At 33.7% G+C, this 57,671-nt stretch carries 54 protein-coding genes, 1 tRNA gene and 1 pseudogene (1 of these 56 running past the window's edge); 43 read left to right on the forward strand and 13 right to left on the reverse strand.

Going from position 1 to position 57,671, the window contains the following annotated elements; translation table 11 throughout:
- The 13 genes from dnaA to F5ESL0246_RS00065 all read left to right on the forward strand — a co-directional run.
- The coding region (dnaA, locus tag F5ESL0246_RS00005) for a chromosomal replication initiator protein DnaA (protein ID WP_233553481.1) at positions 1-1,368 on the forward strand (1,368 nt) is incomplete at its 5' end.
- Positions 1,369-1,535: 167 nt separating this feature from the next.
- The gene (gene dnaN, locus F5ESL0246_RS00010; RefSeq protein WP_122017513.1) at positions 1,536-2,666 is read left to right on the forward strand and encodes a DNA polymerase III subunit beta; all 1,131 of its coding nucleotides are present in this window, start codon (positions 1,536-1,538) and stop codon (positions 2,664-2,666) included.
- Between the two features lie 202 nt (positions 2,667-2,868).
- Complete coding sequence (yaaA, locus tag F5ESL0246_RS00015) at positions 2,869-3,090, forward strand: S4 domain-containing protein YaaA (protein ID WP_199688543.1); 222 nt, start codon at positions 2,869-2,871, stop codon at positions 3,088-3,090.
- Positions 3,091-3,098: 8 nt separating this feature from the next.
- Entirely contained in the window at positions 3,099-4,238 is a 1,140-nt protein-coding gene (recF, locus tag F5ESL0246_RS00020) for a DNA replication/repair protein RecF (protein ID WP_122017515.1), read from the forward strand.
- Positions 4,228-6,198 (forward strand): DNA topoisomerase (ATP-hydrolyzing) subunit B, encoded by a 1,971-nt coding sequence (gene gyrB / locus F5ESL0246_RS00025; RefSeq protein WP_122017516.1) that lies wholly within the window; start codon positions 4,228-4,230, stop codon positions 6,196-6,198. Before recF ends, gyrB begins: the two co-directional genes overlap by 11 nt.
- Positions 6,199-6,207: 9 nt before the next feature.
- Positions 6,208-8,673, forward strand: coding sequence for a DNA gyrase subunit A (gene gyrA / locus F5ESL0246_RS00030; protein WP_122017517.1), 2,466 nt, complete (start codon positions 6,208-6,210; stop codon positions 8,671-8,673).
- 221 nt (positions 8,674-8,894) lie between these two features.
- Positions 8,895-9,191, forward strand: coding sequence for a 30S ribosomal protein S6 (gene rpsF / locus F5ESL0246_RS00035; RefSeq protein WP_122017518.1), 297 nt, complete (start codon positions 8,895-8,897; stop codon positions 9,189-9,191).
- A 53-nt stretch (positions 9,192-9,244) separates the two neighbouring features.
- Positions 9,245-9,766 carry a single-stranded DNA-binding protein gene (gene ssb, locus F5ESL0246_RS00040; RefSeq protein ID WP_122017519.1) on the forward strand — a complete coding sequence of 174 codons (522 nt, stop codon included), beginning with the start codon at positions 9,245-9,247 and terminating at the stop codon, positions 9,764-9,766.
- 24 nt (positions 9,767-9,790) lie between these two features.
- Positions 9,791-10,027: a 30S ribosomal protein S18 gene (rpsR, locus tag F5ESL0246_RS00045; RefSeq protein ID WP_090093298.1), complete on the forward strand. Its 237-nt coding sequence runs from the start codon at positions 9,791-9,793 to the stop codon at positions 10,025-10,027.
- A 150-nt stretch (positions 10,028-10,177) separates the two neighbouring features.
- Positions 10,178-12,199, forward strand: coding sequence for a DHH family phosphoesterase (locus tag F5ESL0246_RS00050; protein ID WP_122017520.1), 2,022 nt, complete (start codon positions 10,178-10,180; stop codon positions 12,197-12,199).
- 12 nt (positions 12,200-12,211) lie between these two features.
- Positions 12,212-12,667 (forward strand): 50S ribosomal protein L9, encoded by a 456-nt coding sequence (rplI, locus tag F5ESL0246_RS00055; protein WP_122017521.1) that lies wholly within the window; start codon positions 12,212-12,214, stop codon positions 12,665-12,667.
- Positions 12,668-12,705: 38 nt separating this feature from the next.
- The gene (gene dnaB, locus F5ESL0246_RS00060) at positions 12,706-14,085 is read left to right on the forward strand and encodes a replicative DNA helicase (RefSeq protein ID WP_122017522.1); all 1,380 of its coding nucleotides are present in this window, start codon (positions 12,706-12,708) and stop codon (positions 14,083-14,085) included.
- Positions 14,086-14,255: 170 nt separating this feature from the next.
- Positions 14,256-14,414, forward strand: a complete 159-nt coding sequence (locus tag F5ESL0246_RS00065) for a YtxH domain-containing protein (protein WP_122017523.1) — start codon at positions 14,256-14,258, stop codon at positions 14,412-14,414.
- A 69-nt stretch (positions 14,415-14,483) separates the two neighbouring features.
- Here F5ESL0246_RS00065 and F5ESL0246_RS00070 read toward each other — a convergent pair whose 3' ends face one another.
- Complete coding sequence (locus F5ESL0246_RS00070; protein WP_122017524.1) at positions 14,484-15,683, reverse strand: DUF2974 domain-containing protein; 1,200 nt, start codon at positions 15,681-15,683, stop codon at positions 14,484-14,486.
- A 119-nt stretch (positions 15,684-15,802) separates the two neighbouring features.
- On the reverse strand, positions 15,803-16,507 hold the full coding sequence (locus tag F5ESL0246_RS00075) for an MgtC/SapB family protein (protein WP_122017525.1): 705 nt from the start codon (positions 16,505-16,507) through the stop codon (positions 15,803-15,805).
- A 149-nt stretch (positions 16,508-16,656) separates the two neighbouring features.
- On the opposite strand from F5ESL0246_RS00075, the gene F5ESL0246_RS00080 reads away from it, so the two are divergent.
- Positions 16,657-16,729 (forward strand) — tRNA-Thr (locus tag F5ESL0246_RS00080).
- Between the two features lie 319 nt (positions 16,730-17,048).
- Here F5ESL0246_RS00080 and F5ESL0246_RS00085 read toward each other — a convergent pair.
- Positions 17,049-17,813, reverse strand: a complete 765-nt coding sequence (locus F5ESL0246_RS00085) for a helix-turn-helix transcriptional regulator (RefSeq protein ID WP_122017526.1) — start codon at positions 17,811-17,813, stop codon at positions 17,049-17,051.
- A 189-nt stretch (positions 17,814-18,002) separates the two neighbouring features.
- On the opposite strand from F5ESL0246_RS00085, the gene F5ESL0246_RS00090 reads away from it, so the two are divergent.
- The 13 genes from F5ESL0246_RS00090 to F5ESL0246_RS00150 all read left to right on the forward strand — a co-directional run bounded on the left by F5ESL0246_RS00090 (position 18,003) and on the right by F5ESL0246_RS00150 (position 28,596).
- A complete protein-coding gene (locus tag F5ESL0246_RS00090; RefSeq protein WP_122017527.1) occupies positions 18,003-18,437 on the forward strand; it encodes a hypothetical protein in 435 nt (144 codons plus the stop codon).
- A 14-nt stretch (positions 18,438-18,451) separates the two neighbouring features.
- A complete protein-coding gene (locus tag F5ESL0246_RS00095) occupies positions 18,452-18,991 on the forward strand; it encodes a hypothetical protein (RefSeq protein WP_122017528.1) in 540 nt (179 codons plus the stop codon).
- On the forward strand, positions 18,978-19,775 hold the full coding sequence (locus tag F5ESL0246_RS00100) for an ATP-binding protein (RefSeq protein WP_122017529.1): 798 nt from the start codon (positions 18,978-18,980) through the stop codon (positions 19,773-19,775). The genes F5ESL0246_RS00095 and F5ESL0246_RS00100 overlap by 14 nt, the downstream gene beginning before the upstream one ends.
- A 118-nt stretch (positions 19,776-19,893) precedes the next feature.
- A complete protein-coding gene (locus F5ESL0246_RS00105) occupies positions 19,894-20,685 on the forward strand; it encodes a replication initiation factor domain-containing protein (RefSeq protein WP_122017530.1) in 792 nt (263 codons plus the stop codon).
- Positions 20,666-21,064: a hypothetical protein gene (locus F5ESL0246_RS00110; RefSeq protein WP_122017531.1), complete on the forward strand. Its 399-nt coding sequence runs from the start codon at positions 20,666-20,668 to the stop codon at positions 21,062-21,064. The genes F5ESL0246_RS00105 and F5ESL0246_RS00110 overlap by 20 nt, the downstream gene beginning before the upstream one ends.
- Entirely contained in the window at positions 21,064-21,258 is a 195-nt protein-coding gene (locus tag F5ESL0246_RS00115) for a hypothetical protein (RefSeq protein WP_122017532.1), read from the forward strand. Before F5ESL0246_RS00110 ends, F5ESL0246_RS00115 begins: the two co-directional genes overlap by 1 nt.
- Positions 21,259-22,512 (forward strand): tyrosine-type recombinase/integrase, encoded by a 1,254-nt coding sequence (locus tag F5ESL0246_RS00120; RefSeq protein WP_122017533.1) that lies wholly within the window; start codon positions 21,259-21,261, stop codon positions 22,510-22,512.
- Between the two features lie 126 nt (positions 22,513-22,638).
- Positions 22,639-24,627, forward strand: coding sequence for a DUF262 domain-containing protein (locus F5ESL0246_RS00125; RefSeq protein ID WP_122017534.1), 1,989 nt, complete (start codon positions 22,639-22,641; stop codon positions 24,625-24,627).
- Between the two features lie 564 nt (positions 24,628-25,191).
- Positions 25,192-25,443 (forward strand): type II toxin-antitoxin system RelB/DinJ family antitoxin, encoded by a 252-nt coding sequence (locus F5ESL0246_RS00130; RefSeq protein WP_122017535.1) that lies wholly within the window; start codon positions 25,192-25,194, stop codon positions 25,441-25,443.
- Positions 25,440-25,769, forward strand: a complete 330-nt coding sequence (locus F5ESL0246_RS00135; protein ID WP_122017536.1) for a hypothetical protein — start codon at positions 25,440-25,442, stop codon at positions 25,767-25,769. The genes F5ESL0246_RS00130 and F5ESL0246_RS00135 overlap by 4 nt, the downstream gene beginning before the upstream one ends.
- 376 nt (positions 25,770-26,145) lie before the next feature.
- On the forward strand, positions 26,146-27,093 hold the full coding sequence (locus F5ESL0246_RS00140; protein WP_122017537.1) for an ATP-binding cassette domain-containing protein: 948 nt from the start codon (positions 26,146-26,148) through the stop codon (positions 27,091-27,093).
- A complete protein-coding gene (locus tag F5ESL0246_RS00145) occupies positions 27,080-27,832 on the forward strand; it encodes an ABC-2 family transporter protein (RefSeq protein ID WP_122017538.1) in 753 nt (250 codons plus the stop codon). The genes F5ESL0246_RS00140 and F5ESL0246_RS00145 overlap by 14 nt, the downstream gene beginning before the upstream one ends.
- Entirely contained in the window at positions 27,829-28,596 is a 768-nt protein-coding gene (locus F5ESL0246_RS00150; RefSeq protein ID WP_122017539.1) for an ABC-2 family transporter protein, read from the forward strand. The genes F5ESL0246_RS00145 and F5ESL0246_RS00150 overlap by 4 nt, the downstream gene beginning before the upstream one ends.
- Positions 28,597-29,406: 810 nt before the next feature.
- Here F5ESL0246_RS00150 and F5ESL0246_RS00160 read toward each other — a convergent pair.
- Positions 29,407-29,851, reverse strand: a pseudogene (locus F5ESL0246_RS00160) (IS30 family transposase); the annotation flags it as partial.
- Between the two features lie 208 nt (positions 29,852-30,059).
- Positions 30,060-30,347 (reverse strand): hypothetical protein, encoded by a 288-nt coding sequence (locus tag F5ESL0246_RS00165; protein ID WP_122017541.1) that lies wholly within the window; start codon positions 30,345-30,347, stop codon positions 30,060-30,062.
- 110 nt (positions 30,348-30,457) lie between these two features.
- On the opposite strand from F5ESL0246_RS00165, the gene F5ESL0246_RS00170 reads away from it, so the two are divergent.
- On the forward strand, positions 30,458-30,739 hold the full coding sequence (locus tag F5ESL0246_RS00170; protein WP_122017542.1) for a hypothetical protein: 282 nt from the start codon (positions 30,458-30,460) through the stop codon (positions 30,737-30,739).
- 566 nt (positions 30,740-31,305) lie between these two features.
- On the opposite strand, the gene lepB is transcribed toward F5ESL0246_RS00170, so the two are convergent.
- Entirely contained in the window at positions 31,306-31,872 is a 567-nt protein-coding gene (gene lepB / locus F5ESL0246_RS00175; RefSeq protein WP_122017543.1) for a signal peptidase I, read from the reverse strand.
- Between the two features lie 150 nt (positions 31,873-32,022).
- On the opposite strand from lepB, the gene F5ESL0246_RS00180 reads away from it, so the two are divergent.
- The 6 genes from F5ESL0246_RS00180 to F5ESL0246_RS00205 all read left to right on the forward strand — a co-directional run bounded on the left by F5ESL0246_RS00180 (position 32,023) and on the right by F5ESL0246_RS00205 (position 36,976).
- Positions 32,023-32,238 (forward strand): helix-turn-helix transcriptional regulator, encoded by a 216-nt coding sequence (locus F5ESL0246_RS00180; protein WP_122017567.1) that lies wholly within the window; start codon positions 32,023-32,025, stop codon positions 32,236-32,238.
- Complete coding sequence (locus tag F5ESL0246_RS00185) at positions 32,225-32,683, forward strand: hypothetical protein (RefSeq protein WP_122017544.1); 459 nt, start codon at positions 32,225-32,227, stop codon at positions 32,681-32,683. Before F5ESL0246_RS00180 ends, F5ESL0246_RS00185 begins: the two co-directional genes overlap by 14 nt.
- A 160-nt stretch (positions 32,684-32,843) precedes the next feature.
- The gene (locus tag F5ESL0246_RS00190) at positions 32,844-33,818 is read left to right on the forward strand and encodes an amidohydrolase family protein (RefSeq protein WP_122017545.1); all 975 of its coding nucleotides are present in this window, start codon (positions 32,844-32,846) and stop codon (positions 33,816-33,818) included.
- A gap of 3 nt (positions 33,819-33,821) precedes the next feature.
- Positions 33,822-34,778 (forward strand): NAD(P)-dependent oxidoreductase, encoded by a 957-nt coding sequence (locus tag F5ESL0246_RS00195; protein WP_122017546.1) that lies wholly within the window; start codon positions 33,822-33,824, stop codon positions 34,776-34,778.
- Positions 34,779-34,929: 151 nt separating this feature from the next.
- Positions 34,930-36,243: a PTS sugar transporter subunit IIC gene (locus tag F5ESL0246_RS00200; protein WP_122017547.1), complete on the forward strand. Its 1,314-nt coding sequence runs from the start codon at positions 34,930-34,932 to the stop codon at positions 36,241-36,243.
- A gap of 28 nt (positions 36,244-36,271) precedes the next feature.
- Positions 36,272-36,976: a MurR/RpiR family transcriptional regulator gene (locus tag F5ESL0246_RS00205; protein ID WP_122017548.1), complete on the forward strand. Its 705-nt coding sequence runs from the start codon at positions 36,272-36,274 to the stop codon at positions 36,974-36,976.
- 162 nt (positions 36,977-37,138) lie between these two features.
- On the opposite strand, the gene treC is transcribed toward F5ESL0246_RS00205, so the two are convergent.
- Positions 37,139-38,794, reverse strand: a complete 1,656-nt coding sequence (gene treC, locus F5ESL0246_RS00210) for an alpha,alpha-phosphotrehalase (RefSeq protein ID WP_122017549.1) — start codon at positions 38,792-38,794, stop codon at positions 37,139-37,141.
- Complete coding sequence (gene treR / locus F5ESL0246_RS00215) at positions 38,791-39,522, reverse strand: trehalose operon repressor (RefSeq protein WP_122017550.1); 732 nt, start codon at positions 39,520-39,522, stop codon at positions 38,791-38,793. The genes treC and treR overlap by 4 nt, the downstream gene beginning before the upstream one ends.
- A 162-nt stretch (positions 39,523-39,684) precedes the next feature.
- On the opposite strand from treR, the gene F5ESL0246_RS00220 reads away from it, so the two are divergent.
- The 4 genes from F5ESL0246_RS00220 (at position 39,685) to F5ESL0246_RS00235 (ending at position 44,689) form a co-directional block, all read left to right on the forward strand.
- Positions 39,685-41,655 carry a PTS glucose transporter subunit IIABC gene (locus F5ESL0246_RS00220; RefSeq protein WP_122017551.1) on the forward strand — a complete coding sequence of 657 codons (1,971 nt, stop codon included), beginning with the start codon at positions 39,685-39,687 and terminating at the stop codon, positions 41,653-41,655.
- 207 nt (positions 41,656-41,862) lie between these two features.
- Positions 41,863-42,351, forward strand: coding sequence for a hypothetical protein (locus F5ESL0246_RS00225; RefSeq protein WP_122017552.1), 489 nt, complete (start codon positions 41,863-41,865; stop codon positions 42,349-42,351).
- A gap of 29 nt (positions 42,352-42,380) precedes the next feature.
- Complete coding sequence (locus F5ESL0246_RS00230; RefSeq protein WP_255409619.1) at positions 42,381-42,764, forward strand: EamA family transporter; 384 nt, start codon at positions 42,381-42,383, stop codon at positions 42,762-42,764.
- 581 nt (positions 42,765-43,345) lie between these two features.
- Positions 43,346-44,689, forward strand: a complete 1,344-nt coding sequence (locus F5ESL0246_RS00235) for an MFS transporter (protein ID WP_122017554.1) — start codon at positions 43,346-43,348, stop codon at positions 44,687-44,689.
- Between the two features lie 246 nt (positions 44,690-44,935).
- Here F5ESL0246_RS00235 and F5ESL0246_RS00240 read toward each other — a convergent pair whose 3' ends face one another.
- From F5ESL0246_RS00240 to F5ESL0246_RS00255, 4 genes are all read right to left on the reverse strand, one after another.
- On the reverse strand, positions 44,936-45,622 hold the full coding sequence (locus tag F5ESL0246_RS00240; RefSeq protein ID WP_158592773.1) for a carboxymuconolactone decarboxylase family protein: 687 nt from the start codon (positions 45,620-45,622) through the stop codon (positions 44,936-44,938).
- A 93-nt stretch (positions 45,623-45,715) separates the two neighbouring features.
- Positions 45,716-46,597, reverse strand: coding sequence for a LysR family transcriptional regulator (locus F5ESL0246_RS00245; protein ID WP_122017556.1), 882 nt, complete (start codon positions 46,595-46,597; stop codon positions 45,716-45,718).
- Positions 46,598-46,744: 147 nt separating this feature from the next.
- Positions 46,745-47,611 carry an alpha/beta hydrolase gene (locus F5ESL0246_RS00250; RefSeq protein WP_122017557.1) on the reverse strand — a complete coding sequence of 289 codons (867 nt, stop codon included), beginning with the start codon at positions 47,609-47,611 and terminating at the stop codon, positions 46,745-46,747.
- A 27-nt stretch (positions 47,612-47,638) separates the two neighbouring features.
- The gene (locus tag F5ESL0246_RS00255; RefSeq protein WP_122017558.1) at positions 47,639-49,384 is read right to left on the reverse strand and encodes a 1-deoxy-D-xylulose-5-phosphate synthase; all 1,746 of its coding nucleotides are present in this window, start codon (positions 49,382-49,384) and stop codon (positions 47,639-47,641) included.
- A 271-nt stretch (positions 49,385-49,655) separates the two neighbouring features.
- On the opposite strand from F5ESL0246_RS00255, the gene F5ESL0246_RS00260 reads away from it, so the two are divergent.
- From F5ESL0246_RS00260 to proC, 3 genes are all read left to right on the forward strand, one after another.
- Positions 49,656-50,537, forward strand: coding sequence for an NAD(P)-dependent oxidoreductase (locus F5ESL0246_RS00260; protein WP_255409417.1), 882 nt, complete (start codon positions 49,656-49,658; stop codon positions 50,535-50,537).
- A 454-nt stretch (positions 50,538-50,991) separates the two neighbouring features.
- Positions 50,992-51,696 (forward strand): YjjG family noncanonical pyrimidine nucleotidase, encoded by a 705-nt coding sequence (locus F5ESL0246_RS00270; RefSeq protein ID WP_122017561.1) that lies wholly within the window; start codon positions 50,992-50,994, stop codon positions 51,694-51,696.
- A gap of 86 nt (positions 51,697-51,782) precedes the next feature.
- Positions 51,783-52,547 (forward strand): pyrroline-5-carboxylate reductase, encoded by a 765-nt coding sequence (gene proC, locus F5ESL0246_RS00275; protein ID WP_158592457.1) that lies wholly within the window; start codon positions 51,783-51,785, stop codon positions 52,545-52,547.
- A 151-nt stretch (positions 52,548-52,698) separates the two neighbouring features.
- Here the strand turns inward: proC and F5ESL0246_RS00280 are convergent, their stop codons facing one another.
- Positions 52,699-53,709 carry a D-2-hydroxyacid dehydrogenase gene (locus F5ESL0246_RS00280; RefSeq protein ID WP_122017563.1) on the reverse strand — a complete coding sequence of 337 codons (1,011 nt, stop codon included), beginning with the start codon at positions 53,707-53,709 and terminating at the stop codon, positions 52,699-52,701.
- Positions 53,710-53,997: 288 nt separating this feature from the next.
- Between F5ESL0246_RS00280 and F5ESL0246_RS00285 the strand changes: the two genes are divergently transcribed.
- Together F5ESL0246_RS00285 and F5ESL0246_RS00290 are read left to right on the forward strand one after the other, a co-directional pair.
- A complete protein-coding gene (locus F5ESL0246_RS00285; protein ID WP_122017564.1) occupies positions 53,998-54,825 on the forward strand; it encodes an exodeoxyribonuclease III in 828 nt (275 codons plus the stop codon).
- 85 nt (positions 54,826-54,910) lie between these two features.
- Positions 54,911-57,671, forward strand: the 5' portion of a protein-coding gene (locus tag F5ESL0246_RS00290; protein WP_122017565.1) for a DEAD/DEAH box helicase. The gene runs 77 nt beyond the window's last position; the window shows 2,761 of its 2,838 coding nt (coding positions 1-2,761); its start codon is at positions 54,911-54,913; its stop codon lies off the right edge, out of view.

Here is a 57,671-nt window from a genome sequence, read left to right on the forward strand (position 1 = left end):
TTGTTTGATATCAATAAATTTTGGCAGCATTTTAATAACGAAATGCGCGAACGCTTCAACGAGGTTGCGTACAACGCCTGGTTCAAAAATACTAAACCACTTTCCTATAATAAGGACACTCATGAACTGCGGATCGCTGTCCAGAACCCAGTAACCAAGGGCTATTGGGAGAAGAACCTGTCCTCACAGCTGATCCAGTCGGCTTACGGCTACTACAACATCGAGGTCTTGCCCGTCTTTCAGATCGAGGGCAATTCAACTAGCGAGCGCCTAGTCACACCTAAGCCGCAGACACAGACAACACGTGAACGGCCTCGGCAAGAGAGCTCCAACGTTTTTGTGCGCAACCTCAAGCTTAACGAAAAATATACCTTCGACAACTTCGTCCAGGGCGAAGGCAACAAATTGGCCGCTGGTGCGGCGCTGGCGGTAGCCGACAGTCCCGGGAGCTTCTACAATCCGCTCTTTATCTTCGGCGGCGTCGGGCTCGGTAAAACCCACCTGATGCAGGCCATCGGCCACCAGATGCTGGCAGAACGCCCGAGTGCCAAGGTTGTTTACATTCAAAGTGAAACTTTTGTTAACGACTTTATCAATTCCATCAAAAATAAAACGCAAGATCAATTTCGTGAAAAGTATCGTACCTGCGATTTATTATTAGTCGATGATATTCAATTTTTTGCTAAAAAAGAGGGAATTCAAGAAGAATTTTTCCATACTTTTGAAACACTTTATAACGATCAAAAACAAATTGTGATGACTAGTGATCGCTTGCCAACCGAGATTCCTGATTTATCAGAACGGTTAGTATCACGCTTTACTTGGGGATTACAGGTCGAAATTACTCCACCAGATCTAGAGACACGAATTGCAATTTTACGCAAAAAAGCCGAAGCCGAGAATTTAACGATTGATGATAGCACTTTAGATTACATTGCTTCTCAAGTTGACACGAATATTCGTGAACTAGAAGGTGCGCTCGTTAAAGTGCAAGCACACGCGACGATTGAACATGAAGACATTAATGTTAATTTAGCTCGTGAAGCATTAGCAGACTTAAAATTGGTTCAGAAAAATCAAGGACTTCAAATATCAAAAATTCAAGAAGTAGTTGCAAATTATTTTCAAACTTCCACCTATGAATTAAAAGGAAAAAAGCGCGTGCGGCAAATCGTGGTACCACGACAAATTGCAATGTACCTATCACGAGAATTAACAGACTCAAGTCTTCCTAAGATTGGTCAGGAATTTGGTGGCAAGGATCATACAACTGTCATGCATGCATATGAAAAAATTAGTCGTGAAATTAAAACCAATTCCGAAATCAAAACAGCAGTATTTGATTTAAAGCAGATGCTTGATCGTTAAAAAGTTATTAACTGTGGAAAAATAATAGACTTATTCACATTTTTTGAACCAGTCGAATTACGTTATTTTAAGCGTAAATAACCTTTTCAACAGAAATCACAGGACCTACTAATACTACTAACTTATATATATAATTAACTAAACATGATTATCATCAGGAGGCAATTATGAAATTTACAATAAACAGAAATCTTTTTGTAGACAATCTCAATAACGTTATGCATGCAATCTCATCGCGGGCAACTATTCCAATCTTAAGCGGTATAAAGCTTAGCTTATCTGAAAATGAATTACTTCTAACTGGAAGTGATACAGATATTTCTATCGAAATTCGTATACCAGTAAGTGAAGATTTATCAGTTGAATCAACTGGATCAATTGTTTTACCAGCAAGGTTTTTCAGTGAAATTATTAGACGACTACCAGGTAAAGAATTTTCACTTGAAGTAAAATCCAGTTTTCAAACGCAAATTATTTCAGAAACTAGTGAATTCACGATTAATGGATTAGACGCTAATAATTATCCAAGATTACCGGAAATTCCTGATGAATCAACTTTTACAATTTCTGGTAAAACCTTCCACGAAATTATTAATGAAACTCAGTTTGCGGTTGCGACTCAAGAAAGTCGACAAGTTTTAACGGGAGTTCATTTTACTTTTAGTCCAACTCAAATTCATGCTGTAGCAACTGATTCACACCGGTTATCTAGTCGTGCAATAGATTTGGAAAATGGACCACAAACTAAGACTGATTTGATTATTCCAGGTAAGTGTTTACTAGAACTGGCGCGTATTATCGGTGAAACTGATCCTGAAATTAGAATTTGTCCTGGAAATAATCAGGTATTATTTGAAATTGGTAATATTTTATTTTATTCTCGTTTGCTTGAAGGTAGTTATCCAGATACTGAACGATTAATTCCCAAAGAAAGTACTACTAGTGTGGAATTTGATTTAGTAGAACTTTCAAGTGCCTTGGATCGCGCTAGTCTGTTAACTCACGCTGGTCGCAATAATGTAGTTGATTTGACAATCGATACAGAGAAAAAGACGGTAATACTTTCTGGTGAGTCCGCTGAGATTGGTAATGTTGAAGAAAATGTTAGTTTCAATAAACTAACTGGAGAAAATTTAAAAATTTCGTTTAATCCGGATTATTTGCGTGACGCACTGAGAGCTTCAGTTTCTGACACTATTGTGATGGATTTCACGCAACCGCTTCGACCTTTTACAGTTAATCCTAATAAAACGGACATCAACTTTGTACAATTAATCACACCAGTTAGAACTTTTTAATTACAAACAAAAAAGTCATCGAATGATGGCTTTTTTTATGATCATCTTTGTCAGATGCGCTTAAATAAGTACTTGTTTTTACTTTTTAGCTATTTACTGTTGAAGTATTTGTTTTATAAAAACCGTTTAAACGGCTTTATATTGGCTTTTGAGTTGTCTTTTACTTGGGAAACGAATATACTTATTATAGGTATTTATAGTGGTGAAGGTGGATATTATCAAAGAATTTAAAGTAAGGGGTAATTATATTACCTTGAGTCAATTTTTGAAGGAAGAAAGCATTATTTCTTCTGGTGGACAAGCCAAGTGGTATTTGCAGAATAATCCCGTTTTACTGAATAATGAAACAGAAAATCGACGGGGCAAAAAGCTCAGACCAGGGGATAAACTAGAAGTTGCACAAGAAAAGTATGAATTTCGGTAACTAAGTAAATGTACCTTAAACATTTTAATGCACAAAATTATCGTAACTTACAACAATTGGATATTGAATTTGATCCCAACGTCAATATTTTTATTGGACAAAATGCGCAAGGTAAAACCAATATGCTTGAAGCAATCTGCTTTTTGGCGTTAACACGCTCACATCGGACTAGTAACGACAAAGAACTCATTGCTTTTGGCAAAGATTATGCGAATATTACTGGGCACGTTTATAAGAGTCAAATTGATTTGTCATTACGTGTTTTGCTTACTAAAAAGGGGAAGAAAGTTTGGATTAATCGGATAGAGCAATCCAAATTATCCAAGTATGTTGGGCAACTGAATGCAATTCTATTTTCGCCTGAAGATTTAGAACTTATCAAAGGAGCCCCCTCATTGCGCAGGCGCTTTATGGATCAAGAATTTGGTCAAATTAGTGCTGAATATTTGTATTTTGCTGGTAAGTATAAACAGGTTCTCCAGCAAAAGAACAATTACTTAAAGCAATTAGCCAATGGTTCCGCACATGATATGATGTTCTTAGATGTCTTATCCGATCAGTTAGCAGGAGTAGCTGCAGAAGTAATTGTTCGTCGGTTTAAATTTTTAACTTATTTAGATCGGTATGCTCGCGATGCCTATGCTTATATCAGTGCTGGTAATGAGGAATTGAAACTTGTTTATCGACCATCGGTACGAGAAATTAATGAAACTGATAGTGTTGAAGAAGTTTATCGCAAACTACTGATCAGTTTCCAAAGAAATCAATCAGGTGAAATTGTCAAAAAAACCACTTTAAGTGGTCCACACCGTGATGATGTTGAATTTGAACTTAACGGTAAAGATGCTCATTTGTATGGTTCGCAAGGTCAGCAGAGAACAATTGCTTTAAGTATTAAACTTGCAGAAATACAATTGGTTCACCACTTAACTACTGAGTATCCACTGCTTTTGCTTGATGATGTGATGAGTGAACTTGATCACAAAAGGCAGAGTGCGCTGCTTAATTACATTCATGGTAAGACGCAGACCTTTATTACTACGACAGATTTAAGCGGTATTTCCTGGGAAATAATTAAAAAACCAAAAGTATACCGAATTGAATCTGGACAAATTTATTTAGAAGAGGGGAAATTGAATGGCCGATAACGACAATCAAAAAGAAAATTTTGAGCGGATCAAGCAATATGAAAAAGAAGCTGATAAATATAATGCCAGTCAAATTCAAGTTTTAGGTGGACTTGAAGCAGTTCGTAAGCGTCCAGGGATGTACATTGGTTCCACTAGTTCTCAGGGCTTGCATCACTTAGTCTGGGAGATAATTGATAATGGAATTGATGAGAGTTTGGCAGGCTTTGCAACCAAGATTGAGGTAACAATTAATAGTGATGGCAGTGTTACAGTTCAAGATGATGGTCGTGGGATACCTGTCGACATTCAAAAGAAGACCGGCAGACCGGCACTTGAAACAGTTTTTACTGTTTTGCACGCTGGTGGTAAGTTTGGCGGTGGCGGATATAAGGTTTCTGGTGGACTTCATGGTGTTGGTGCATCAGTTGTTAATGCGCTATCAACTAAACTTGATGTTACGACGATGAGAGATGGGAAAAAATATTATATTGATTTCGATCACGGTCGTGTTAATACTGAAATGAAGATGACTGGGACAGTTTCGTTATCAGAACATGGTACAATTGTTCATTTTTTTCCAGATCCAGATATCTTTACTGAAACAACTTCCTTTGATGACCAAGTATTGAAGAATCGAATTCGGGAATTGGCATTCTTAAATAAGGGCTTAAAGTTGACTTTTACTGATCAACGCAAAGAAAGCGCTGAAACAGATGTCTATCATTACGAAGGAGGTATTCAAGAGTACGTTTCTTTTTTGAATAAGGGAACCGATGTTTTATTTAATGAACCAATCTATGTTGATGGTGACTACAATGATATTAATGTCGAGGTAGCCCTACAATATACCACCGGTTATAAGACTACTTTAATGACATTTGCCAATAATATCCATACTTATGAAGGCGGAATGCACGAAGCAGGTTTTAAAACGGCATTGACTCGTGTAGTAAACGATTATGCGCACAAAGCAAAATTGTTAAAAGATAATGATGATAATCTCTCTGGTGAAGACATACGAGAAGGTATGACAGCTGTTGTTTCGGTTAAGCATCCAGATCCACAGTTTGAAGGACAAACTAAGACTAAACTTGGCAATTCTGATGCTAGGACAGCAGTCGATCATTCATTTTCCGAAACTTTTAATAATTTTTTGATGGAAAATCCGCAAGTTGCACGCAAAATTGTTGAAAAAGCACAGTTAGCTGAAAGAGCGCGGACCGCTGCCAAGCGGGCTCGTGAGGTTACTCGGAAAAAGTCGGGGCTTGAAATTGCCAATTTACCTGGTAAATTGGCCGATAATACTAGTAATGATCCAAGTATTTCAGAATTGTTTATTGTTGAGGGGAACTCTGCTGGCGGTTCTGCTAAGCAGGGCCGCTCACGATTAACTCAGGCAATTTTGCCTATTCGTGGCAAGATTTTAAATGTTGAAAAAGCTTCAATGGATCGTATTTTGGCTAATGAAGAAATCAGGTCCTTGTTTACTGCTCTTGGAACTGGATTTGGAGCTGATTTTGATGTTTCTAAGGCTCGATATCATAAATTAATTATCATGACGGATGCCGATGTCGATGGTGCTCATATTCGAACGTTACTTTTAACTCTATTTTATAATTATATGAGACCTATGATTGAAAAGGGATATGTCTATATTGCTCGTCCGCCTCTATATCAGGTTCGTCAAGGAAAGGTAATTAAGTATCTTGATACTGACGAAGAATTGCATGATTATTTAGGTAGTTTACAACCAAGTCCGAAAGCAACAGTTCAAAGATACAAGGGGTTAGGTGAAATGGATCCTGAACAGCTATGGGAAACAACTATGAATCCTGAAAATCGGCGGCTTGATAGAGTAAGCCCTGAGTATGCTAAAGATATTGATGATGTATTTGAACTATTGATGGGCAACGATGTTGCACCACGACGCAAATTCATTGAGACCAACGCTAAGTACGTTGAGAATATAGATGCATAGGAGGTTTAAATGGATAACGACAATCAAGGTCAAGATCATAGAATAAGAAATGTTGATCTGACTAGTGTAATGAATAGCTCATTTCTTGATTATGCCATGTCAGTTATAGTAGCGCGGGCACTACCTGATGTTCGCGATGGGTTAAAACCAGTACAACGGCGTATTTTATATGGAATGAGTGAACTAGGCGTTACACCGGATAAACCATATAAAAAATCAGCCAGAATTGTTGGTGAAGTCATGGGGAAATTTCATCCTCATGGGGATTCTTCAATTTATTTAGCGATGGCACATATGGCGCAAGATTTTAGTTACCGCTATATGCTAGTAGATGGACATGGAAACTTTGGTTCTGTTGATGGCGATGAACCAGCCGCAATGCGTTATACTGAGGCGCGAATGAGTAAAATTGCGGTAGAAATGCTTCGCGATATCAATAAAAATACGATTGATTGGCAACGTAATTACGAAGACTCAGAAAATGAACCAGTTGTACTGCCGGCTCGAATTCCCAATCTCTTGGTAAATGGGACTAGTGGAATTGCAGTTGGTATGACAACTAATATACCACCACATAACTTATCCGAAGTTATTACAGGGTTACATATGTTGATGGATAATCCTGATGTTACAACAAAGGATTTAATGAAAGCAATTCCCGGACCTGATTTTCCTACTGGTGGAACTATCATGGGTCGTGGGGGAATCTATCGTGCTTATGAGACCGGTCGTGGCAATATTGTTGTTCGGGCTAATACAACGATCGAAGCAGAGAAAAATGGTCGTGAGCGAATTGTTGTGACAGAATTGCCTTATTTGGTAAATAAAGCCGAATTGATTAAAAAAATTGCCGACTTGGCTCGTTCAAAAACAATTGACGGTATTACTGGGGTACGGGATGAATCTGATCAGACTGGTATGCGTGTTACAATTGATATTCGCCGAGATGCCAGTGCTAGTGTCGTTTTAAATAATTTATTCAAACTGACTCAAATGCAGGCTAATTTCGGCATGAACATGGTGGCTATCGCTGATGGTGCCCCACACTTTTTGAGCTTAAAACAGATGCTGGAATATTATCTTAAGCATCAAGAAGATGTTGTTACTCGTAGGACTAAGTTTGAATTAGAAAAGGCTGAAGCTCGAGCACATATTTTAGCCGGCTTAAAAATTGCTCTAGATCATATTGACGAAATAGTTCATATTATTCGTCAAAGTGATTCGAGTGATATTGCTAAAGCGGCTTTGATTAGTCGTTTCGGACTTGATGATAAGCAATCGCAAGCTATTCTAGATATGCGGTTGGTTCGCCTTACAGGGTTAGAACGGGACAAAGTTGAGGCAGAATATAAGGATTTACAACTTAAAATAGCTGATTACAAGGATATTCTTGCAAAAACTGAGCGAATTCATGAAATAATTTACAATGAACTTCTCGATACACAAAAGCGTTTTGGTGACGATCGCCGGACTAAGATTAGTGAGGGTGATGTTATTTCAATTGAAGACGAAGACTTAATTGAAAAGCAAGATGTCTTATTGACCCTGACTCATAGTGGTTATATCAAACGGATGCCAATTAATGAATTTAAGACTCAAAATCGCGGTGGTAAAGGTATTAAAGGAACGGGCATTAAGGATGGAGACTTTATTGAAAAATTGATCTATGCCAGTACGCATGACCTTTTGCTGTTCTTTACTAATAAGGGTAAAGTCTACTCCAAGAAAGCATATGAAATTCCTGAACTAGGTCGCACAGCCAAAGGATTACCAATTGTCAATCTTCTTCAATTTGAAAAAGGGGAGAAGATTGAAACAATCATTAATATACCCGAGGATGCATATGACAAGTACCTCTTCTTTATTACTAAAAAAGGAACTGTTAAACGCACGCAGGTGAGTGAATTTGCTAATATCAGAAATAGCGGATTAATTGCATTAACTTTGCGTGACGGGGATGAGTTAACTAATGTATTGACTACTGATGGTAAGCAGGACATTTTGATCGGTACACATTTGGGTTATGCAGTACGTTTCAGTGAAAAAGCTGTTCGTTCTATGGGTAGAACAGCCGCTGGAGTACGTGGTATTAATTTGCGTGACCATGATTATGTAATTGGATCCGACGTTATTCGTGATCAAGATGAAGTTTTAATTGTTTCTGAAAATGGTTATGGTAAGCGGACTTCTGCTACTGAGTATCCAGTTAAGGGCCGAGGCGGTAAGGGAATCAAGACCGCAAATATAACTGCAAAGAATGGGCCACTTTCTGGTGTAACTGTAGTCGATGGTACACAAAACATTATGGTTATTACCAATGACGGAATTATGATTCGATTCAAGATTGAAGATGTTTCGCAAACTGGCCGTAGCACGATAGGCGTTCGCTTAATTAAGGTTAACGATGGCAACAAAGTTGCTAGTTTGGCACTTGTTCCGGTCGAGGATCAAGTGGCTGAAGAGTCTAAAGATTAGATGGACTAAAAAGAATAAATAATTAAATAAAACAAAAAATTATCAAATATTTTTACGTACTTGTTACTAGAGAAAACGAAATTTCTCATAGGATCACGTGAAGATACTTTGGTAATTTTTTATTTATGTGCTAAAATTAGAAATTGTGAGTAATGAATGATTACTCTCCTTGTTCTTGAATTTTAGCAAGAACCATTTAGTCCAGAAGGAGGTGCACTAGTATGACAACTACTAAGTACGAAATAACTTATATTATTAAGCCGGATATTGACGAAGAATCAAAAAAGGCTTTAGTTGAAAACTATGATAAGGTTATTACCGATAACGGTGGTACGATGGTTGAATCAAAAGACTGGGAAAAGCGTCATTTTGCATATGAAATCAATAAATATCGTGAGGGAACTTACCATATCATGACTTTCACTGCTGATAATGCTGACGCAGTTAATGAATTTGATCGTTTATCTAAGATTGACACTGCTGTTTTACGTTCAATGACTGTTAAAATAGACAAATAGGCAAAGCTTTATCTTTATCGTTTTCGTGATTTAGGAAAGGGAGGACCTATAGTATGATTAATCGAGTTGTACTTGTTGGCCGTTTAACGCGTGATCCTGAATTACGTACTACTGGGAGTGGAATCTCGGTTGCTACGTTTACTCTTGCCGTTGACCGTCAGTATACTAACGCTCAAGGTGAGAGAGGTGCAGATTTTATCAGTTGTGTCATTTGGCGTAAAGCTGCAGAAAATTTCTGTAACTTTACGTCTAAAGGTTCACTTGTGGGTATTGATGGCCGGATTCAAACCAGAACATACGATAATAAAGACGGGCAAAGAGTGTATGTGACTGAAGTTATCGTTGATAATTTTTCACTACTTGAATCACGTAAAGATCGTGAAACCCGTGGCCAAAATGGTGGTTTTACACCAAATGATAATGGCGGTTTTGGTAATTCAAATGCCACTAGTTCGCCAAATATGGGACAATCAAATCAGAATACTCCGATTAATAATCAGCCGGATACAACACAGGATCCATTTGCTGGTTCGGGAGATACAATTGATATTTCTGATGACGATCTTCCATTCTAACTTTTAAAAGAAAGGATCTAGGATATGGCTCAACAAAGAAGAGGCGGCCATCGTCGTCGTAAGGTTGACTTTATCGCAGCCAACCATATTGATTACGTTGACTACAAGGACGTTGATCTGTTGAAACGTTTTATCTCAGAAAGAGGTAAAATCTTACCACGTCGTGTCACTGGCACTAGTGCTAAGAATCAACGTAAGGTAGCTAAGGCAATCGAAAGAGCTCGCATTATGGGCTTGTTGCCGTTTGTTACTGAAGATTAATTAGCTGAATAAAATAAAATACACTGAGCCAATGTTGGCTTAGTGTATTTTTGTATACAGATTTAAGCTTTATGGTAAGAGTTTCTTATCCCGTGAATACAAGGTATAATAATACTAATGTAGTTTACATTAATTTAGGAAGGATCTTACATGAAAGATTTTTTACGTAAGCTTGAATTTCCTGCTTTTATCAAGGATTCACGGTTAACGGCTTCAGTCCTAGTTATCTTGATTCTGTCGCTATTAGGCAGTATTGTAGCGATGATTATGAATCCATTATTCGGATTAGCAATGGTTGTAATTTTTATATTAACTGTTGCCTGTACCGTTTATGGTGCCTATGTCTTGGCTGGCAATGCCAATAATTTTGCTGTTAGCTTGTCATATCGAATTAAACGTAGCGAGCAAGAAGCGATGATCAAGATGCCACTGGGAATTTTGCTTTATGACGAAGATAGGCAAATCCAGTGGGTAAATCCATATTTACAACTTTATTTAAAAGATGATGATTTGATAGGACACACAATTAAATCGGTTGACCCAGATTTAGATGAATTAATTGACGATTCAATCAAGTCTAAAACTGCAGAAAATCATGTTGTTAACTGGGATGGACATCAATTTGAAATGGTCATTCAGGATAATTTAGGAGTTGTTTATTTATTAGATATTACGCGTTACGCTAAAATTGAACAACGCTATAACAACGAACTATTGGCGATTGGTCAAATCTTTATCGATAATTATGATGAATTAAGTGAAACAATGGGTGATCAGGAACTAACAGCGACGAGCTCTTATGTTCAAAATACTTTGAGTGAATATGCCAAAAAATTTAATGCATACTTAAAGCGAATAGATGAAGATCACTTTTTGTTGTTAGTTCATATGCAAGATTTGACAAAGATGGAACAAGATAAATTCTCTGTATTAGATAAAATGCGAATGGAAACGAGCCGTAATAATACACCATTGACTTTATCAATTGGGATTGCCTTTGGAAGTAGTCTGATAACTGAACTGGCTGATCAGGCACAATCTAACCTTGACTTAGCATTGGGACGTGGTGGCGATCAGGTTGTTTTGAATCAACCTGGCAAGGCTGCGCGCTTTTATGGTGGAAAATCTAATCCGATGGAAAAAAGAACCCGTGTGAGGGCTCGTATGGTTTCGCAGGCAATTAGTGAGCTGTTTAAAGAAGCGGATCAGGTTTTTGTTGTTGGTCATGCCAATCCAGATATGGATTCAGTTGGTAGTGGTATTGGTGTAGTTAAAATTGCTAGATTACATGGTGTTAAAGCAAATTTTGTCTTAGATCTTAATAAGACTAATTATGATGTAGGACGATTAGTGATCCAAATGAAGCAGGCTAAAGATAACGCAAACTTGTTTGTTTCGCCTGATCAAGCTCTAAATAGTGTGACAAATAAATCAATGTTAGTAATGGTTGATCATTCAAAATACTCAATTACGTATTCGAAAGATTTGTATGATCGATTGAAGAATCGAATTATTGTCATAGATCATCATCGCCGCGGTGAAGAATTTCCAGAAAATCCAATGCTGACATATGTTGAACCATATGCTTCTTCTGCTAGTGAATTAGTAACAGAAATGGTTGAATATCAACAACCAAGTTCTGGTAAACGAATTTTAACTGATCTTGAAGCAACAGCAATGTTAGCTGGAATTACGGTTGATTCTAAGGAATTTTCTTTACGAACGGGAACAAGAACCTTTGATGCTGCTAGCTATCTGCGTTCAATTGGTGCCAGCTCGGTAGGTGTAACTGAACTGCTCAAAGAAGATATTGAAAGCTTTTTGGAAAGGATTCGTTTAGTTAGCAGTCTAAAGATGATCAAGCCGAAGCTGGCGGCTTTATGTGGATCGAATGATAAAATCGTCGATCCAATTGTTACGGCACAAGCAGCTGATACTGCTCTTGATATAGAGAATGTTGAAGCGAGTTTTGCAATTACACGTCGTGATAAGGATACAATTGGTATTTCTGCTCGTTCAATGGGTAATATTAATGTTCAGGTTATTATGGAAAAATTAGGCGGTGGCGGACACTTATCGAATGCTGCAACTCAGTTAAAGAATATAACGATTGAGCAAGCACTTGATAAATTGGTCGCAGCGGTTGATACTTATGAAAAAGAAAATGAATAAAAGGAGAACAAAATGAAAGTTATTTTTACTGAAGACGTTAAAGGTCGCGGCAAACGCGGTGAAGTTAAGAATGTTCCTGATGGTTATGCGCAAAACTTTTTAATTAAACGAGGATTAGCCAAGGCTGCTACCAAAGCTAATATGCATACGCTTGAAAGAATTAATGCTAATGAAAAGGCTGCATATGAAAGTGAAAAAGCCGAGGCAGAAAGGATTAAAGCACTTCTGGAAAAAGATGAAACAGTTGTCAATTTCAAGTCAAAGGCCGGTTCTGATTCACGTTTGTTTGGATCAATTTCAAGTAAGAGAATTGTTGAAGGATTAGAAGAGCAATTTGATATTAAGATCGATAAACGTAAATTAAGCTTATCTGAGCCAATTAAAACATTGGGGTATACAAATGTCCCAGTTAAATTATTTAAGGGTGTAGAAGGCAAAATTCGCGTTCATATTACACAGCAAGATTAAGCTTTGAATTAGATTCTGATAAAAAGTGGTCATAACTAATGGATAATATTGTCTCACAGCAAATACCGCACGATGATGAAGCAGAGAAGGCAGTCTTAGGTGCAATTTTTATTGATCCTAAATCAATTGCTGATGCCAGTGCGGAAGTACAACCTGATGATTTTTATAAAAAGGCTAATCAGTTAGTTTTCCAAGCAATGTTGGACATATCTGATCGTGAAGATGGAATTGATCCGCTAACTTTGCAGGATGAATTGACTAAAAAAAATCAACTGGATGATATCGGTGGAATTGCATACGTTTCTGAACTAGCAATTGCAACGCCAACGGCAGCACATGTTGTCTATTATGCAAAAATTGTCCATCGTAAAGCTCTTTTACGCCGGTTGATTTCCGCTAGCCAAAAAATCATTACTAATGCTATGCAGGATTCTGATGATGTGACGGAAATTCTTGATAACGCTGAAAGTGAGATCATGAATGTTTCTTCAGAAAATAGTACAAATGGTTTTCGAAGCATTAAGGAGATTGTTAATTCAACAATTGAGGAAATAAATGACATTCCTGAAGATGGAAACATGGTTACAGGTTTGCCTACAGGATTTGTCGAACTAGATAAAATGACAACTGGTTTACATGAAGATGAACTTGTTATAGTAGCCGCACGTCCTGGTGTCGGTAAAACCTCGTTTGCTTTAAATATTGCCCAATTTGTTGGACTACATACTGAAAAAGCAGTTGCAATGTTTTCCCTAGAAATGGGGGGCGAGCAGTTAGTTCAGAGGATGTTGGCTTCTGAGGGATTAATTAATTCTCAACATTTAAGAACAGGACAATTAGATGAAGAGGAGTGGCGTAAACTAATTGTTGCGTCGGGCTCCTTAGCTAATGCCAAAATTTATATTGATGATACTCCGGGAATTAAGATGAGCGAGATAAGAGCACAATCTCGGCGTTTGGCCAAGGAAAAAGGTAATCTTGGGTTAATTGTGATTGACTATTTACAACTTATTGAAGGTCCACGTAGTGAGTCTAGGCAACAAGAAGTTTCGGCCATTTCTCGGCAGTTAAAAAAATTAGCAAAAGAACTTCATGTTCCTGTAATTGCATTATCGCAATTGTCGCGCTCTGTCGAGCAACGACAAGATAAGCGTCCAGTTTTGTCTGATATCCGTGAATCAGGTTCAATTGAACAGGACGCAGATATTGTTTCATTTTTATATCGTGAGGACTATTATCGTGAAGAAGATCAAGACGAAGATAAAAATCCCGAAGTTGGTGCAGAAGAAGATAATGGCGAAGTAGAGGTTATTATTGAAAAGAACCGTTCAGGAAGTCGAGGGACAATTAAGTTGATGTTTTCAAAACCGTATAATCGCTTTTCAAATCTCGATTATACTCATCATCAGCCTGAATAATAAAAAACAATATAAATTATAATCATCAAGCTCCAAGATGATGGTTTGAGGCTTGATGATTTTTTGATTACAAAATTGAGCGTTTTCAGTGACAAACAGTTGTTTTAATTGTACTATTAATAGAGTAAGAGAAATTTTCACTAATTTTTTTAGGGAAAGGACATAATATTATGGCTGATAAAGGATTTAAAGATAAGTTAGCTGGTAAAGCTAACGAAGTTAAAGGCAAAATGCAACAAGCTGCAGGCGATGTTAAAGACAAAGCTCAAGACGCAGCTGAGAATGTTAAAGATAAAGTCGAAGATGTTAAAGACAATATGAAGAAATAATCTTCAATTAAATAAGGCTGGGAAACAATTAAGTTTCCCAGCCTTATTATTATGTTCCACATGAAACAACTAATGAAGTTTATCTTGAACATTAGGAGGTAATTCTAAATTAGGACGCTCAGAATCATAGAATTCATAGAAAACGGGTGCTTTATTAGAATCGTTACTCTTGGGGTATAGCTCATAATTATTGGTCATTAGAGGCATAGTTACGTTGTTTTTGTATGAGTTCCAGATATTGCTGAAAATTTGGGCAATTAGTTTGCGCTCTTCTGGATCAAGAGTCATGAGCACCTTGCTCAGGCGGTAAGTACCAACTAGCTTATTATTGGTTAACTGATGCAATTCATGGATATCAGAGTTTTCAAATGCTTCAAATAAATCAGAAAAAGTTTCATCTCTCTTTTCTTGAGGAATAGAATTGTTAAAGTTAATTAATGCATGACGAATTACGCGACTGCCAGCAGATAAACCATCAGCTAAGGTAAAACTATCACGCCCTACTGACCAGCGACGTGGATCGTGCTGATTACGCATGGCAGCTGTGCTTTTGACAACGATAGTTTGTTCGGGATGGTCAAGCATTGCTCCAAAAATTGAGCCTTGAGGGATATATGTTCTCATTTTTGCCATCGTTTTAATAAAACCGGGACTAGTATAGACTTTGTGAAAATATCCTGGGCCATCAAAATTAATTGCCTTAATAACACGTTCTTGAATTTCTGGTTTGACTGCGCTCAAAGCGTATTGCGCAAAATTTCCTCCTTTTGAATGCCCGACTAAGTAAATCCGTTGGTTAGGAAATTTCTTAGCAATTGTTTCCAAATATTCGGCTGCAACATTTTGTCCGTAAATTTCGGGCAAAAAATTCATCCGCATGTCTTCTCTCCAGCCAATCATCGTACCGTCAGTTCCACGAAAAGCAATTACAATTGTCCTTTTATCGATAGCAAAAGTCGCAGCACTAAATTGTAATGGGTGAGGTTCTTTTTCTAAGCGATTAGTCCAATCAAGAATTTTTATTTTACCAATTCTTGGGCTCTCCGGTAATAACATAACTTCAGAAGCAGTTTCTGAATGCATCTGGTTTTGGAAGGTAGGTAAATCTTGTAATTTACCTGCCAATTCGCTAAGTGTATGCTCAATAACAGAATTATCTGCAGGTAAATATACTAAGGATGATAATAAAGAAGCGTCAACGCTATTAAATGGTCTTTCGGAAAATGTAATATCGCCACGCCAACGTAAATAATCTAGTGAACCAGCCATAATATTATTACTCCTTCCATTAATAAACTATTTCTATTGTATAATCCTTATGACAATAATGATTAAATTAAGACTGAAAAAGCAATAGACTTAACTATTGCTTAAAGATTAGTACTTAACTATTTATCGATAGTGGCATAACTAATGCGCTTAATGTCTGGATACTTGCGCAAGGCCATAATGATATTATTTTCATCGATATTATTGTTTATAATCCCATCTACAAAAAAGATAATTCGTTCATCACTAACATACATGATTTTAACCGAAACATTCTCTACATAATTAGCAGTTAATTCTTTCTCAATTGTTTGCAAAATATTAGGTTGATTTATTGCTTCAATTTGAATATTAAAGCGAATGTGGCGAATAATTTGATCAATTAGGTTGTCATCATGAAACAGCATTTGAATTATAAACAAGAATATGGTTGTAGCTATTCCTAACAAGTAAAGGCCAGACCCTATCGCCGTTCCGATAGCTGCAGTGGCCCAAATCCCAGCAGCAGTAGTTAAACCAGAAATTTGCTGTTTTTTAACCAAAATAGCACCGGCACCGATAAAAGAAATGCCAGTAACAATTTGAGCAGCAATTCGTGATGGGTCCAAGGCAATATTCGGAGTTTTCAATAAATCGGCAAAGCCATATTTGGAAATAATCATAAAGAGTGCAGATGAAAAAGCAACAACAATATGGGTGCGGACACCAGCACTTTTTCTTTGAATAGCACGTTCATATCCAATTAATGCGCCGCATAACGATGCTACGATAATTCGCAGTAGCCATGAAAATTCCATGGCAAATTGTGATGAAACAAAAGACATTCTATCCCTCCAATTTTTAGATCATAATGGTATTATAACGCTAAAAGACAATAATAATTAGTACATGAAAAAATTGGAGAAATAATTGAAAAGCACTTGCTTAATCTTTAGGAATATGGTTAAATAAATATCGTTGTTGAGTTAACAACGCTGACTTAGCTCAGTTGGCAGAGCACGTCACTAGTAATGATGAGGTCGGAGGTTCGAATCCTCTAGTCAGCATAAATAAGCTTTAAGAAGTCTATTATTGAGGTTCTATAAATATCTTGATAATAGGCTTTTTTTGTGTTTTTAATTTTTAGTTGATAGTTATGCAAAGTTGTTAATATTTAGCTTTTGCCACACAAATGCCACAAAAGTAGAATTTGGTGATTTTTGTGTGGTAAAAATAAGTTTGTTCTTTAATAAGTGCCGATTTATCAAGCTTTTGAAGAGATGTTGTTGTGTGTCCAATGTAAGTTATTTTTGGAAAAAATAAAAAGATAGAATGAAAATCTATCTTTGATGGTATTTGTTAAAGTTTACCAAATTCGGATATCCACTAATTAAGTCTACTGTGATCAAGACCTGTACCCGTTGAAAAATAATAAGTATTTCTAATTTGCGAAATGGCATTATCTATGAATTCAGTTTGTTTTTGGATATCAATATTTTTGTTGTCCTCATTTAAAATATTTGATGATATTTTCTTAACGTTTGAATCTAAATCTTCGAGCTGCTTACTTATTGAGTTAAGACAAATAGAAAAACTAATTCGCTTATATATATCAGTAATTCGATAAGTAACTGTACTTACGAATTCAAGTTTATTTGTTCCTACTAAGGATTCTTGAAATTTGCTATCTTTAAAAAGAAAAGGGAAAGATTCTTTCCAAAAATCATCAACAGCATCTATACGAGGATACTCTATCCCACTTGAAAAGGTTAGTTTGTTTCCATTACTGTCATAATAATAATTCATTGGCCTAACAGATTCATTAAGAATATTATGAAGATATGACAGTATTGCATTGTGAGTCTCATCATCATCCTGATAATTAAAAAAAGCTGTGTGAAGTAATTGTAGAAGATTTTCATTAATATCTTCTGATTTATATCCTTGACCAGATAAATAATACTCTGAAACGTCAAGTGCATTTGCTAGCTTTTTGAGTGTTCGTTTTGATGGGTAAATAACCCCGCTTTCATATTTAGCTATGGTGCTTCTCGAAATTCTAATACCTTTTTCTTGAGATAAATATTCGGAAAATTCTTCTTGAGTTTTCTTAAGCTTCTCTCGTATATCTTTAAGTCTAAGTTGGGTCATAGTATCCTCCAATATTAATTAAATTATACCATGATTGAAGCAGGAGCAAATGATTAGATAAATTAATTTGCAAAAAATCATTGATAGTATTAGAATAATTTATATATTTATGAACAATATTTTTTATAATTTAAAAAATGAACATAAATAAAAATATTAGTAATTAGCAAGATTAAAGGAGAACATCATATGGTACAAAATTCGTCAAACAAAGAACTATCGACAGAAGTTGAAAGTCGTAAAAGTAAAAATACACCTATTCAAAGTTTAAGAATGGGAGCATTGCTACCAATTATTGGTAGAGTATTTGTTTTACAAGGAGGTTATATTGATAAGAGTCCGGACTTTAACAATAAAGATAAGACTAATGTGAGTGCGATCCATGAAGTAGTAGTGACTTCTAAAAATGCTAAGTTGCCACTCGGTACACGTTTGCAAGTAAAAATTAAAGGAGGTGAACTGTTAGAAGTAGAAAATGATTCTACTGGCTTTTTATTAGGAACAATACATAAAGTTGTTGCTTTTGATAATTTGAGTCACTGGACATTTAATGGAAAAGAAGGACTAAATGCAGAAAATATTAGAATATTAGGTATAACACCAGAAGAAGCAATGAAATTATAAAGGAGGAGTGAAAAATGAAAAATCACAAAATAATTTTTAATACTAAAAACCCGTTGTGGTTAAACAACGGGTGGAGAATATTGGCATTCATAACTGCAGCAATTACAATTTTGATCGATTTCATGTTGCTGACAGTTCATGCTATTACCATTAGAAATCTATCTAATTTAGCATATCCTCTATTATTAATGATACTACCATTTGGTGGTATAGCTATAAAATTTTTACTACAAGCTAAGTATTATTTTCCATTAAAGAAAGTTGTCAGAGCTGCTAGTTTAATTGATTATGATCGAATTGAGGGTAAATCAGATACCAAAAAAATTGTCAATGCTGTAAAAATTGAAGTTGAACAGTGTAACAATATTATTTATATTACGTTTCTGACTAATGGCATTAAAAATCATGAAAATGTGAGACAACTTTCTGATATTTTGTCTGATGTCTTAAAAATGAATTGTGAAAAAACATATGATTTATTTGGCAAGGTAACTTACAAGTTATATAAAATGCCTGAGTTTGGAAAGAAAGTTAGTGATTATGATTTCTTCTAAAGATCAAGGATATATAACATTGACTTCAACAATCAAACTTAATTTTAGAGGCAGTCCTGGGCTTCTTCTTGTTGGCCGTTCAGGTATGGGTAAAACGCAATTAGCAACATATATTTCTTTGAAGTTTATGTCACAAATGCAAGGCGGGCTATTAATCGTTGATAATAAACGGTCTGACTTATCTACTTTAAGTAATTATCTTAATGATGGCGATCAAGTTGTTGCTACTACTGTGGGACAAACTGCAAAGTTATTAAGAAATATGGTTGATAATATGAACAACCGTGCTAGTCATTTTAGAGGTAATTTTGGTCAAGATTGGCTTGATTATAATTTGCGACCGTATTTGATTTTGATTGATGAAGTTGCAGCATTAATGGCAGAAACGACTACTAAAGAAAAGAATGAATTAATGTCCTTATTACGACAATTAATTTTAAAAGGACGGCAGGCAGGAATTTTTGTGATTTTGTCGGCGCAGCGATTAGAGGCAACGGTAATTGATCGTTCTTTAACTTTGCAATTAGGCAATCGTATTATTATGGGTAATGCTGACAGTGAGACTTATCGAATGGTATTTCCTGGGATTGACACAAAAGAATTGCCTAGAATCCCAAATAAACCAGGTTTTGGCTTAATTGAGATAGATGGACAAGCTAACATTTTGCCTATTCCCTTTGTCGCACCTGATATGTCTAGTGTCAATGTACCTAATGTAATTAGTAAGCTAGAAAATAATTTCAATTGGAATAACTTTGCTGATGAAACAGGTTATTGGCAGTAGTTAAAACGTTAGGCAGCCCGCTGGCGGGAACTGTGTTCCCGAGTAGCACGTCCAAGCGGAGCGTGCGGGCTACCCCCGTATAATAATATGGGGGTAACGGAGAATTTTTGAGGCAAAAATGCGAGAAATTAATATGATTAGCATTGACCAAATTAGATTTTACATTCCGTATGTAGCAAATACATTTCGTATCGAAGATGTAGATGAATTACGGTTAGCAAATAAAATTTTTGCTCTTTCAGATTATTTTGAAATTAAAGCTGAAAGTAAGGGTCAAAATGGTTATTCAAAAAGCTATAATTTTGGTTCTAATGAAAAGAAATATGTTTCGGTAATGTGGAACCCTGACAGAAAGGACATGGGAATTTCAATCGATTTTACTGCTGTTGGTAAAGCTGTCTATGAAGCATTGGTTGCAGATTATACTGGTTTAAAAGTTGATTGGCAAAATCTCATTAAGCAGGTTTATTTAGAATATCAAGGTCATGTTTCAAGAATTGATATTGCAACTGATTTAATTGACTATAATTTTTCGGCTGATTCAATTGCTAAAAGAATTATGAATCAGGAATTGATATTTTTAAATAAGCAAGGTAATCGAATTCCGTCCGTACGTTTGAAATTTATTAGTAATGCTGAAAAAGTAGAAACTATTTATGTTGGTGCTAGAACTAGCGATTGTTTTCTAAGGATTTATGATAAAAAGATTGAGCAAGATCGACCTGATGGACGTTATCGAAGTATGTCTAAAGGCTGTCATGATTGGGTACGTCTTGAAGGCGAATTTAAAGGTAAAACAGCTCACAAAATCGGCGAATTAGTAGCTAAATTGAATAAGCAAGATATTTATTCAGACCTGCTAGGAATTGTATTAGAGCGGTGGTCGCTAGTTGAATACAAAAAAGATTAAGGAAAAATACAATCTTGCACCAGAATGGAAAGTTCTAACAGAACTAGCGAGTGGACTAGGAATTAATAATTTGGATCAAGAAAAAGCTAATTTAGACTTGTCATTAAACAAAACAATAATGTGGTTTTTATTAGATGGAGCTGCAGGTGTTTTGTATTTAATTAAGGACAATTATGGTTGGATAGGTTTAAATCAGTTTTACCAATTTTTAAATCAGTATCTTGATAAGCCTAATCAAATAGGCGGCGTTAAGCTATCAGATTCATTAATTAGAAAATCGCAATTCATTAAAACTGAGAGTTCTAGGCAAGACTTTTCAAGAATATTAAGTAATTTACAACAAGAATTAAAGGATAGAGATACAGGAAAGGAAAAATAATGTTTGGTGATACATTATTGAATGCACGGCAAATAGCCCAAAAGCTAGGTGTGAGTTATACATATTTTTTTAAGTTAATTGATAACGGGTGCCCATATCATCAATTAACAGAAGCTGGACGTAAATATTATGTCTTTGATGAAGTACAAGCGTGGTTACTTTCTAAACAAACATGTAAGGTCGTGAAGAAATAAATGGCAATCACGTTAATTAAAACTGGTAAGAATGTTGGTAAATATCGCGTTAGAATACAGCCAACAGATAATGAAACTGGCAAGACTATTTCAGTACCAAGTAGAATTACTAAAACGACTAATAAACGTGAAGCTAAGCAATTAGAAGAGAAAATGTGGGTAAGTTATCGTGAACGCAAAAATTTTGCGTTAGATGTGTTAAATCAGCCACTTGCAGAGGCTTTAAATCGATATGTTGAAGAAGAATATCGTTTAGGTCGTTGGTCGTCAATTACTACGTATGATAATTGGAAGTATACGGTTAAATTAGTGTCACGCTTCTTTGGTAAAAAGAAAGTTTATGCAGTTAAAGAAAAAGATGTTCGTAATTTTGCAAGAGAATATGTTAGAACACACCAGGTAACTGTTACAGCTCATAGTACGATTGCTAGGCAATTACAAAATTTGCGAGGTTTCTTTTTCAGTTTACAAGATTATGGCTTAGAAAAAAATCCGGTACCAATTAAGGCATTATCAAAATTTTTTAGACGTGATGAAATGGTGTCACCAGCTAAAAAATATGTTTTTACAAATGATGAAATTGCTAAGATTGAAGCTGAAATTTATCGTCAATTAAATACAACTAGTGTCAGTCATTGGACTACTAAAATTGCAATTTTAATTGCTTTGCAAACTGGTATGCGACCACAAGAAATTCAAGGCCTTAAATGGTCTAATTTAGTCACTGATGGTAAGTATAAAGTTTTCAGAATAAATAATTCATGGAATGAAAAAGAAAAACAGTTTAACGGTCATTTGAAGAGTAGGCCTAAAGGCGAATTTAGACTAACCTTGCCCCTTCCTGAACCACTTTTACAGTTATTTGAGAAGTTTAAACATCGTCAGAATAGATTTCTCTTTGAGCATGATATGGCTAATAAAAATGATTTAATCATGTTGAATATTAAGGATTATCGTTTGTGTGCATTAGGCTATCCAGTAGTTCAAAAAAGCATGAATGATATGTTAAAAAACATTTGTGAGCAAGTCGGAATAGATAGTAATGGTCTAAATATTAGTATGTACACTTGTCGGCATACGGTAGCAACTAAGTTGGGCAATACTCCAGGAATGTCTTTTCCGTGGGCAGCAAGTCGTATGGGTCATACAGTCAAGATGTTTATGAAAACTTATGTGCATGTTGATGAAGATAGAAATATTGAGATGTCAGATTTAGTTATGAATGATAATATTACTAATAGATTTAATACCTAAGTTTAAGACTGGTTTTTCAAAATAAGAGTATAGTAAAGTTATTAGAGTTTTATAAAGGTAGAATATATAATAATGGTTAACTAGCTTACTTGTGTGAAAAATATTGTCATTGAAAGGAATGATTATATGGAAAAACAATTAAATTCTTTGTATGAATTATTTAATAACACTATATTTAGGATACCAGACTATCAACGAGGATTCGCTTGGACCGAAAGCGAAATCTCTGCTTTTTGGAATGATATCATAAATTTTGATATTTCAAGCTCTTATTATATGGGTGTTATTACTACAGATAAAATTGATCGCAAAGATTACGATGATGTATTGCCAAATGATTCTTGGATTGTAGATCTTGGAGGATATACGCCACTATATGTTGTTGATGGACAGCAAAGACTTACTAGCATAATTATATTAATATCTGCAATAGTTAAAAATATGAATAAAAACAATAGAAAAGTAATTAATATTTATAGTATTGATGATATTAAAAAAACTTTTTTAGTAAAATATAAAGGCAACTCTACTAAAGATTATACTGTTTTGTTTGGATATGATGATAAAAACTCTAGTGATGCATTTTTTAAAAGTAAAATTTTAGGATTAGATACATATAATGTAAATATAATAAATAACAAATATAATCAAAATTTAAAAGATGCATTTTCTTTTTTTATTGATAAACTTGATAAGTTATCATTTAGTCAAATTCAAGAACTTTATTTGAAGTTGACAACAAAAATATTATTTAATATGTATCAGATAGACCATGAAATTAATGTCTTTGTGACATTTGAAACTATGAATAATAGAGGAAAACAATTATCAACTTTAGAATTGTTAAAAAATAGATTGATTTATTTAAGTACTCGCTTTCATAGAAAGTACAAGATAAATGGTGAGGCTGTACGAAAACAAATAAATAATTGTTGGAAGCAATTATATGATTTTCTTGGTAAAAAACCTGAAAAGATGTTATCAGATGATGAGTTTCTTACAGCTCATACGATTACATATTTTTTCAAGCATCATAGTAAACATGAACTGCTAGAAAATTATTATAGAGATGGATTTAGGCATTTTTTATTAGATGAATATTTTACAGTTAGTAACATTGAAAATGATAAAATAAAACCAGATAATATATTTGATTATGTTAGCAGTCTTAATAAAAGTATGAAATATTGGTATTCTTTTAATTATCCTATGGATATTAGTGTTAATCCAGGTTTTGATAAACAGATTCGTATTTATTTTATGAAGTTAAAGTTACAAAATGATATTACTTATAGAGGATTTAGACGTCCACTAGAGGATTGGAAAGTATTATCTCTTTATTACTTCTTGACAACAAATGATAATGCAAAACGTAAAGGCTTTTTGAGAAGGTTAGAGCGAATATATTTTATATATTCATTATGTGATGCTAATCCTACTAGTATATCAATTAGAGTTTTAAAATCTAAGTTGAATTTTGACAATTTGCTTGATAATTATAATAATCTTGATAAAGATATTGAAAAATTTCTTAGATCTGACGAATTTAAAACGTGTTTTTCGAAATTATGTGATGAATTATCTAGGAATGGATTTTATAAAGAACATAATCTAATTACTTTTCCAACTAAATATATTATTTCGGAGTATATACTTGATCTATATAAGAAGGCTAAGGAACCATTGACTCTTGAATTTGTTAATAACCTATATTTTGGAAATGATAGTGATGGCGTTCCATCTATTGAACATATATATCCCGAGAAGCCTAATAAAAGTAATAACTGGAATACTTTTTTCAGTAAGTATACCCAAACTGAAAAAGTTAGAATTAAAAATTCTTTGGGTAATTTACTTGTAATAAATAATAAAAAGAATGAAAAAATTGGTAACAAGTCTTTTAAAGATAAAAAGGAACATGGACATGTGGGTTACAAATTTGGAACTATTGATGAGCAAAGAGTAGCTAGTAATGAACAATGGACTATAAAAGAAATAAAAACTAGAGGATTAGAAATAGTCAATTTCATTAATGAACATTGGGGAATTCAAATTCCTAGAGATAAGAGAATCGAATTTATTGGATTAGGGAAAGTGGATATAAATAAACAATAATTTTGTTTTATGAATGTTGAATTTCTTGTTCGTTCCACAAATTCAACCACAAGCTTTTCTCACACATAGTTAGAAATATTGGTTTAATAAAATTAAGAATCATAAGCCTCTACACTTCTAGTCGCATAATTTAAATTTATGTAAGTTAGTTATCCTTTGTGTATCAAGGTTTTAAGTAGATACGCAAAGGATAATTTTTGTTTGAAAGGATAATTAAGAACACAAACAGAACATAAAAATTACTATGTTCCGTGGCTGATTTTTTGATAGACACAAAGAGTGATATATTAGTATTTGTAGCAGCTTTTTTTGTGTGCAAAATGACATTTTTATAAAGTAAGAGGATGCTCACAATTTTGATGAGAAGCACTTTTATTTTATTGTAACTTTATGGTTATAGATTTTACTGCGAGCGTCACCATTGGCTGGTTGCGGTAAATTATTATCTTCTTTAGCACTCGCAGTCCGAATAGCTTTTTACTCTTATAGAAAACTTAGAATGGTGTAAGTTTTTGTTATCACTTTGTACGACAATGATAGTACAATTAAACTGAGATAATTATAATGGCACAAACAGCAAGAATGGATCCTAATATTAAAGCCAAGGCTAGTAAAGAATTAGAAAAACATCGTTTGAGTATTTCTGATTTTGTTAGAATGAGTTTGACTGAAGTTGCAACTGAGGGTCTTTCGAAGCAATATGTTGTTCCTACTCTTAGTGCAACTGTTCAAGCATCGCTAGCAGAGATAAAAGTAGATATGAATGGCACTAAGAAATTGGCTTTTCTAGTCAATTTAAGAAACAATTTGCTATGAGTCAGGTTGATCCTAATTGGAACGATGTTTTTAAAGAACAATTACTAGAAGAAATTGATTCTGAAAGACACACAGCCTGGAAATATATTGTGAATCAGTTAATAGAAGGCAAACGTATTCCAAGTTATTTTAAGCCTCACCCGCTTCATGCTAAACTGAAATTAATTAAGCAAATTAAAAAAGGCTTAGGTAATCCACAAGGTATGATCATTAAAATAATTGATATTCATCTTAATGGTCAAACAGGCGATCACTTATTAATTTATTCGCAGTCCAAAACGATAGTGTATTTAGTTGCTATTGGAACTCATAGTGAATTGTTTTAATTAATTAGCTGGAACCAAAAATGGAACCAGCTAAGCGATTTAGAGTCGTGTAAACATTGATATATAAAGGTTTGAAGTCGGCAACCTTCTGGTTTCTAGTCCATTAGTTTTATGCTTTAATAAATTGAAATAAGTAAAAAGTTTGGAAAATAAAGAAATTATTTGAAATAACCACACAGAAACACATGAGGTATTTTTAGTAGTTGAAATTAGAATTTTAGAGAGTAGTAAAATGGCTTAATAGCAGGCTTATGCCTGCTATTTTTGTGTTCATGTAGAAATAAACAGTAATTCCTGAAGCACAGGCTATATAAAATGTTTACATTAAGAATAACATGAGTATAATATTAATTATTAATGGGAGGAATGAGAGAAAATGATCAGACTAGATAATGTCTCATTCGATTATGTAACATTTGAAAAAAATCCTGGGTTAATGGGTTCAGTGCATGATTTTTTAAAACGCAAGAATAAAAAAAAGCGGGCAATTGATACATTAAATTTAAACATTCCTGATGGTGAATTAATAGGATTGATTGGACCTAACGGGGCAGGAAAAACTACTTTTGCAAAATTATTAACGGGGATAATAGAACCAACTGAAGGCGGTATTAGGATTGATAATATGAATCCAGCTTTGCATCGGAGATCATTTTATCGAAATATTGGTGTAATGTTTGGCCAAAAGACCCAGCTTTCTTGGAACTTGCCACCTATGGATACGTTTAATATGCTCAGTGCGATTTATCAATTAAATGATGAAGATTATGAAAAAAGATTAAATTATTTAATAGAGGTGTTGAATTTAAAAGACATCATCAAAACTCCTGTTCGGAAATTATCTTTAGGGCAGAGAGTAAAATGTGAGTTATTATGTACACTTATTCATTCACCCAAATACTTATTTCTAGATGAACCTACTCTAGGCTTGGATATAGGGACTCAAAAAAATATATATGATTTTTTACTTGAAGAAAATAGAGTAAATCAAACTACGATTATATTTACGTCACATAATTTACGTGATATTGAAGCGATTTCTAAGCGATTACTTATTTTAGCCCAGGGGCACATTGTTTTTGATGGATCTTTAAATTCGTTACCAGTGGATATAAACGATCATCAAAAATTTAAAGTTAAATTCTTGGATCCAAATAACAATATGGTTTCTAAAGAAAAAGTACTATCAATTTCAGAATTACAGAATGAAATTGATAGTGTAGGAGAGCAAAATATAATATCTGTTAATCGACAAGGAATGACAATCGAAGATTTGGTTTTATCAATATATAAAGAATGGGATAAAGCTAATGAAAAAAATTAAAAAGTATATGCCTGTTTTATATTTAGGAATGAAAGATAATGTGATTTTTCGCTCTAATATAATTCTTACAATAATATTGCAAATAGCTAACTTGGCGGTATCTTTATGGGTATGGAATTTATTACTACCACATTCTGATTTTATAAATATGGCCAGGTATTTGATTCTTACCAATACAACCGCCTTAATATTTACAACTACTCCACTTTACTATTTGGCAAACTTAATTAGCTCTGGAAGATTATCAATGTATATAACTAAGCCTATATCACTTTTTTGGTATATTTTTTTGTATAGCTTTGGTAAGCAATTTTATATACTAATATTCTATTTGGGCTTACTAGTAATACTATCTAACAATTTTCTTATAGTTGTTTTTTTATTTTTCTATTTTATAGTTGCAAATTTTATGTTTTTTAACTTGATGTTGTTACTTGGAGAATTAAGTTTTTGGATTATTAATATGTGGCCTTTGCGTAACGGAATAAACGCAATTTACTTACTTCTGGGCGGATTGTACTTTCCTTTAAATATGCTAGATAAAAGAATTTATAGTTGGCTTCAATATAATCCCTTTTCTTTGGTTACTGATGTACCCGCAAGATTAATGATTAATGGAGTTGATACGAATTCAGTTAAGTATTTTGGGGTAGTTCTTTTATGGCTAGTTAATTTTAACTTCCTTAGAAAATATATTTTTAAAATAGGGATTAAAAAATATGAAGGTATAGGTGCATGATAAGAATTGTTAAAACAATCTGGAAGACAAGTATTGAGGAATTCTTAATTTATAGAACAACAAGTATTATAACTTTTATTTTAGCCTTGATATTTTTGATTATTGAATTAGTAACAGGGGATATCTATTTTGCTGATGATCGGAGTATTCCTGGGTGGACTGAAAATCAATATTTTATTCTAATAACTTTTGTTAACTGTTCTACATATATCTATAACATATTTTTTATATTAGGACATGAAGAACTAAATGATGATATCTTAGAAGGCAATTTAGATTATGTTCTAGTCAGGCCTATCTCTTCGTATTGGCTATCTGTAGGTAAAAGTATAGACATTCCAAGTATTTTCAATTTTATAATTACGTATATTTTGTTAATCGTTTTTCTAAATAAAGAAGCAATAACACAATTTCAATTTATAGTTATTAATATTTTAATAATTGCAACTGCTTTGATGATTTTTGTCCTGAATCAAATATGTTTAACTCTGCTGTTTTGGTTTAATGGATTGGTAGGATTAGGTGGAGTTATTGAAGACTTATTCAATTTTGCATCTAGACCTAAAAAGATATTTCCTAAAATAATACAAAATATTTTTGTATTCGTGATACCTATATTATTAGCAACGAATATCACTAATGAATTTTTGAAATATGGAATACAGTCATATTTTATTTATTATTTGATTTTACTAGTTATTTTTTATGTAATTTCTAAATTCTTATGGAAATTAGGAATAAAAAAGTATGTTTCGGCTAATTAATTTTGAAAGATAGTATAGTTATAAATGGGTACACAATTAGTGAAAAATACTTAGTAATTTAAAATTTGATTGTAAATATCAAAGCTGGTTCTTAAGTGATTTAAGATTAAATGTGGTAGTCTGCAAGTTGTATGGTTTATTGTCAGGTGATTTAAAGTCATTGGTATAGAGGAAAAGGTACAAATTTCGAATCGTTACTAAGATTAGAGTTTGAAGTATTAGAGCATTATTTTTATGAAAATTAAAAATATGAAGATAAAAAATTATATTATATGATTTGCTTCAACAAGATCTAGCGTTACTTAAGGCCCCAGCTTTATGTGAGTTATCAAAAGCGAATTCAATTATGGATTTGCAAGTAGATGAATTTAATAATTATGCGACGGGTAATGTTTTTTATCGCTAAAACCGCTATTCACATGAACGATGGTGAAGATGACTACCCAGTTTATTGGTGATGGCGACTTAACTGTCTGATTGCCGATATTGATCAATTCGAGCCTGCTACGGTAACCTACAACCTAAAATCATTGAATATAAATGATGTAATCGGTAAACAAAAGGTTTATGAGTTATTAATAGATGATAGGGATAGCTTTAAATATAAAAGTGTATCAAGTATATGTGGATATCGCATTATAGAATCTAGTATACAGTACATGCATAATAAATTCTATTTTGATAATGATATGGAGATTACTTTAAAGGTGGATTCATATCCTATTAATTTATGTTTTAATGATAAATATTTATTTGATTATGTTAAAAAAGGATTTTTCGAAAATTGCAATTTTAAGTTGAACACCTACTTTAATTAACTTGATAGATGTAATCTAACTTGCGTTCAAATAATTCATCTGGTGTGTGATAAGCTAGTATCTTTCTAGGTAAGTTATTGCACCATTCTTTAATCTCAGAGACTTGCTCAAGAGAATAGTCTTTGATGTATTTACCCTTAGGAAATGAAGCGTCTAATCATGCGATTATGCTTCTCAACTCCGCCTTTATCGCATGAAGTAAATGGATGGGCATAATAGACCAATGTTTGCAATATTTGTTCTAATTGGGATAAATCTGCAAATTCAGAACTGTTGTCAGTGGTAATTGTTTTGAAAACTTCATTCCAATGTTCACTGTACTGCTCACGTAAATCATTGAAGGCAGACATAACGCTGATAACGGTCTTGTCTGGAAGGGGAATAATCATAAACTTACACGTCATTCGTTCATACAAGGTCAATAAAACTTCATCATCTGATGGGCTTTTACTTTTTAGAAAATGTTTTGAATAGTTATAAATTATTGTGAAATATTGTAGTAGTCGTATAAAATAAAAAATTTGTCGTTATTAATTTTTTGAGAATAAATATACCCCTTAATATAGCAAGCTTAATCGCTACATTAAGGGGTAGTAAGTATGATTAAAAATTTTAAATTTAATAGCTATGAGTTAAACACAGCTATTAAAACCAAGTTGCTGAAGTTTTAGCAACATCTTCATTTATATTGGGTTCACTTAATTGAGTAAGTAATTGTATTCCTTCTTTAGATAGAAGTCTTTTTAGCGCAAGTTTTGTCAAAGCAGCTTTTACATCAGCTTTAACTAAATTTGGATTTTCTTTTTGGTTTAATTTAACAAGCGCTTGCTTAATAATAAACTGTTCATTAGTATTGGGTAATTGCTGCTGTTGCAATAACGTTAGCAAGTCAAATTTACTCTTAGCCTTTTTAAGCATCTTTTGCACTTCCATTTAATAAATAAAATAATATTTTTTCTCCTTATTTCCTTATTTCATTATATAATCTTCTTATCAATATTGAAAATATTGAACAGCCATGAAACTAATGAGGTAAATACTAGATGTTTGAAAACAAGTTGACTAAAAAACAAATAATGCGGTTAATTGCAATTTTACAGGTAATATTTGCGGGGATTTACTACTATATTAAGCGTCCAGATGCTAAATCAATCGATATTATTATCTATATGTTACTCGGTCTATTATTCTTTGGCCTATCTTTTTTTAAGTGTTTTACATCTGGAAAAACTATTAAAAATAATATGACTAAAAATCAGAAATTAGAGCAAAAGGTTGGCCTTTTTGTACTGGGAATTTCGTTATTATGTATGTGTACTTATTGACTATTCAGATATTGGCGTTGAGTTGTTTATAATCGATTGCAACTTGATGCTACTATTAATGTATCTATAATCTGCCATACTATCTTATAGTCGGAACATAAAATTGTTACTATGCAGAGCCTTTAACATTATTATGTATACCAAAAAAGTAGTCGTGAGACTACTTTTTTGGTGTTCTAAATTTGCTTTGTTTATTTTTCAAGTAAATCAATTGTGCTCTTTTTAAAAATATTCCAGGTAGAACCACAGACAATGCTTATAATTAAACAATAAATGATGATTATTAAAGAGTTAGGAAGTTGACGTAAATAATTGATACTATGACAAAAGTCAAATATTTCTTGTCGAAATAGGTTAGCCACTAATGCCAAAAAAATGACCAAAGCATCAAAATTCGATTAACAGCTTTTTGCTTAGGTGATCTGTTTTTATATTTTATTTGATTATTTGCTAAATGTGATTTAAATGCATTCAATTTAAGTCCCCCTGACTAATTTGCTAATTTTAAATTAAAGATATTAAAGCACAATTAAGCGCTATAAGCAACTGCTAATTTTTGATTTGGATTAATAGCTTTGAATTTTATTAAAGGGATAGTACCGAAAAACAACTTTTCCAATTAATGCACTACGTTTAACTGGTCCAAAAAAGCGGGAATCTCTGGAAATATCACGGTGGTCGCCCATTACAAAGTAATAGCCTTGAGGAACTTTATAAGTAAAATTAGTGGTAAAGGGTTCACCTGCAACATTATCAGCTTTTTTAAAATGGTTGTTTAAGTATGGTTCTGGTAATAATCTGCCATTGATATACATTTGATCATTTTTAGAAACAATGGTATCGCCAGGAAGTCCAATAATTCGTTTTACGTAAAAGGCTCCAGGAACGTCTTGGGGAGTTTTTGGGGCACGTAGTACCACGACATCATTGTATTTAGGTGAAAAGTTGCGCCATGTAACTAAGCGGTCATTATCTTCAAAGTTAGGTTGCATAGATGCACCCGAAACGCGATCATTTGAAATTACAAATCGTAATAGAAGGAAAAAAATTCCCAGAGTAATTGTCGTCATAACGATGACATCAAAGATAAATTTTCCCCAACTTTCTTTTTTAGTGGTTTTATTTGTATTCATAAATTATTCTCCTTTTATTTTTTATTATATCTCAAATTAAAGTGTATTTTAAGATCCAACCAACTTAATAATTTGATTGATTTTTTGATATGTATTTAATAAAATATTAATTACAGATCAACATAATCATCTGAAAAAGGAGAGGATATCATCAAAAAATTAGTTAAAAAAGCAAGAGAAAAGCGAAAATTAACCCAAGCTTCACTTGCTGAAAAAGTAGGGGTAAATGAACTGACGATAAATTCGATTGAGCAAGAACGCTATCAACCATCAATTATTTTAGCTTATAAGTTAGCACAGATTTTTGATACTAATATTGAAACCTTATTTTGTTTGCAGGAGTACTTTGAGAATGAAGAAAGATAATCAAAAAAGGAAATTAATGTACTATTTAGAAACATTTTTCTTTTTATTATGTTCAGTACTGAGCCTGTATGAATTAGGGCGAGATTTTTTATATAAAGTTGAGTGGATTAAACTGCTTAAAGATAGTGTATGGTTAGTCTTAGCTATCATTGTGACTATTGGTAGTTTTTTGCGTGCAAAAGATGTGGGTACCAGTGAAGATGATGATGAACGCGATAGGTATCTAACGATGAAAGTAGATCAGCAGGCATATAGAATTACTAAGGTATTATTATTTGTGATTGGCTTTGGTCTTTTTGCTTGGGGTATGATTTTAAGTAAGAGTGTAGGATATAATGAACAAGTAATGGTTATAGTTATTATATCTGCAGTGTTGGTAGGGTTATGGAATTTATTACTTTTAATTGAATTAATTTTGGGTCTATATAATTACCTACGAAAATAAGTATTATTTATGATGATTAGTAAAAGCTAATTTCTCATATACAATGAGAAATTAGCTTTTTGAGTTTTAATTTTAAATAATGATAGTAGTCAATTAATGCTGAATGCTCTAAACTGAAAAATAGATATAATGGTTAAAGTCATAGAAGAAGAGGCATATTATGAAAAAAATTGATGGACATTTGCATTTAGTGCGTGCATTAGCTGGGCTTTCTGCTAAAGGAAGAATGACTTCTTTAGGTAACGGACAGGCGATTTGGGACGATGGAACATTTCTTAATTTAATTCCGAATGGCTGGGGTGATCATAATTTTACAGCGGAAGCAGCAATAAAAGTAATGAAAAATAATCAAGTTGAAAAAGCCGTCTTACTTCAAGGAAGTTTATACGGTTTTCAAAACTATTATTCTTACCAAGCCGTAAAGAAATATCCTGATAAATTTATAGCAGCCTTTTCCGTTGATCCATTTGCCGACAACGCAATGGAGATTGTTCATCGGCATGTTGAAGATCTAGGTTTTAGAGCAATTAAGCTTGAAATTAGTCAGGGAGGTGGTCTACATGGCTACCATCAGCCATTTCGATTAGATACTTCAGCAGAATTAGGAAAAATGTTTCATTATTTTGCTGATTATCCCGGATTTGTGATTACAGTCGATTATGGCGACTATAATCAATTTAGCTATCAGCCCGAAGCAATTGCTAATTTGGCACAACGTTATCCTCAATTAGACTTTGTTGTGTGTCATTTATCATTCCCTAGTGCTGATCATTTAAATCGTTTAGCTAATGCTTTAGTGCAGTGGGCACCTTACGCTAATATCAGCACAGAAATTTCCGCAATTCAAGACATTGAAAAAGAAACTACATTTCCGTTTCCTCGATGTCAAAAAGATGTTGCACTGGCTAAAGATATTCTTGGAGCAAAGCGTATTTTCTGGGGTACTGATTCACCTTGGTCAGCCACATTTAATTCATATCATAACTTAGCAACTTGGCTGGAAGAAACGAATATCTTTACTGAGTCGGAATTAGAAGATGTTATGTACAATAATGCTAATCGAATTTATTTTAAGTCACCAAATGTGCAAGCAATGCGCAATAGTAGTGATCCCGTTTTTAAAAAAGAAGGTTAAAGAATGAATAAAGCAAAAGTGTTAGTTACGGGTATTATTCCAGAAGCTGGGTTATCTGAACTGAAACAGAATTTTGATGTCACTTATGAGCCTGAAAAAGAAACACGTAAATGGGTCTTAGCACATTTATCTGAATACGATGGCTTATTATTAATGGGAATGAAAGGTGATCGACAGCTAATTGATGCTGGTACCAAGCTCAAAATTATTACTACTAATGGAGTGGGGTTTGACCATATTGATCTTGAATATGCTAAACAAAAAAGAATTATAGTAGCAAACTGTCCACAAAGTGTGCGCGTACCAACAGCCGAAATGACCTTTGCCCTTTTGCTAGCGACAGTGCGCCGACTTCATTTTTATGATCATGCGATTCGCTTGGGACAATGGCTTGATGTTTCTAGATCGGAAAACATGGGCATGGGCTTACAGGGAAGAATTTTAGGAGTATATGGAATGGGAAGAATTGGCTCTGAGGTAGCCAAATTTGCCCAAGTTTTTGGTATGAAGGTTATTTACAATAATCGGCACCAATTAGATTCTGTAACAGAGGATAATTTAAATATTAAATATGTAGATTTTGAAACTTTGATTCAAATAGCAGATGTAGTTACCTTGCATGCACCAGCTACTCAAGCAACAACTGGTATTTTTAATGCACAGGTTTTTAATAAAATGAAAAATTCTGCTTATATTATTAATGCTGCACGAGGACAATTAATTAAGCAAGATGATTTGATTGCTGCTCTTAAAAATGGTGATATTGCTGGTGCTGGACTAGATGTCTATGAATCTGAACCCAAGGTGCCACAAGCTTTGCGAGAATTAGATAATGTGGTTTTGTCTCCTCATGCTGGTACAGGAACTCTACAAGCACGTACAGCAATTGCACAGGAAGCATCACAAAATTTAATTTCTTTTTTACGTGATAAAAAACCGTTAAATCAAGTTAATAAGTAATATAGTTTAAAAATAGATTAGGTATTAGTAATGCAATTATTTTATTGAAACTTGTTTCCAAAAAATGTTGACTTTATGAAACATAGTGATATCATAACTTAATGTAAGCGATATCTTTTAATATGATATAAACTATATAGGAGTAATTAAAATGGCAGAGAAAAAAGAAAATAGTTTTCTTACCAAAAAAATAATTCCGCTATTTAATAGAATTTCCAGTGCTAGGCATATGATTGCCTTGCGTGATGGAATGACTGCAGCGGTGCCAATGATTATTATTGGTTCGATATTTATGATTATTGGACAATTTCCGGCCCAAGGGTATTTGGATTTTATGGCACATATTTTTGGTCCTAACTGGGCTAATGTAGTGCAATATGTGACGAATGCTTCATTCCATATTATGGGTTTGGTTGCTGTTGCGGGTATTTCTTATAATTTGGCTAAAAGTTATCAAGGAATTGATCCTTTTTCAGCAATGATTGTGGCAATAGCAGCTTTCATTCTGACTATTCCCATGCAGGTTGGTAAAGACGGGGGCTTATTGATTCCATTGAAACAATTTGATTCATCTGGTTTGTTCACTGCTTTATTAGTCGGTCTGTTTGTAACCGATTTATATGTTTGGTTAATGCATAAAAATCTAATCTTCAAAATGCCAGATACAGTTCCACCTGCAGTAAGTAGTTCCTTCGCAGCTTTATTCCCTGGAGCAATTTCACTATTTGTAGTTTGGTTAATTCGAATTGGTGTTGAAGCTACACCAATGAAGAGCATTCCTAACGTGATTACATTCTTCTTACAAGATCCGATGAGTAAAGTAACAAATTCTTTGGGTGGAGCAATTATCATTGAATTGATTGTATGTGTGCTGTGGTTTTTTGGTATTCATGGTGCCAATGCAATTTCTGGTGTAATTGATCCAATGATGTATTCTGCATTAGCCGCTAATGCAGCGGCTTTTAAGGCTCATGAAGCTATTCCAAATATCATTACCAAAACTTTTTTTGACAACTTTGTCAGAATTGGTGGTTGTGGTGCGACATTGGGATTTGTTATTTTAATGGCTTTCTTTGCCAAGGATAAGGAATTAAAAGCAATAGGTAAGCTCTCAATTGGACCTGCAATTTTTAATATTAATGAACCAGTTGTTTTTGGTGTACCAATCGTTTTGAATTATCAGATTGTAATTCCGTTTATTTTGGCGCCGATGGCAAATATTATTACAACCTATACAGCTATGAAAATGGGTTGGGTAGCTAAAACTATTGGGATTTATCCGCCTTGGACAACTCCGCCAATTTTATCAGGAATTCTTTCAACAGGACATATTTCTGGTGGAATTATGCAATTATTTAATTTAGTAATGGACACAATTATTTACTACTTCTTTTTCAGAAGTATGGATCGGACTAAATTAAAGGCTGAACTGCAAGCAGAAAAAGCTAAAGGGTCAACTAATTAATTATAAGAACTAAATCAGGAAATAACTATTGCGGAAAAAATATAAGCTAACTTCAACACAATTACGAATTTATAATTATATTGTAGCGAATAAGAAAGAAGTAATGGAATCAACTTTACGGCAATTGGCACACACTTTGCAAGTCTCGCCTGCATCAATTGTGCGTACCCTAACTGCACTGGGATATAAGCATTATTATGACTTACAAAGTGCAATTGCATCTGAATTGAAAAGAAATAAAGTAGTTGATGATATTACTTACCAGGCTCAATATTATTTTTCTCAAGATGTTTTACCAGATTATGATCAAAAAATAGATTGTTTTAAAAAAATAGCCAAGAAGACAGCTGAGTTTATTTTCTTTGGCATTGGTACATCGGGCGATTTATGTGATTATGGCGCGCGCCAATTTGTTAATAATGGACGCAGCGCCTTTGCGATTGATGATCCTTTTTATCCTGTCAATTTAAGTCGAGACTCCTATCGAAATAAAACGGTTATAGTTTTATCAGTAAGTGGTGAAGGTCAGCCAACGATCGACCAAGTAAAAAGTTTTAGTAAATTAGGTGCTAGGATTGTCAGTATTACTAATGAAGAGGACAATACAATCGCTCATTTGTCTGATTTAAATTTTGCTTATCATTTGGAGTACAAGATTATTGGACAAACGATTAATTTAACTACGCAGGTTCCTGTTGTATATTTACTTGAAAGATTATCACGAGCTTTATAAATCATTATGAACCAGCAGGAAAAAATACAATAAAATGGTTGATTTATGTAAAGCTAATTGCTGAATTTTTAAAATATATGTGAATTGTAAAAGAAAAAATGATATGTTCCCCAATTTAAATAAATTTTTGGGAGTGCATATCATTTTTTGATCTCAACTTTTTTATTTTATCAATAATGCAATTGCTTCGTATGGTTTTAAATTTAAATGATCAGGTATTTGAGTTAATTTCCGGTCATAATTGCTAATCAAAACTTTTGCTTGCTGATTTTGATAAGAATTAGGTAACTGGTATGATAATTCATTACCATAAAAATTATTGATTACTATTAATGTTTGACCTTTATATGTTCGATAATAAGCATAAATTTGAGGATGATTTAGGTCAATCGGTTGATAATTTCCATATGCAATGATTGGATATTCTTTTCGTAAGTGAATCAATTTTTGATAATAAGAAAAAATTTCACCGTGATTCAATTCATCCGTAACATTAATTTTATCTTGGTTTTTAGGTTTTAGCCAAGGAGTTCCTGTAGTAAAGCCGGCATTATGTGAATTATCCCAGTGCATGGGGGAGCGACTATTATCACGTGATTTAGCTTGAATTATTGTGAGTGCATCATGTGAACTCAGTCCTTGATGAAGCAATTCTTGATATGCATTTTTAGTTTCAATATCGACATAGTCATCAATCGTTTGATAGTTAGGATTGATCATACCAAGTTCTTCGCCCTGATAAATGTATGGCGTTCCACGTAATAGATGTATCACTGTCGCAAGCATTTCGGCAGATTTTTCACGAAAATGTACGGGGTCACCAAAACGACTAAGTGCCCATGGCTGATCATGATTATTCCAGAATAATGCATTCCATCCACCGCCAGAGCTCATTCCTAATTGCCATTCATTTAGTAATTTTTTTAGTTTGAGAAAGTCAAATGGAACTTTTGTCCATTTTTGTCCATTTTTGTAATCAACTTTTAAATGATGAAATGTGAAAACCATTGATAACTCACGTCGTTTTTTATTTGTATATTCAACCGAGTTCGCTACATTAGTTGATGACATTTCCCCAACGGTAATTATATTAGGATTTTGACCAAAAGTTGCTTGATTAAGTTCCTGTAAATATTGGTGAACAATTGGTTGATCAGTATACATTAGTTTGGTGTTAACATTATCAGGTGCATCGGGCAAAGTTTCACTTTTGCCAATTACATTTATGACGTCAAAGCGAAAACCTTTAACGCCTTTATTTTGCCAAAAATTGACAATTTTAAATATTTCTTTTCGGACTGCGGGATTATGCCAATTTAAATCTGCTTGAGTTTTGTCATATAAATGTAAGTAATATTTGCCAGTTTTACCAAATGGAGCCCAAGCAGGTCCACCAAATTTTGAAACCCAGTTATTAGGCAAACTACCATCAGCTTTTGGGCTCCGAATATAAAAGAAGTCCTGGTAATGCTGCTCTCCTGCTAAAGCTTTTTTAAACCATTCATGTTCGGTTGAACAATGGTTCAAAACCATGTCCAGCATTACATCAATATTATTGTCTACTAGCTTTTTGACTAATTCTTCAAAGTTAGCCATGGTACCAAAAAGAGGGTCAATTGCGTAGTAATTGGCAATATCATATCCATTATCATTTTGTGGTGAAACAAAAAAAGGATTAAACCAAATCATATCAATATGAAGTTGTTTTAAATAAGGTATCTTTTGAATAATTCCAGGCAAGTCTCCAATTCCATCACCATTACTATCGTAGAATGATCTAGGATAAATTTGATAAATAACTTTATCTTCAAAATTCATAAAACAATTCCTCCATGCTTTGTTTTTCGACGAGCAAAGTCAACAAACATAAACTTATCTGGACGATGTCGTGAAATCGTGTATTGAAAAAAGGATGTGTCTTTTAAATAAGTTAGGCTACGAACAACGACAACTAAATTAGTATCTTTTAGTTGTAATTCGTTAACAATTTTATTATCTGCAGCTTCAACGGTAATTTCTTTTGTGGCATAGTCAATGTTTAATCCTAGTTCCTTCTCAAAATAAGAGTAAAGAGAACCTTGGGCTTGATTTATAGAAATACTGGGGACATATTGTTTTAAAATGTAATCTTCATCAACTACGATAGGTTCATGTTTGCTGAACCGTAAACGTTTGACATAAGTAGATGAAGTAGAAGTTAACGATAATTTATTACTAATATTTAAAGGTAAATCTGCATCCATTAATGATAAAACTTTAGTTGTTGCATGCATCTGCTCTTGGACATTTAATTCATTAAAGGTAGCAATATTAGAAATTGGAAAAGCGATGCGTGTTACGTCAAGTACAACAGATCCCTTACCTTGTAATTTTTGAATTAATCCAGCAGACATTAGTTCGTCTAATGCTCGTCTAATCGTTTCACGTGAAACACAATATTTTTTTGCTAAAATCGGTTCGCTTGGTAAAAAATCCCCTACATGATATTTTTTTTGCTGAATTTGCTCTGTCAAATCAGCAGAAATTTTTAAATATTTTGCTACCATCACATATATACCACCTTTTTATTTTAATAATATCATTTATGGTAAAATTTTGACTTTAACAATTAATTAAAGTATTTACAATTTAATAATAAACAATTCATTGACACTTGTCTATACAAGTCATATAATCTATTTTAGAAAGCGATATCATGGAGGCCTAATATGGATAATAAGATTAAGTTAGTAGCACCTACTACTGGGAGGGTAATTAATCTCAGTGAAGTTAATGATCCAGTTTTTTCGCAGAAAACGTTAGGTGAAGGTTTTGGTTTAGCACCTAGTTCTGGGGAAATTATATCCCCGATTTCAGGACAAGTAGTGATGATTGCTGAAACTAAACATGCGATTGGCTTAAAAATTCAAGAAGGAGTTGAAATACTGATTCATTTAGGTATCGATACTGTAGAACTTAAGGGTAAGCCTTTTACTTTAAATATTAAGGCAGGCGATAATGTTCATGTAGGTGAACGCATAGGGACAATGGATTTAGAAGCGATTAATGCTGCACATAAGCAAGATACTATTATTGTTGCTATTACAAATACTGCTCAAGTCCTAGATAAAATTGATTTGAATTTAGGTATGATTAAAGCAGGAGAAGTAGCGGCAACTATCAGTTTAAAGCAATCTTCAAAAGAGGCGGTGATTCAAACTAAAGAATCACAATATCAAACAACTGCTCGAGAAATATTAACTGCAGTTGGTGGTATGGAAAATGTAAAGAGTGTTATTCACTGCTTTACTAGACTGCGATTTACATTAAAAGATGATGGTATTCCTGATGATAAGCAGGTTAATGCGATAAAGGGAGTAATCGATGTTGCACGAGCAAACAATCAATATCAGGTTGTCATTGGTCAAACTGTCGATGATGTTTACGATGCACTAATTAAGTTGCTTGGACCAAATTATTCACAGCAAACACAAGAATCAGTAAAAAAGTCACCTGTACCGAAAACTGTAGGAGGAAAAATTAAAAATGGTTTCTTTCAATTAATTAGTGTTATTACTGGATCAATGATGCCAGTAATTGGGTTATTAGCAGCTAGTGGTATGTTAAAAGGAGTTCTGAATATTCTGACTAACTTTTACCACATGTCAACAACTTCTTCAACATATACTATTATCAATGCAATGGGAGATGCTGCCTTCTACTTCTTACCAATAATCGTTGGATTCACAGCTGCACAGAAATTAGGTTCTAATCCAGTCATAGTTTCTTTAATTGGCGGCTTCTTAATCTATCCTGATTTAGTTAAAATCTTTGCTAGTGGTAAATTCACATACTATCTTGCTGGCGTAGGAATTAATGCTAACTTCTTTGGCATTCCAATTCATATTCCACAATATACATATTCAATCTTTCCCATGATTTTTGCTGCTTGGATGGCAGCTAAAATTGAACCGTGGATTAAGAAGTGGATGCCAATAACTTTGAGACAAATTTTTACACCATTAGTAGAAATTTTCTTAGTTGGGATGACGGTTTTAATCATTGTAGGTCCCGTGATTTCATTTATTTCTGAAGGAATTGCTACAATCTTGCAATGGCTTTTAACAGTTAATAGTGCGCTTTCCGGTTTAATAATTGGTGGTTTTTACCAAGTTTTGGTTATTTTTGGATTACATTGGGCAGTGATTCCACTAATTGCTAATGATATTGCGGCTAATGGGCACAGTGTATTGAACGGGATAGTATCAGTAACAATGATTGCCCAAGGTGCTGGAGCATTAGCAGTTTGGGTTAAGACTAAGCATAATCCTGACTTAAAGGGATTATCTTTAAGTGCCGCAATTTCAGCTGCAGTAGGAATTACTGAGCCTGCAATGTACGGTGTTAACTTAAAATATGGGCAAGTATTCTTAACCTCAAGTATTGGCGCAGCGATAGGCGGTTTAGTTAATGGATTGTTGAAAGTTGATATGTATGGTTTTACAGGGAGCTTAATTGGATTTCCATCTTTTGTAGCAAAGGCTGGTCAAGGTAATCCAAATAATTTAATGAATTTCTGGATTGTGTCAATTATAACTATTATTGCTTCTTTTACATTAACTTACTTCTTTGGATATCATGAAAATGATGCAGATAATCCTAAAAATGCACCACAAAAGAAAACTTTAGATAATTTGTGATTTAAGAAGAAAGTACCGGGGCGTAGACAGTTCCGGTGCTTTTTTGATAAAACAGAAAAAATTCCAACTAAATTAAGGTGTATAATTTAATTAATTTGGATATAGTTATAAGCATACAGACTTACCTTACTTTAAATATCTTTAATAGCGATTATTTTGACGATAACACAAGCATTTGACTACAATTTAAAAAAGGAGCTATTTTTTATGATCTTTAGCAATCTTTGGTTAATTATCTTTGCCACTATTTCGTCTCTTTCTCGTGGTATCATTTCTGTAATTGATCGCTATCAAATGGGTTATCGCAAGCAAAGTTCAATTGATGTAAATTTTATTAATAATCTATGCAGTTCTATTTTAGTAACCATTTTTCTTTTTTATATCAGAGAACATTATTCGAGTCCTCGATTTACAAATAATTATTTGCTTAAAGTTGTTATATATGCATTCTTAGCCCAAATTGTTGCTTATGGTTATAGTTTTGTCTATCGTAAAGTATCTATTATGCAGTCGGTGATTTTAAGTAAGCTAACAGATTTGTTTATTCCGTTAGCAATTTTTTTAACAATGGGCTATTTTAGTAAGGCATCCTACTTGGTATCAATTATTTCAACACTGATTGTTGTTATTATATTATTTTTGAACAACGTTCGAGTAAGCTGGATTTTCATGTTCTTGGTCAGACTTTCAGCGTAATTGCACCGTTATTAATTTTACAAGCGGCAATATCACCATTACTAACTAAAGGTTTGATAAAACCAATTGATTTGGTCTTTTTTACAATTATGACCATTTATCTACGTTGCTTTATTTCATTAATTACTTTCTGGTTTAAAAATAAAACTTTTAAAATCAGTACTGAAAATCTTTCTAAAAAAGTTTATATTCTTTATACGATTCGTGCAATTTTAACCCTATTGGCTCAAACCACCTATACACTTGCAACATCATCGATAAATTCAAGTATTGCATGGGTCTTTTTGAATATGACCTCTTTATATAGCGTATTTTTTGGAGATTTATTCTTAAAAGAAAAAATGAAATTAGCGGATATATTAGTGATAATCAGTATTTTAGCATTGACCATAATTTCCAAAGAATTTTTGTGATAATTTTATTGTTAACTTAATGAAGTGATTTATCAATAGTGCAACTAATTATACCTAGATAGACAATATTAAGTAATAAATTAGCAATAGTTTATTTGCTTTGAGTTAAAAATTATTTGGCTAGCCAAATTTCAAGATAGTTAAGAAGTAGCATTACATTTTGTATTGTTGACAATAATGATGCTATACAAAATATTAAATTTAATCACTTGTAAAATAATTAGCCAAATGAACTAATTGGAGAATTTTCTCTAACTACTGAAAAATTTCCCGGGAAATATTTAGTTTTAATTAGTTCGGGTGCAGAAATTGCATCAATATTAAAATTGATGAAAATATTTAGATAGCTAATATTCTAGCAAAGATAATTTTAAAGGAAGTAGTTGGTGATTTTAAATATCTGTTATTATTTTGTTAGAAGTTCTGTGTGTTTCGATAATTAAATAATAAATTACTATTTAACATTGTAGAGTTTTATTTACTATTCTTATTCAAGCGTGAAATTTCTTAAATCTTATTTATAATAATCTTTCTCAAGTCAAAGAAAGTGCTTTCATTAATAATGAAAGGGAGTGACTTCATTGTTGAATTGGATATTAAAGCAGCCAGATTCTACAAAAAAGGTGCCACAAGCTAAAATTGCAAGTACATATAAATGGCGTCAATTTGGAGTTTTACTTGCGACGTGTATCGGCTATATTGGGTATTACATCATTCGCTTGGTATTCACAACTGAACAAAATGATATCATGAAAGAGTATCATTTTACGACTGCGAATATTGGTTTGATTCTTTCATGTTTTGGTATTGGTTACGGTGTAGCCAAACTGTTTATGGGGGTTTTTGCGGATAAATGTGATGCTAACCGGTATTTAATGGTTGGGTTGTTATTATCCGCTATTTTGAATATCTTTTTAGGATCAACACAGAATTTGTACTTAATGATGTTTTTAATGTTTTTAATGGCTGTTACTCAAGGAATGGGTGCAGCAGCCTGTCAAAAAATGATTCAGCTTTGGTGGGGACCACGCATGCGTGGCACAATGTATTCGATTTGGTCCTCTGCACACAATGCTGGATCATTTATCTGTGTTGCAATTGTACAGTTAGCAGTCTTTCTTTTTTCTGGTTCAATTTCAGCTGTTTTTTATACTGCATCTGCAATTTCATTTGTTATCTGTATTTTGATTTTAGTTTTGGGTGCTGATAGACCTAAAGTTGTTGGCTTACCTGATATTGCGACCTATACAGGTGATAAAGTTATTTTAGATAATGGTCAAGTTCTGACAACTGATCAAACCAATTTAAGTGTTAGTCAGATTTTTGTAAAATATATTTTAAAAAACAAACTGGTATGGGCAGTGACGTTAACCTCTATGTCACTTTATTTGGTACGTTATGGAATTCAAAGTTGGATTCCGTCTTATTTGGTTCAGAATAAAGGCTTTGATCCTGCCTCAGCCAAGTGGATTATCGGAATTTTTGAATTAGCTTCTGTACCGGGAGTAATCATTATTGGTGCCATTTCTGATGCTTTAAAGGGTAGACGAGCATTAGTTTCCATCGCCTGTGTGATTGGTACACTAATTTGTCTTACAGTATATTTTTTTAGTATGGATCACACGATGATTATTATTGCATTAATATTGATGGGCAATTTAATTTATGCACCATTAACCTTAGTTGGCCTAATGATTAATGAGGTCGTGCCTAAGTTTGCTGTTGGTGCATCAACCGGATTTATGGGCTTCTTTCAGTATATTTTTGGTGAAACACTGGCCACGGCATTAATTGGTGCTTTAGTTACTAAATTTGGATGGATTGCCAGCAATGCAGTGTTGTATGGTGCTTCAATCATAGCAATTATTTTTCTTCTCTATACTGCAATTAAAGAAACTAAGATGCGCCAAGAGGCAGTTAAATAGTCAAAGAAATATACAAAAAAGTTCATAGATAATATGAACTTTTTTGTATTAGTTAAATAAATCAATATGTAAAGCTGTGCTTCTTGGAAAATATATGACACGAAAAAGTGTATCAAAATCTCGTTGCTGCGACTATCTGAACATGGAGTACAAATTTTTCAATATCACTATGGGAATGGATATTTGTGATAGTAAAGAAATTAACCCAACTTTATAAATTTTATTAAAATGCTTTTTTGGCAATCATTAAGCTGTTAGTTCCTTAGCCACTTGATGAATAATTTGTACGCTATTAATGACAAAAGGAAAACCAATGTCTGGTAAAAGTTGAATAACCGACCATATCAATTCACTTTCATTATTGCCTGCCTTTAGGCTCCCACGGGCATGAGTCTTAATTTGAAACTCGACATTTAATGTAATTAGTGCCAATAATTCATAGCGTTCACGGTCACGAACCGACAAGACACCTCGATTATAAAAATCATTGAAGAAGTGATTGGTTAAAGCTTGAGGTATAAAATTACCGGCTTCATCTGGCAAATCTTTAAGTAGATTCTTAATTTCAGTACCATAAATTTGCGCTTGAGTTTTAGCACCAAAGTTTGAATCTGAATTAGCTTGAGGTTCAGTAAGCTTAATTTGGTGTTGGGTAAAAACTTTTTTGATTATTTTTAATGCCTGTACAACCTTTAATTGACCCATAATAGGAGTTAGTTGATAAACCAGTTCCAAGATAATTTCTGGCGCAATATTAGATGCTAATACTGTTTCAATTTGTTCTGCTAATGAGACAGTTACTCCTTGGGTAATGCTGGCAATAATTGGAATTAGCATTCGATCGTTATTTAAATGCTTGCTGCAATGATTATTTATATCAGTATAAAAAGGTGTGATTAATTCATTAAATTGTTCTTCAATATTTTTAGTCATATTTAAACTCCGTTGTATATTTAAAATTAAGGTCATTTATTAACTATAGTAAATTTCTATTATTCATTGTTAATAAATGCAGTCGAATATAATTTACACATTAAAAATCGATTTCTTCAGTCGTTTTAAAAATAATTCTGCGACAGGTGAAAGATTGATTTCTCTCTTCCAAACAATTTTGATCCTTTGGTGCAGCTGAGGTGATAGTTTTCTAAAAGTTAAGCCAGAACTAGGATCTGTACTTACCAAATTATCTAGTGCAAACATGATTGCTGCATGATTTTTAACTAGCAACGTACCGTTAAAAATCAAATTATAGGTACCGATAAAATTGACGCAATTATTGTAATTACCTAGCCAATTTTGAAAAATTTGTAAACTTTGGGATTGCTGTGAGTTTAGAATTGAACGACCAATCAGGTCTTGTGGCATAATCTCAGCTTTTTGAGTTAAAGGATCATTATTAGCCATTAAAATGCCCCAGGTATCTTTTTCAGGTAAGGTTAGAGAAGCATAGTTAGTTAAGGGAATATCACCAATAATAATTGCAAAATCAGCAGTACCATTATTAAGTTTGCATTCAGCATAGCTGTAATCTCCGCTTAGCAGGTTGATTTTGACAGAAGGGTAATCTGTAATAATTCCGCCAATAATATTCATAATGCGCTGCATTCCCCAACTTTCACCGGCAGCAATTGTTAGTTCGCCACCGATAAAAGCTGATGCGGTTAAATTGCTTTTAGTTTTGGCAGTTAATGCCAGAATTTCCTTTGCTTGTCCCAATAGGTATTGTCCAGCTGGGGTTAAAGTTAGTCGCCGGTTATTACGATTAAATAATTTAACGCCAAGTTCTTGTTCTAATTCAGCTATTTGCCTTGATAGAGCGGGCTGAGAGATTAGTAGCTTTTTGGCTGCATGGGTCATGTTGGACTCTTGGGCTACCGCTACAAAATAATTTAAAACGCGTAATTCCATCTTGATATTCACTCCGTTCCTAATTATAAATATAATTTAGTTATCATATTTATTAAATAATAACAAATAAGTATAATTACAAAAATAACCTGTAATCAAATAATGATGACAGGCTATTTATTCCATAGCTGGATGGAATAATTTTGTTTACTTTGACCATAGGAAATTAACTAAAAGTTGATTAACTAGATTATTTTCGTGTAGTTTACTGTGTTGAGCTTGTGAACCGACAATTTCTTTTTCTTGGTATGATCGTACCCGTGGGATAACTAAATAACGATATGAACGTGCTGAGTTAACTTCAACCGAGCCATCACTACCATGTCCGGTATTACCATAAATATTTAATACTCGGGCATTTTTAGGAAATTTGTGTCGTAGGCTTAAAAGACCACGGTAACCAGTATCCATTACTTTGGGTGAACCATTATGATTTAATTGGGTGTGTGTAGGAGCTCCGCTTTCACCAATATAGCCATTATAGTGCCCAGCAATTGATACCTGTTTGTTTAATACGGGAAGTTTAGAATTGTCAGCATTATCTCGAAGGTAGTAAGCGATTTGTAAATTTCCCATTGAATGTCCTACTAAGTTGATTTTTTTGAAATGATATTTTTTTTGTAAGGCAATGATAACGTCTTTAACATAACTGCTGCTTTTGCTTAAGGCAATTTCTTGATTAGTTGTCTTTGAGCTTACACTTCGGTTGTTAAGTAAGTTGGCTTCAACAATTGGATTTTTAGCACTTTTTTTAATAGTACCAATCAAGGTAACGTGTCCGTTGGGACTGACATCTGCTCTAATAATTGAATTAGTCCATCCATGTTCCTGCGCATATCTGACCATATTTTCTTCGGCATGATAACTACTTCCCCAACCATGGAAAAAGATGGTAGGTGTTGCAATTTGACTGCTAGCGTCTTTTTCTTGGAGGAAATTGTAAAAAAGAAATCCGGAAAAAATAAGAATAATTATTAAAGCAAGACTAATAAAAGTTGTTTTGCTTTTCTTCATGTTTGTTCCTCCATAATAGCTGATAAGTTAAAGTGCCTTTAGGTCATCAGTAATTTGTTCAACAGTTAAATGATTATCTCGGTAGATTTGAGCAAGTGGTGTTTGGTCAGTATAAATCCGTTTTTGTCCATAATTCAAAACCTTAATATTTTGCTTACCTAGGTAGGAAGCGACTTTTTGACCAAAACCACCATCAAGTATGTTATTTTCAAGAGTAATAATAACTTGGTGATCTTGTGCTAATTTATCTAAGGATTGCTTGTCAAGGATATTAGCTGAAATCGGATTGACAAGAGTGGCATCCAATTTTTGAGCAAGATTTTCACCTAAAGAATAAAAATCACCTAAGGCTAGGATTGCTATATTTTTACCTGGTTGAATTTGATATTGAATCTGGTCATAATCTGTTTCAATTTGTGTAGCGCTATCAGTAGGAACACTAAGTGTGGGCATTTTAATAGCTACAGGATGCTGTCTTTGTTTAATTGCCCATTGCAGCATTGCACGTTCTTCTGCTAAAGAGGTTGGTGCAAGATAAATCCAATTAGGCAGATTAGAAATCATTACTTGATCAAATATACCCAAATGTGTTTTTGATTCACTCGACAATCCACCACCAGCAACCATCATTACTACTGGCAAATTATTTGCTGCGACATCGTGAGATAGTTGATCAAAAGCTCGTTGTAAAAAAGTCGAATTTTCAAATAATACAGGAATTCCTCCTTCTTTGGCAAAACCAGCTGCAAAAGCAACAGATTCTTGCTCCGCTATACCAACGTCGGTGTAATTATCAGGATAATCATGCTTAAATTGATCAAGATTAAACACTCCTGGAATTGCTGCATTGATCGCCATGATTTTTTGCCCCATTTGTATTTCTTCTTTAAGAACGTCAAGGGCTATTGTTTTTGCAGTCGGCTTGTCTAAAACAGGTGTAGTTGGTTGATCAGTAGCTAAATCAAATGGTACAACCCAGTGGTGAGCTTCCTCATCCTTAAGAGCGGGTTCGTATCCTTTGCCTTTGGTTGTATTAATGTGTAAAAGAATTGGATGATCGACATCTTTTACGGCCTTGAAAGCAGCAATCATATCTGAGAGGTCATTACCATTTTGAACATAACGGTAATCAAAACCCATTGCTGTAAATGGATTTTCTTTAGCTTGACCATTCGAATTTCTTAACTTAGCTAGGGCAGTGACGAGCCCACCTACATTTTGATCAATCGACCACTGGTTATCATTAATCACAATAACTAAATTGTGCTTTTCGATTGCAGCATTGTTTAATCCTTCAAAGGCTAAACCCCCTGTCATTGAGCCATCACCAATTAAAGCCATAATGTTTTCATGACCGCCCATGAGATCTCGTGCTTTGGCCATACCTGTTGCTAAAGCAATGGATGTGGATGTATGTCCAATTGAATAGTAATCATAGGGACTTTCATCTGGATTAGAATATGGAGTAACGTCCTTATAGTGTTCTGGGTCTAGCCATGCTTGAGCACGTCCGGTTAACATTTTATGTGGATATGTTTGATGTGAAACATCCCAAACAATCTTATCTGTGGGTGCATTGAAAACATAGTGGTAGGCAATAGTTGCTTCTACTATTCCTAAATCTGGTCCCAGGTGCCCGCCTTCTGCAGCATCTTTTTCTAAGACTAGTGTTCGGATTTCTTCAGCTAATTGTTCCATTTCACTTATGCTTAAATTTTTTAAGTCTTGCGGACTAGAAATTTTTCTTAATAAGTAATCATTATGATTATTCATGATTAATACCTCCTAGTAATATAACTATTATAGGTTTGATAGTATAAAGTATAAAATACTTTATTTTGATAGCATTAATAAGTTTTAGTAATGTTAGTTTATTTAGGATATTAGTTTCTAACATGCAAAACTGATATTAGTGTATCAAATTATAAGACTAATTGTAGTACCTAAGGTAAGGACGAAGTCAACAAAAATATTTTATCTAGTAAAATACTTGCTATTTTTTGAGCTATAATCAAGGAGAATAAGTGACAAGTTTATCAAAATAATAAAGGAGCTGAAAATGATGAAGATTGGTTTCATTGGAACGGGTGTGATGGGAAATGCGATCTGTTTACATCTAATACAAGCAGGGCACCAACTCTATGTTTATAACCGAACAAAAAGTAAGGCGAATAATTTGATTTCGCGCGGTGCAATATGGTGCACCACTCCACAAGAAGTGGCTGAAGCAGTAGACTTGGTTTTTACAATGGTAGGATTTCCAAGTGATGTCGAGAAAGTTTACTTCGGTAAGAATGGGATTTTATCTGCATCGGTAAATAAAAAATATCTTGTCGATATGACAACCTCTAAACCTCAACTGGCTCAAAAAATTGCTGCTATTGGTAATAAAAAAGGAGCTCTTGTCTTAGATGCTCCAGTATCTGGAGGTGATCTTGGTGCAAAGAATGGAACATTAACAATTATGGTTGGGGGTAGTAAAGACGCATATAAAGAATTGAACCCCATTTTTAAGGATTTTGGCAAACAGATACACTATTTTGGTTTACCAGGCTCAGGTCAAAACACTAAAATGGCTAATCAAATTATGATTGCGGGTACAATGACGGGAATGACTGAATGTTTGGTTTATGCTCAAAAGGCTGGGTTAGATTTAGAAGCAGTTCTTAAAACACTTGGTGGAGGAAGTGCAGCTAATTGGAGTTTAGCAAATTACGGACCCAGAATTCTTAAAGGAGATTATACACCGGGATTTTTTAGTAAGCACTTTCTAAAGGATTTGCGGATTGCATTGGAAACTGCTGAAGAAATGAATATAAATCTGCCAGCAACAGCAGAAGCAAAAAAGTTGTATGAGATTTTAGTAGACAAAAAACATTTAGGCGATTTAGGAACGCAGGGCTTGATTAAACTTTGGTGGAAGTAAAACAATACAAGGCAATTAAAAGTCAAAGCTTAAATCAATGTGTAGATTTGGCGCAAAGAAAAAGCACAACAGAATCTGACCGATACAGTTGTGCTTAAAACATAGGCTATCTAATAATAAATTAAGTTAAAAAGAATCAAAAAAATACCACCAAAGATAATAAAGGGAATTAAAAAATGGACAAAAAAGATAAAAACAATACCGCATGTTAATAAGAAAAATAGTATCTTAAAAATTCCGACACCAATTTTGCTAAATAGCCCAATCAAGCAAAATATTAATAAAAGTGTAATCATTCCTAATCACCTCTGTTAATAAGTTAAATAATATTATAGTCTTTTTTTGTTTAAATTTAGTTTTAAAGCTTAATCTTAAATAATCATTAATAGTTATTTTGACATGATATAATAGATTTTCAACTTAGAGAAAGAAAAATACTGACGGAGGAGCACACTTGCACTTTAAACAAATAATTTTTGATGTTGATGATACTTTAATAGATTTTGCTTCTACCGAAAATTTTGCTTTGCACAGTCTTTTTAGTGCTCATCATTGGCATTTAACAGCTGAGTTACAAAGACGATACAATACTTACAATCAGGGGTTATGGCGACAACTTGAACGAGGTAAGATTACTTATAATCAACTTAGTGAGATGGTTTTTAGTAATTTTATTCGGGATAATCTTAATATTGAGGTTGATGGTAATGCCATTATGAATGAATATCGTTCTTATTTTAGTGAAACACATAAATTATTGCCTGGAGTTAAAAATACGTTGGACTTTGCTAAGAAGAATGGTTATAAATTAACCATCTTGAGTAATGGTGAAACATATATGCAATCTCATCGGCTAGAACTAGCAAAAATCAAAGACTACTTTTCTTTAATTGTTACCTCAGAAGAAGCAGGTTTTTCAAAACCAGATCCGAAGATTTTTGATTATTTTTTTGGTTTAACTGAAATTAGTGCCGATGAAACTATCTTTTTTGGGGATGGATTACAATCAGATATTTTGGGTGCTAAAAATTATGGCTTTGATTGTATTTGGTATAACCACCGCCACCGAAAAAACACTCTGAATTTGCAACCATTGGTGGAAGTAACGACTTACCCACAACTAGTTAAGATTCTTAAAACAAATCTGTCACAGAGATGATTAATTTGAGGAAGTAGTTATACCATGGTTGATGTTTATTATGTTTAAAATTTAACAATAAAGTGACTAAATTAAGGATGATAAGAATGAAAATAGGATTTATTGGAACAGGTAAAATTGGAAAAGCAATAATTTTGGGGCTACTTAATGCCGATATGGTAAATACAGATATTTTTGTTTATGATGGTGGCCATAAGTCAGCCCAAACAGTTGCTGACAAATTAAAATTACAGTTAATTAAAAATTATTCAGAATTCATAAATTGTGATGCTGTTATTGTAGCTGTTGGAAGTCCAGCTAATGAAAAGATTTTTATGAAACTGAGTCAAGTATATCGCGGTATTATTATTTCAACTGGCGGAGGAGACTTATTAAAAATTAATCAGAAGCTATCAGGTAACAGTTCTTTTGTAAAAGTAGTACCCAATACACCCGTTCAATTAGGTGAAGGAATCACTGTAATTAGTTTTAAAGAAGATGAGTCAGAAGAAGTAATTACTAAGGTTAAGACCTTGTTTACTAGTTTAGGAGATGTGTATATTGTTCCAGAGAAATTATTAGGCATCTATGGTACTATTGCTGGTTGTACCCCTGCGTATATTGATCTTTTAATTGAGGCGCTCAGTGATGCTGCCGTTGAAAATGGGGTTAAGCGGTCAGAGTCATATCGAATTATTGAAAAGATGCTTTTGGGAACAGCAAAACTGGCACTGACTAGTCAAAAACTACCTGAAGAATTGAAAGACGAAGTAACAACTCCAGGGGGTTCAACAATTAAGGGTGTAAATAAACTTGAAGAAAAGGGATTCCGTGGAGCATTAATCGCAGCAATTAATGCATCGATGAACTAGAAGACGTTTCATGTGAAACAATTATTTAATGAAACAAATAAGGATCAAATGCTTTGATTAAAACATTTGATCCTTTTTAAACTGGTAAATGGCCTACCAGTTTTTTGAGTAAGTCAATATATGTATTTAAGAATTGGAATAAGTTGAAAGATTAAAATTCTTTGGTTAAGTCAACTGGAGTATCAGGTTTTTCGCCTTTAATCAGCTTTAAGTTATTATCAAAAGAATTAATAACCATGTTACGAACAGCATGAGTAGTGTAAAAGGCAGTATGAGGAGTTACCAAGACATTTGGACGAGCGATTAAGTCAGCCAAGCGTTTATCTGGCAATTCTTTAGTACTGAAATCGTTGTTAAAAATCCCAACTTCATTTTCATAAGTATCCATTACGAAACCAAAGATTTTACCAGAGTCTAATCCGCGAACAATTGCATCAGTATCAACTAATGGTCCTCTAGAAACATTGACAATAACAACATCATCTTTCATTTTCTTAATAGAATCATCATTAATCATGTGGATGTTTTCTGGAACGTCAGGCACATGTAATGAAATAACATCGGCTTGTGCGTAGAGGTCATCTAAATTATCAACATAGTAGCCTTTCTTTTCCAATTCTGGATTTTTAAAGATATCATAAGCGATAACTTTAGCACCGAATCCTTCCATTATTTTCATAAATACTTGTCCGATATGACCAGTACCAATAACTCCGACTGTTTGATCACGTACTTCACGGCCAATAGTAGGTGCCCAACGGAAATCATGGTTTGCAATTTTTTCGTCCATAGCTTTGTCTTGACGTAAGACTCTGGCAGCTTGAATGGCTGCATGTTCTGCAATCGCATCAGGAGAATAAACCGGAACATTTGTTAACTTGAAACCTAATTCTTTAGCTTTCTTCAAGTCAATATTATCAATACCAACGTTACGAATAGACCAGTTATGGATTCCTAATTTGTCAAGAGCTTCAATTGTATCTGCTTTATAGTCTAATTGTTGATAGGTAACAACACCATCAGCACCTTTAGCTAATTCTGCAGTTTCTGGAGTTAATAGTTGGTCAGTGAAATCAACATCAATTTCAGGATGGGCATCTTTCCATTCGTGTACAAAGGGCTCCTCATCCTTACGAATTGCGTAAGCATAAATTTTAGTCATAAAATCTAACCTCCATAGATAATAATTATTATTGTCTCTTGTGCTATTATACACTTGTAAAATCGGATTTGAAAAGCATTAATTGTGAATTTGTTTACTTTTATAAAATCCATCAAATTAAGTAATCGCTTACAATTGTTTTATACAAGATTACTAGATAAATAAACAAATAACAATATTTTTGAATTGTGGTAGTGAAAAAGTGAACATCTTTTTGCATGAGTGTTAATGTATAAGACATTTGTAAAAACCGCTATAATAAAAAATAACAAATAAAAGGAGAAAAAAATGATTTTAATTTCATGGAATATTGATTCACTTAATGCAGCTTTAACCGGTACGTCTTCAAGGGCAGAAGAGACACGTCAAGTGTTAAAGGTGATTCGTAATCAGAAAGCTGATGTTATTGCAATTCAGGAGACAAAATTGCGGGCAACTGGACCGACAAAGAAACATCTCGATATTTTGACAACAGAATTTCCGCAATATGATTTAGTTTGGCGTTCAGCAGAAGAACCAGCCCGTAAAAGTTATGCTGGAACAATGTTTTTGTATAAAAAGGATCTAAATCCAGTGGTTTCGTTCCCAGTTATTGGAGCTCCCGAACCAATGGATAATGAAGGTAGAATTATTACGTTAGAATTCCCCAACTATTTTGTTACGCAAGTTTATACACCTAACTCTGGCAGTGGTTTGAAGCGACTAGATGAGCGCCAAATTTGGGATGATCGCTATCGTAAATATTTAGCTAAATTGGATCAGCAAAAGCCAGTACTGGCTAGTGGAGACTATAACTGTGCACACGAAGAAATAGATCTTAAACATCCTGATAACAATCATCATTCAGCTGGTTTTACCGATGAAGAACGGATTGGTTTTTCTAAGTTGCTTCAAGCTGGGTTTACTGATACGTTTAGAAAAGTTAATGGTAACATTGAAGGAGTTTATTCTTGGTGGGCGCAAAGAATTAAGACGGCTAAAATTAATAATTCAGGTTGGAGAATTGATTATTGGTTAACTAGTAATCGAATTGCTAACTTGGTAAAACGTTCAGAAATGATGGCGACTGGGGCGCGTGCTGATCATTGCCCAATTTTGTTAGAGATTACTATATAATTTGGTGGTAATTATGACGGAGAAATCCAAAATAGTTGGGTTTCTTTTTCTTTTATGTAAAATTTATTTTGAGGTGATAAATAAAATGAATAATCCATTACAGGATGCAATTCTTAACGGCTTATACGATTCAGCTTATCCTGGACATGAATTGTTAAATCCTAAACTATTACAAAACACCCCAAATGATAAGATATGGCTAACTTTGCGTTCGGAATTGCTACATTGTCGTAGTTTTACTTGGGCGGTTGCATTTATTACACAAGATATGCTGGTACCATTTAAAGCTATCATGGCTGATTTGGCATGTGAAAATATTTCGGGAACTTTAATTACTGGAGATTATTTAGCTTTTAATAATCCTCAAGTTTTCCGAGAATTGTTAAAAATTAAGAATTTAACTGTCAAAATTGCTCAAAAAGATTTTCATGCTAAGGGATATTTTTTTGAACATGAAAGTTGGCAAACAATTGTAATTGGTAGTGCTAATTTTACTAGATCAGCCATGTTGAGTAATTATGAATGGGCTTTAAAACTCAGTTCTAAGAATAACGCATCTTTGACTAACCAGATTGCTGACGAAGTTAAAGAATTATGTAAAAATAGTTACCCATTAACTACTAGATGGGTGGAGAATTATGAACGGAATTGGAAAAAGCCGGCAGTTCCTTTAAATGAATCATCCCACTCTGACAATTCTATTGAGCCAAATCAAATGCAGAAAGATGCACTAGAAGAATTGCAGAATTTGATTAAAAGTGGTCAAAAACGCGGACTCATTGTGTCGGCAACAGGAACAGGGAAAACTTATCTTGGAGCTTTTGCAGTAAAAGCTTTTAAGCCACGCAAATTTTTGTATGTGGTTCATCGAGAGCAGATTGCTCAAAAGGCTTTAGCAAGTTTTTATCAAATAATAGGTGGCGATTATCGTGATTTTGGTTTGTTAACTGGGCACAAGCAACAATTAGAATGCCGGTATATATTTGCAACCATACAAACTTTAAGTCGACCAGAAATGTTAGCTAAACTTGATGATAATGAGTTTGATTATATTTTAATTGATGAAGCTCATCGGGCTGCTGCTCCGAGCTATCAACGGATTCTTGCTAAATTTAAACCGCAATTTTGGTTGGGAATGACAGCTACACCAGAGCGAATGGATGATAAAGATGTTTATCAACTTTTTGATTATAATTTAGCGTATGAAATTCGTCTACGTGGGGCCCTTGAAGAGAAAATGCTGACACCATTTCATTATGTTGGTGTTGCTGATTATGAACAAGATGGTGAAACCATTAATGAAACTGCTAATCTTAGCCGATTACTTGCACCTAAGCGAGTTACTTATATATTAGACCAACTTAATTATTACGGTTATTGTGGTGATAGTGCCAAAGGACTAGTATTTTGTAGCCGTCAGGACGAGGCTCGAGAATTAGCACGAATTTTCTCCGAAAAAAAGCATCCAGCAATTGCCCTAACTAATACTGATAACGAAACACGACGTGCAGAAGTAGTTAAGAAGTTGGAGCAGGGAGAAATCGAATATATCATTACAGTTGATCTTTTTAATGAAGGAATTGATATTCCGGCGCTGAACCAAATTGTGATGTTGCGGAATACACAGTCTAGTATTGTTTTCATTCAACAGTTAGGTCGAGGATTGCGCAAATATCCTGGCAAAGATTATGTTACGGTAATTGATTTTATCGGTAACTATAAAAATAACTATTTAATACCCATTGCTTTAAATCAAGATTTTAGTCGAGATCGGGATAAGATTCGTAAAGAGAGTACACTACCAGGACTAATTGATGTTTCAACTATTAATTTCAGCCAAATTGCTTCTAATAAAATTTTGGAATCACTTGATAAAATTAAGCTTGATAGTATTAAAGAATTGCGGCAATCTTATCAACAATTGAAGGAAAAGATTGGACGTCCACCACTATTGTTAGACTTCTATCGATATGGTTCTACTTCCCCAATTGTTTTTGCTAATAATCATCAATTGGCAAATTATGGTTCCTTTTTAACTAAAATGGGTGAGTCCATTATATTGAATAGGTCAGAAAATGCGATTTTATCTTTTGTAACTAAAGAATTGTTAAATGGTAAAAGACCACATGAATTGTTATTGCTACAAGAGCTTCTTGAAAGACGGCAAATTAGTCAAGTTGAATTTGAACAGTCTTTAAGTCGAAATGACGCATATGTCAATGAGGCGGTTTTAAATTCGGTAATGGCAATTTTATCATTAACTTTTTTTGATATTAAGCAGGGTAAGACTACTAAAAAAGTATTGTATGGCGGCCAAGCATTGATTGAACAACCGGATTTATTTTCATACGCACTTACACCCAAGCTGCAACAACAATTGCACGAAAACTTAACTTTTAAAAAACTGTTTAAGGATGCAATTGATACAGGATTGGCGTTAAGCAAAAGTTACAATCCAGAACAGCAGTTTACCCTTTACCAGCAATACGATCGTAAAGATGTTTGCCGTTTGTTAAATTGGCCTAAAGATGTGTCAGCACCGATGTATGGTTATCGAGTTGATAAAGATGAAACACCAATATTTATTACTTATAAAAATGATGCAGCACATAAAAGAAGTGCACTCTATAATAATACATTAGAAAATGGCCGTAGCTTGAGGTGGTATACAAGAACTCCGAGGCATTTAGATTCAGCGGAAGTAAATCGTTTGCTTAATACTTCAAAAATGAAATTACATTTATTTGTTAAAAGCAGTAATGCAGTTGGCAAACAATTTTTCTATTTGGGACAAGTCGACATTCAAAGGGATACTATTAAAGAAGAACTGCTTGGACCAAAAAAGA

The sequence above is a fragment of the Lactobacillus sp. ESL0246 genome, assembly GCF_003692965.1.
Taxonomy (GTDB): domain Bacteria; phylum Bacillota; class Bacilli; order Lactobacillales; family Lactobacillaceae; genus Lactobacillus.

Bases quoted from the DNA above. Each gene is read 5' to 3' on its own strand.
- dnaN (WP_122017513.1), top strand. From the start codon at position 1,536: ATGAAATTTACAATAAACAGAAATCTTTTTGTAGACAATCTCAATAAC.
- recF (WP_122017515.1), top strand. From the start codon at position 3,099: ATGTACCTTAAACATTTTAATGCACAAAATTATCGTAACTTACAACAA.
- gyrB (WP_122017516.1), top strand. From the start codon at position 4,228: ATGGCCGATAACGACAATCAAAAAGAAAATTTTGAGCGGATCAAGCAA.
- gyrA (WP_122017517.1), top strand. From the start codon at position 6,208: ATGGATAACGACAATCAAGGTCAAGATCATAGAATAAGAAATGTTGAT.
- rpsF (WP_122017518.1), top strand. From the start codon at position 8,895: ATGACAACTACTAAGTACGAAATAACTTATATTATTAAGCCGGATATT.
- ssb (WP_122017519.1), top strand. From the start codon at position 9,245: ATGATTAATCGAGTTGTACTTGTTGGCCGTTTAACGCGTGATCCTGAA.
- rpsR (WP_090093298.1), top strand. From the start codon at position 9,791: ATGGCTCAACAAAGAAGAGGCGGCCATCGTCGTCGTAAGGTTGACTTT.
- F5ESL0246_RS00050 (WP_122017520.1), top strand. From the start codon at position 10,178: ATGAAAGATTTTTTACGTAAGCTTGAATTTCCTGCTTTTATCAAGGAT.
- rplI (WP_122017521.1), top strand. From the start codon at position 12,212: ATGAAAGTTATTTTTACTGAAGACGTTAAAGGTCGCGGCAAACGCGGT.
- dnaB (WP_122017522.1), top strand. From the start codon at position 12,706: ATGGATAATATTGTCTCACAGCAAATACCGCACGATGATGAAGCAGAG.
- F5ESL0246_RS00065 (WP_122017523.1), top strand. From the start codon at position 14,256: ATGGCTGATAAAGGATTTAAAGATAAGTTAGCTGGTAAAGCTAACGAA.
- F5ESL0246_RS00070 (WP_122017524.1), bottom strand. From the start codon at position 15,683: ATGGCTGGTTCACTAGATTATTTACGTTGGCGTGGCGATATTACATTT.
- F5ESL0246_RS00075 (WP_122017525.1), bottom strand. From the start codon at position 16,507: ATGTCTTTTGTTTCATCACAATTTGCCATGGAATTTTCATGGCTACTG.
- F5ESL0246_RS00085 (WP_122017526.1), bottom strand. From the start codon at position 17,813: ATGACCCAACTTAGACTTAAAGATATACGAGAGAAGCTTAAGAAAACT.
- F5ESL0246_RS00090 (WP_122017527.1), top strand. From the start codon at position 18,003: ATGGTACAAAATTCGTCAAACAAAGAACTATCGACAGAAGTTGAAAGT.
- F5ESL0246_RS00095 (WP_122017528.1), top strand. From the start codon at position 18,452: ATGAAAAATCACAAAATAATTTTTAATACTAAAAACCCGTTGTGGTTA.
- F5ESL0246_RS00100 (WP_122017529.1), top strand. From the start codon at position 18,978: ATGATTTCTTCTAAAGATCAAGGATATATAACATTGACTTCAACAATC.
- F5ESL0246_RS00105 (WP_122017530.1), top strand. From the start codon at position 19,894: ATGCGAGAAATTAATATGATTAGCATTGACCAAATTAGATTTTACATT.
- F5ESL0246_RS00115 (WP_122017532.1), top strand. From the start codon at position 21,064: ATGTTTGGTGATACATTATTGAATGCACGGCAAATAGCCCAAAAGCTA.
- F5ESL0246_RS00120 (WP_122017533.1), top strand. From the start codon at position 21,259: ATGGCAATCACGTTAATTAAAACTGGTAAGAATGTTGGTAAATATCGC.
- F5ESL0246_RS00125 (WP_122017534.1), top strand. From the start codon at position 22,639: ATGGAAAAACAATTAAATTCTTTGTATGAATTATTTAATAACACTATA.
- F5ESL0246_RS00130 (WP_122017535.1), top strand. From the start codon at position 25,192: ATGGCACAAACAGCAAGAATGGATCCTAATATTAAAGCCAAGGCTAGT.
- F5ESL0246_RS00135 (WP_122017536.1), top strand. From the start codon at position 25,440: ATGAGTCAGGTTGATCCTAATTGGAACGATGTTTTTAAAGAACAATTA.
- F5ESL0246_RS00140 (WP_122017537.1), top strand. From the start codon at position 26,146: ATGATCAGACTAGATAATGTCTCATTCGATTATGTAACATTTGAAAAA.
- F5ESL0246_RS00145 (WP_122017538.1), top strand. From the start codon at position 27,080: ATGAAAAAAATTAAAAAGTATATGCCTGTTTTATATTTAGGAATGAAA.
- F5ESL0246_RS00150 (WP_122017539.1), top strand. From the start codon at position 27,829: ATGATAAGAATTGTTAAAACAATCTGGAAGACAAGTATTGAGGAATTC.
- F5ESL0246_RS00165 (WP_122017541.1), bottom strand. From the start codon at position 30,347: ATGGAAGTGCAAAAGATGCTTAAAAAGGCTAAGAGTAAATTTGACTTG.
- F5ESL0246_RS00170 (WP_122017542.1), top strand. From the start codon at position 30,458: ATGTTTGAAAACAAGTTGACTAAAAAACAAATAATGCGGTTAATTGCA.
- lepB (WP_122017543.1), bottom strand. From the start codon at position 31,872: ATGAATACAAATAAAACCACTAAAAAAGAAAGTTGGGGAAAATTTATC.
- F5ESL0246_RS00185 (WP_122017544.1), top strand. From the start codon at position 32,225: ATGAAGAAAGATAATCAAAAAAGGAAATTAATGTACTATTTAGAAACA.
- F5ESL0246_RS00190 (WP_122017545.1), top strand. From the start codon at position 32,844: ATGAAAAAAATTGATGGACATTTGCATTTAGTGCGTGCATTAGCTGGG.
- F5ESL0246_RS00195 (WP_122017546.1), top strand. From the start codon at position 33,822: ATGAATAAAGCAAAAGTGTTAGTTACGGGTATTATTCCAGAAGCTGGG.
- F5ESL0246_RS00200 (WP_122017547.1), top strand. From the start codon at position 34,930: ATGGCAGAGAAAAAAGAAAATAGTTTTCTTACCAAAAAAATAATTCCG.
- treC (WP_122017549.1), bottom strand. From the start codon at position 38,794: ATGAATTTTGAAGATAAAGTTATTTATCAAATTTATCCTAGATCATTC.
- treR (WP_122017550.1), bottom strand. From the start codon at position 39,522: ATGGTAGCAAAATATTTAAAAATTTCTGCTGATTTGACAGAGCAAATT.
- F5ESL0246_RS00220 (WP_122017551.1), top strand. From the start codon at position 39,685: ATGGATAATAAGATTAAGTTAGTAGCACCTACTACTGGGAGGGTAATT.
- F5ESL0246_RS00225 (WP_122017552.1), top strand. From the start codon at position 41,863: ATGATCTTTAGCAATCTTTGGTTAATTATCTTTGCCACTATTTCGTCT.
- F5ESL0246_RS00240 (WP_158592773.1), bottom strand. From the start codon at position 45,622: ATGACTAAAAATATTGAAGAACAATTTAATGAATTAATCACACCTTTT.
- F5ESL0246_RS00245 (WP_122017556.1), bottom strand. From the start codon at position 46,597: ATGGAATTACGCGTTTTAAATTATTTTGTAGCGGTAGCCCAAGAGTCC.
- F5ESL0246_RS00250 (WP_122017557.1), bottom strand. From the start codon at position 47,611: ATGAAGAAAAGCAAAACAACTTTTATTAGTCTTGCTTTAATAATTATT.
- F5ESL0246_RS00255 (WP_122017558.1), bottom strand. From the start codon at position 49,384: ATGAATAATCATAATGATTACTTATTAAGAAAAATTTCTAGTCCGCAA.
- proC (WP_158592457.1), top strand. From the start codon at position 51,783: ATGAAAATAGGATTTATTGGAACAGGTAAAATTGGAAAAGCAATAATT.
- F5ESL0246_RS00280 (WP_122017563.1), bottom strand. From the start codon at position 53,709: ATGACTAAAATTTATGCTTACGCAATTCGTAAGGATGAGGAGCCCTTT.
- F5ESL0246_RS00285 (WP_122017564.1), top strand. From the start codon at position 53,998: ATGATTTTAATTTCATGGAATATTGATTCACTTAATGCAGCTTTAACC.